Genomic DNA, 54,458 nt, shown 5'->3' on the forward strand with positions numbered 1-54,458 from the left:
CATGCGAGTCCGGGCCCATGCCCAGCATCAGCACATCGAACGCGGGGTTCAAGGAGCCGTCTTCGGCTTCCCTGGCCAGTTCCTCGGCGTAGGCCGCGGCGGCCTGCTCGGCGGACTCGTACTTGTCGCTGGCGCCCATGGCGTGCACGGTGGCGCGGTCCAGGCCCAATTCATCCAGCGCGTCGAACAGGGCTGCGGCCTGCAGCACGTTGCGATCTGCTGAATCGGTGGCGACAAAGCGCTCGTCGCCCCACCAGAAGTGCACCTGCGACCAGTTGACCGAGGCCTTGGCGGGGTTGGCCGCGACGGCTTCCAGGGCGGCGATGCCCAGCGAACCGCCGGTCACCACCACGTGGGCAACTCCGCGGGCGGCCAGTGCATCGGCGATCGAGGTGATCAGCCGGGCCGCAATGGCGTGGGCGGTAGCTTCCGGGTTCTCATGGATCAGTATTTGCCTAGCGATCACTGGATCTGATGCTCCTCAGGTTGGTCAGGTTCAGGCCCTTGGTGATGACCTCGCCGAAGACGTCATCGGCGTCCAGGCGGCGCATCTCTTCGGCCAGGCATTCGGCCACCGAACGCCGAGGCAGGGAGATGCGCTGCGGGGCCGATCCGGGCAGGTAAAGGTGGGCTACCGCGCCGGAAGGCCGCGAAAGCTCCACGTCGCCGGCTTCGCGCGCCAGCCGGACGCTGGAGAGCCCGCCATTGGACTTGTCCGCGGCGATGGTCACCGGGACGTCCAGGCACAGGGTCAGCCAAGCGGCCAGCAAGGTGGTGGACGGGGAATTATCCGAGCCCTTCACGGTGATGCCCGAGAGCCCCTCGGTGCCGATCAGGTCGATGATGCTCGCCAGCTGGGCACGCCACAGGGTCAGCCGCGTCCAGGCGAGGTCGGTGTCGCCGGCCTGGTAGGTCTCGATGCGGCTGAACAGCGCGGCGGTGGGGTCTTCGGTTTCCGCCGAATCGGTGATGCGGCGGTGCGCCAGCTTGCCCAGCGCGGTGCCGGCCGGATCCTGCGGCACGCCATGCGGCCACCAGGCCACGATCGGCGCATCGGGCAGCAGCAGTGCGGAGATCAGCGCCTCGTCGGCCACGACATCCGGGCCGTAGGTGCGCATCACGATCACCTCGGAGGCGCCGGCGTCCCCGCCCACGCGGATTTGCACGTCCAGGCGGTTGGCCTCGGACTTGCTGCCGCGGACCACCACGATGATCCGGCAGGGATGCTCGCGGCTGGCCAGGTTGGCCGCCTCGATCGCGTTCTCGGCGAACCCCTCGCGGGTGATGACCACCAGGGTCATCACGCGGGAGAGCGCCACCACGCCGTGGGTGCGGCGCGAGGAGATCAGCTTCTTGGCCACCTTGGAGGTGGTGGTGTTGGGAAGATCGATCATCATGGTCGTCTCCAGGTCCTTCCATCCTTGGCCATCAGCTCATCGCTGCTTTCGGGTCCCCAGGAGCCCGGAGCGTAGGGATCGGGCTGGGTGGGCTGCGAGGCCCAGTACTCCTCGAAAGGATCCAGGATGCGCCAGGACTGCTCGACTTCCTCATGGCGCGGGAACAGCGGCGGCTCACCGAGCAGCACATCGAGGATCAGCCGCTCGTAGGCCTCGGGCGAGGATTCGGTGAAGGCGTTGCCGTAGCCGAAGTCCATGGTCACATCGCGGATCTCCATCTGGGTGCCGGGCACCTTGGAGGAGAAGCGGATGGTCGCGCCTTCATCGGGCTGCACGCGGATCACGAACGCGTTCTGGCCGAATTCATCGTCCTTGTGGTCGGTGAACAGCAGGTTCGGCGCCTTCTTGAAGACCACCGCGATTTCGGTGACGCGGCGGCCCAGGCGCTTGCCGGCACGCAGGTAGAACGGCACCCCGGACCAGCGGCGGGTATTGATGTTCAGGCGCACCGCCGCGTAGGTCTCGGTCTTGGACTTCGGGTTGAAGCCCTCCTCGTCGAGGAAGCCGACGACCTCCTCGGCGCCCTGCCAGCCAGAGGTGTACTGGCCTCGGGCACTGGCCGCTCCCAGGTCCTCGGGCAGCTGGACTGCGGTGAGCACCTTCTCCTTTTCGCTGCGCAAGTGGTCCGCGTCGAAGGAAATGGGTTCCTCCATGGCGGTCAGCGCCAGCAGCTGGAGCAGGTGGTTCTGGATGACGTCGCGGGCCGCGCCCACACCGTCGTAGTAGCTGGCGCGGCCGCCAATGCCGATGTCCTCGGCCATGGTGATCTGCACGTGGTCCACGTACTTGTTGTTCCACAGCGGCTCGAACATCTGGTTGCCGAAACGCAAAGCCAGCAGGTTCTGCACGGTTTCCTTGCCCAGATAGTGGTCGATGCGGAACACCGCGTCCGGCGGGAACACGGACTCCACGATCTCGTTCAGTTCGCGGGCGCTCTGCAGGTCGTGGCCGAAGGGCTTCTCGATGACCACGCGTTCCCAGCCCGAGTTCTTGTCCTTGGCCAGCTTGTGCTCGGAGAGCTTCTGGCAGACAACCTCGAACCAGCTCGGCGGGATCGAGAGGTAGAAGGCGTGGTTGCGCCCGGTGGACCGGGATTCGGCCAGTTCGTCCAGGGTCGCGGCCAGCTTCTCGTAGGCGCCATCATCGTCGAAGGCGCCGGAGATGAAGCGCATACCGGCGGCCAGCTGGGCGAACACGGTTTCGTTGAAGGGGGTGCGGGCGCTGGCGAGGATCCATTCGCGGGCCTGGTCGGCGAAGTCCTGTGCCGTCCAGTCGCGGCGGCCGAAGCCGACAATCGCAAAATTCGGGGGAAGCAGTCCGCGGTTAGCCAGGTCGTAGACCGCTGGCATGAGTTTCTTGCGGGCAAGGTCGCCGGTGATTCCGAAGAACACCAGCGCGCCCGGACCGGCAATGCGGTTAAGCCGCCGGTCGCGGGCGTCGCGTAGTGGGTTGCTCATAGTGCCTTACTTCGCTGCCTCTAGCAGGGCAGCGATTCCGGCGGCGCGGTCCGTGAGGTTCACGCGCAGCACTGGGCGGTTATGTTCGGCGTCAGCCAGTACTGCGCCATCGCCGATCGCCTGGGCGGTGATCAGGCCGCCGAAGGTGTACGGACGCTCCGGGATCCCAAGGTCTTCCTTGTGATTCGCGGTGACCTGCAAGAACACGCCCTGTGCCGGGCCGCCCTTGTGGTACTGGCCGGTGGAGTGCAAGAAGCGCGGACCCCAGCCGAAGGTGACTGGACGGCCGGTCTTCTTGGCGAGCAGATCGCGCAGTGCGGCAAGCTCCTGGTCCGCATTGCGGTTCAGGTATGCCTGGATGGCAAGGTAGCCGTCTGCCGGAAGCTGCGCGGCGAGCTGCTCCACAGCCGCCTCCAAGGTCTTGGCCCCGGTGCCGTAGAGCTCAACTGGTCCGTCCACTGCATCCGGTGCGCTCTGCGCCGGAGCATCGAGCATGGAACGGGCGGCGATCTTCGCGGCCTCGACATCAGGCTGGTCGAAGGGGCTGATGCCCAGCAGGTAGCCGGCCACGGCGGTGGCGTACTCGAAGATCATGAAGGCGGTGCCCAGCGGTGCACTGAAGTGCACGGCGGTGGCGTCCTCGTCGAAATCCTCAGGCAGCGCGTCGTAGACGAACAGCGGCAGCACGTCCTGGGCCGGGTTCGCCAGCTCCGGTGCATCCACATGCGCGGCAACAGGCAGCACGCCCTTGCCTTCCTTGCCGGTGGACTCGGCGATCAGCTGCTCGGCCCAGTCGCCGAAGCCCGGCAGTGCATCGCCCACACAGGCAATCAGCAGCTTGTCGCGGCCCGCGGTAGCCATGGCGGCACCCAGGTGCAGCGCGAGGTTGTCCTCGTCGTCCAGGGCCAGCACATCGTTGATCAGCCCGGATTCTTCAACCAGGGCTTCGATGTCCGCGCCGGCCAGGCCCGAAGGGACCAGGCCGAAAGCGGTCAACGCCGAGTAGCGCCCGCCGACGTTCGGATCCGCAGTGAATACCGCGCGCACGCCATCAGGATTATCCATGGGCGAGCCCGGATCGGTGACCAGCACCAAGCGGGTCGCCGGATCAATGCCGGCAGCCTGGAACGCAGCGGTGAACGCACGGCGCTGCGAATCGGTTTCCACGGTGGAACCCGACTTGGAAGCAACTACCACGACGGTGCGCTGCAGATCGGTTTCCACGATCTGCTTGACCATCGACGGATCGGTGGTGTCGCAGATGACCAGTTCCACCTCGTCATGGGCGGTGATGACCTCAGGAGCCAGCGAGGAGCCGCCCATGCCGCACAGCACGATGCGGGTCAGGCCCTCTTCTTGCAGCTCATCGCGCAGATCCAGGATCTGCGGGATCAGTTTGCCAGCTGCCTCGAAGGGGTTGACCCAACCGAGGCGGATGGCCGATTCAGCTTCTGCTTCAGGACCCCAAATGGTCGGGTCCTGGGCGGCGATGCGGCTGCCGATCTTCGCTTCGATCAGCTTCGGGAGCAACGCATCGACGGAGGCCAGGGCCTCGCCGGAGGTTACCAGACCAAGCTCCATCTACTTGGCTCCCTTCAATGCCACAGCCATGTCCTCAAGCAGCTCGTTCCATGCGACGTCGAACTTCTGAACGCCTTCGACCTCGAGCAGGTCCACGACCTCGTTGTAGTCGATGCCCAGTGCAGCGAGCTTGTCCAGCACGCGGTTGGCCGCATCGTAGCCGCCGGCGATCGCGTTGCCGCGCACCTCGGCTTCAGCCACGGTGGCGTCCAGGGTCTTCTCCGGCATGGTGTTCACGGTCTGCGGTGCGACCAGTTCGGTCACGTACAGGGTCGATGGGTAGGCAGGATCCTTCACGCCGGTCGAAGCCCACAGCGGACGCTGGACGTTGGCGCCGGCAGCTGCCAGCACCTCGTAGCGTGCCGAAGCGAAGGACTCTTCGAAGACCTGGTAGGCCAGGCGGGCATTGGCCACGCCGGCCTGGCCGCGCACGGCGGCCGCGGCATCGGTGCCGATGGCGTCCAGGCGCTTGTCGATTTCCGAATCCACGCGGGAAACGAAGAAGGAAGCGACCGAGTGGATCTTGGACAGGTCCACGCCGGCAGCGTGGGCCTTCTCCAAGCCCAGCAGGTAGGCGTTGATGACCTCGCGGTAGCGTTCCAGCGAGAAGATCAGGGTGACGTTCACCGAAATGCCGGCGGCAATGGTTTCGGTGATGGCTTCCAGGCCCTCGACGGTTGCCGGGATCTTGATCAGCACGTTCTCGCGGTTCACGCGTTCGTACAGGGCCTTGGCCTGGGCGATGGTCGGTGCGGTCTCGTGAGCCAGGCGGGGATCGACCTCGATGGACACGCGGCCGTCGAAGCCCTGGGAGGACTCGTAGACGCCCTTGAACAGGTCGCAGGCAGCTGCCACGTCGTCGCTGGTGATCTCGGTGATCGCGTCTTCCACCGAGCGGTGCTTCTGCTCGGCGATGGCCTCGCCGTACACCTCTGCCTTGGACAGCGATGCCGCGAAGATTGCCGGGTTGGTGGTCACGCCGACCACGTTCTTCTCTTCGATCAGCTTGGCCAGCGAGCCGCTGGTCAGCCGTTCACGCGAAAGGTCGTCCAGCCAGATGGAGACGCCGGCATCGGACAGGGCCTGGGTATTCGGGTTGCTCATAATCTTTACTTCGGTTCCTTACTTGGCAGCGTTCTGCATGGAGGTTTCGGCAGCGGCTACAACAGCCTCGGTGGTGATGCCGAACTCGGAGTACAGCTTCTTGTAATCGGCGGAAGCGCCGAAGTGATCCAGCGAAATGATTTCGCCGTGCGCGCCGACCAGCTCGCGCCAGCCCTGGGCCACGCCGGCTTCAACCGAAACGCGGGCGGTGATGGCTGCCGGCAGGACCTCTTCGCGGTAGGCCGCGTCCTGCTTGGCGAACCATTCCAGCGACGGCAGCGAAACGACGCGGGCCGCGACGTTCTTGGCAGCCAGGGCTTCGCGGGCCTCGATGGCCAGCTCGACCTCGGAGCCGGTGGCCAGCAAGATGACATCCGGAGTGGTCTCCGCGCCATCGCGCACAGCCTCTGCGAGGATGTAGCCGCCCTTCAGCGTGCCTTCGGCGCCGCGGAAGCCGGTGGCCGCGCGGTCGTAGATTGGCAGGTTCTGGCGGGAGAGGACGATGCCCGACGGGGTGTCGGTCAGCTCGAGGATGCCGCGCCATGCGTAGGCGACCTCGTTGGCATCCGCTGGGCGGACCACATCGAAGTTCGGGATGATGCGCAGCGAAGCGAGCTGCTCCACTGGCTGGTGGGTCGGGCCGTCTTCGCCCAGGCCGATGGAGTCGTGGGTCCACACGAAGATCGACGGGACACCCATCAGCGCGGCCAAGCGGATCGCCGGACGCTGGTAGTCCGAGAAGATCAGGAAGGTGCCGGAGAATGCACGGGTCGGGCTGGAGAGCACGATGCCGTTCACGATCGAGGCGGCGGCGTGCTCGCGGATGCCGAAGTGCAGCACGCGGCCGTACGGGCTGGCGGACCAGGAATCGGTGGAGCGGCGCTCGGGAGCGAAGGACTTCGCGGTCTCGATGGTGGTGTTGTTCGAACCGGCGAGGTCGGCAGAGCCGCCCCAGAGTTCTGGCAATTCATCGGCGATCGCGTTGATGACCTTGCCCGACGCGGCGCGGGTAGCCATGGTGGAGCCTGGCTCGAAGGTCGGGATCTTCTCGGTCCAGCCCTCTGGCAATTCGCCAGCCTGCAGACGCTCAAGCAGGGCGGCTTCTTCCGGGTTGGCGGACTTCCAGGCCTCGAAGGTCTCGTTCCACGAGGCGTGCAGCTGCGCACCGCGGGTTACGACCTCGCGGGCGTGAGCCAGTACATCGTCCTCGATCTGGAAGTTCTTCTCGGGGTCGAAGCCCAGGATCGTCTTCAGGCCGGCAACTTCGTCGGTACCCAGCTTCGAGCCGTGGATGCCGCCGGTGTTCTGCTTGGTCGGCGATGGCCAACCGATGATGGTGCGCAGGCTGATGATCGACGGGCGGGAGGTCTCGGCCTTCGCGGCGCGCACAGCAGCATCCAGTGCGGCCATGTCCTCGACGTATTCTCCGGTGACGGTCCAGTCCACGCGCTGGGTGTGCCAGCCATAGGACTCGTAGCGGCCCAGCACGTCTTCGGTGAAGGCGATGTCGGTGTCGTTCTCGATGGAGATCTTGTTGTCATCGTAGATCACAACGAGGTTGCCCAGTTCCTGGTGGCCGGCCAGCGAGGAGGCCTCGGAGGTGACGCCTTCCTGCAGGTCGCCATCGGAAGCGATGACGTAGACAGTGTGGTCGAACGGGCTGGTCCCTGCCTCGGCAGCTGGATCCAGCAGGCCGCGCATGCGGCGCTGGGAGTAGGCGAAACCAACGGCGGAAGCCAGGCCCTGGCCCAGCGGACCGGTGGTGATCTCAACGCCGGCGGTGTGGCCGAACTCCGGGTGGCCCGGAGTCTTGGCGCCCCAGGTGCGCAGCGCTTCGATGTCTTCCATCTCCAGGCCGTAGCCCGAGAGGAACAGCTGCAGGTACAGGGTCAGCGAGGTGTGGCCCGGGGAAAGCACGAAACGGTCTCGGCCGATCCAGTTCGGATCCTTCGGATCGTGGCGCAGGTGCTTCTGGAAAATCAAGTAGGCGGCCGGAGCCAAGCTCATTGCGGTACCGGGGTGGCCATTGCCAACCTTTTCGACGGCGTCGGCTGCCAGGACACGGGTGGTGTCGATGGCCTTACGGTCCAACTCGGTCAGTGAGAATTCTTCAACTAAGGATTCAGTCGCCACAGCGGCGTTCCTTCCATTCAGGCTTGGACGGGAGATATCTCCCGCTGACACGCAATACGCCGTCGCCTCCTGCTTCCTCCGGCTGTGCTTTATTCAGAGGGATGCAGGTCGCGACGGCGCAATCTGAGTCAACTCTATCGCGAAAAGGCGTATTGGGGCGTTGGATTTAGCAAGATGACACAGAATTATTCGGTTTGCGCAGAAGGTGGACTCGATACGGCTATTCATGCCACGGCGTGAGCGAATTGCTCAGGCATTCTGCGCATCCGTGCGCAGGTGGCAGCCGGGGGATATGGGTGGCCGGGCACTTCTGCCAGCCGGTGCACGGCAACCAACTAACGTTACAAGGAATAGGATTTGTTCAGCTGGCGGACATCAGTTGCTATCTTTGTTCATTTGGGAGCAGCGTCCGGGGGACCACGCGCGATCTGCCGAAATGCTGTTGGGCATTTGGGACCGGATGAGTTCTCCCGCCGCGCGGGGTTATTCCATCGAAGGCTCCCGGCTCGTCGACTTTGACGTGCTGCAACGGTTCGCGGGAAACGCTGGTTGGGGCGGGGGCCGCCTGCAGAAGATCGGTTCGAGGAGCAGAATCCGATGGGAGCGCGAAGCCGCAAAGGTGCATGGCTAGCCGCCGGGCAGGTGATTGTAGCGTCTTGAATTGAGCCAAATCACCATTTTTCAACTGTGATCCTCTCCGTGGGGAGTTTCAATCAATTTCTATCCAGCGTAGAATGACAGTGTCTGTCTTGTACCCGTGAAGAACTGAGTGCGTTTAATTGAAGACTCAAAGTGTCGCCGCAGCATCAGTGCCCCGCGCATCGCGTCAGCCTGATGAAAATGCCGGCGATTTTCTGAAGCGCAAGGCCAATGCCTATGTGGCGTTGACGAAGCCTCGCGTAATCGAGTTGCTGCTAGTGAGCACCCTTCCGACCATGATCTTTGCCGAACGGGGTTTCCCCTCCGTCTGGCTCATGATCTCCACCCTTGTTGGTGGAGCTATGGCCGCAGGTGCTTCTGGTGCATTCAACTGCTATATCGATCGCGATATGGATAAGTTGATGAAGCGTACCAAGGGGCGCCCTTTGGTCACTGGGGACCTCACCCCGAGGGAGGCACTGGTCTTCTCTTGGGTATTGGCCATAGCCTCCCTGGTGGTTCTCTGGGTTGGCACCAATCCGCTGACGACCGCCTTGGGCCTGGCTGCAATCCTCCTCTACGTCGTGTTCTACACTTTGATCCTCAAGCGCCGTACTGCCCAGAACATTGTCTGGGGTGGCATCGCCGGCTGCATGCCTGTGCTGATCGCTTGGGCCGCAGTGACCAACACAATTGAATGGCCAGCGATCATCCTGTTCCTGGTGATCTTCCTCTGGACCCCGCCGCATTACTGGCCGCTGTCCATGAAGTATGCGGATGACTACAACGCGGCTTCAGTGCCTATGCTGGGCGCGATCGCCAACGCTCGCCGCGTTTCGGTACAGGTTGTGCTCTACGCTTGGGCCACTGTCGTTTGCTCGATGCTGCTGGTCCCACTAGGTAGCGCAGGAATCGTTTACACCGCAATCGCTGGCGGCGCGGGCATCTGGTTCGTCTACGAATCGCACGTGCTCTACCGCGAAGCGCAGAGCGACCATAAGCCGGCTGAGATCAACCGCAAGGCCATGAAGGTCTTCCATATCTCCATCACCTACTTGTCGATCGTATTCCTGGCCTTGGCCATTGACCCGTTCGTGGGTAGCCCGCTGTTCGGCTAGGTTCAACGCCCCAGCTGAGCGTCGGTTAGCGCCCTTCCTGGAATCCAAATGAAATTGGATTCCAGGAAGGGCGCTTTTCTGCGTTCAGGCGTAGTTGCCCTTTACGTTGGTCAATGCATGCGCACCAAGCGTTTAGGCAGAAATTACTCTCATCGAGGGAGATAAGACTGGACCTTGCTATGCAAGTCTTGCTACGCAAGGTATGGTTATGGCATGTCCGATCAACGCGAGAAAATCGCCACGAATATACGCAAGGGCGTCCTTGAGTACTGTGTGCTGGCTTCGTTAGCCAGCGCAGATAAATACGGGTTGGAGCTGGCAGAAGAGCTCACCGCGCGGAAGCTTACCGCCGGCGAGGGGAGCCTGTATCCGTTGCTGGCGCGCATGAAAGCCACTGGGCTGGTAGAAACCTACTGGGAAGAAAGCGCGTCGGGACGCAAACGGAAGTACTACACCATTACCGAGCACGGGCATCTGATGGTTGGCGAGTTCCGCGGGGTATGGGAAGCAATTTCAATGCAAGTCACCGATCTACTTGGAGAACAACATGGCATCGACAGCTGAGCAGTACAGCGCGGAAGCGTATTTGCGGGAATTGGGGAAGCTCCTGCGCGGTGCTCCAAGGGATATGGGCTTAGAGCTTCTGGAGGATGTGGCGCAGCATATCGAGGATGGCCGAGCCCTAGGCAGGGATGATGACCAGATCCTCGCCGCGCTAGGCAGTCCTGAAGCTGTTGCAGCCCCTCTGGTGGCCGAGTACGCGGCTCCGCAAGAGCGGGCCATCCTACGCAGGAATAGCTTGGTGCTCGGTGCGGTGGCACTGGTCCTCGGTGTCCTTGTCTCCATCATCGATACGACTCTGGCAGATACCCTGGGTGACCTGATTTTTGGCGCTTCTGTGCCAGGAGGTGAGGGCAGTAGCTACGACTCGATATATGAGCAAGGCGCATTGCAACTGCTGATCTTCGCAATATTCGGACTTGGCGTAGCGGCCACCGCGGTCATGAAGGGAAAAGCGGCACGAATCTACGGCTACGCGGCGGCCTTGTGCATGACAGTGCTCGTTGCCGGATTCATTACCAGCAGTGGAATCTTCTATATCCCGTCAATGATTGCAGCATGGATGCTTGTCGGAATCAATGGGCGTTCTTCCAAATCGGTGAATCGAGAACCGCGTTCGAAATTGATCCGCATCATTGGTGGCACTGCTCTGCTATTGCCAGTCGTGTTCCTGGGAGCCGCATCGTTCACGGGTATCGAGCCGAACGTCGCCGTATACGCATACCTTGCCCTGGGCTTGGCCTGCGGCATCGGGTTCTTGTCCAATTCCCGGATTGCTCTATGGGCTACCTGCGCTTGCGGTGCTGCCCTCCTTGCGGTTTCCGTCGTGGATCAAGGGCTGCTGCTTGCGTCATTCTGGCTAGCCGGAACAGTCTATTGCTTCTTTGGACTTTATGGTTTGATGTGGTTCACGCGCCGTGGAACGGCCGGGGGACAGCGTTAAGCATCTGGGGGTTGCCCTGCACATCGAGTGCAGGGCAACCCCCAGTCATTTACTCAGGATTCTAGTAATCGTTGCGCTGGTATTCGGGAAGGATGGCAGCCCGATCCCAGACGTTTGCCGAGGCGGCAAGCAGCAAGCTCGCGCCGAGCATGTGGGAGAGTACCAGGGCGACAGGCAACCCATTGAAATGCTGGATGTAGCCAATTGCTGCCTGGACCGCAATTGCCGCGACAAGCCACCAGATGGCGATGCGAAGCTGGGTGTTTCCGCCCTGCTTGTAGGCCAGGATCAGCACCACGATGGTTGCGGCAACGAGCAAGTACACCGGAGCAGTATGCATGCGGGTTACCAGCAGCGGATCGAACAAGTGGCGCGGGGCATCGGCATCGCCTGCATGCGGTCCGGTGCCGGTCACGATAGTTCCGAATGCCACTGCGAGCAGGGAGAAGATCCATGCGGCGAAGGAGAGCTGGCGGATCGACTTGCTGCTCTGATCGAACTTGCGGTTCTTCAGTTCCTTGGCGGTGCGGTTCACCTGGAATGTTGCCATGATGACCAGTGCGCCGGAAATCAGGAAGTGCACCGAAACGACCCAAGCGTTCAGTCCGGTCCACACGGTGATGGCTCCGATGAGCGCCTGCAACGCGATGCCGGCGAGCAAGCCGATGGACAGCTTGAACAGGGTGCGGTGGGTCGGGCGCATCTTCCAGATGGAGATCAGGAACGCGACAGCGATGACCAGCAGGACAAAAGTCAGCAGGCGGTTGCCGAACTCGATGATTCCATGGATGCCCATTTCCGGGACAGGGGTCATCGAACCGGGAACGCAATTGGGCCAGTGGGAGCAGCCGAGGCCCGAATTCGTCAAGCGTACGGCTCCACCGGTGACGATAATGCCAATCTGCGAGATCAGGGATGCGATCGCTAGACCATGCACGAGGCGAGTGACCTTCGTGGGCAGTTTATCGGCCCAGCTCTGGGTGGCTTGGGCTGAAGACATTGAAATCTCCCTTTTCGGAATTTGGGTGGTGGTCAGCTCCATTTGAACAGCTTGATGGCTGCAAAGGAGCCAACTGCTGACCAAAGGATCAAGAAGATGAGGCCAGCAATGCTGAACTGGCCGTGGATCAGGGCATCGCGCATGGCATCGCCCAGCGCTGCTGATGGCAGCGCATTCAGGGTTGGCTGGGCCCAATCAGGGGCCATGCTCAAGGGGTAGAGGACACCGCCGGCACCGGCCAGCAGGATCCAGGCAAGGTTGGTGATCGCCAACGTCGCTTCAGGGCGGACGGTGCCGGCAATCAGCAGGCCCAGCGCGGTAAACGCGGCTGCGCCCAGGAGCAGGAAGAGTATAGCCGGAGCAATGCCCCAGGGGTTCGGATGCCAGTCCAGGAACAACAAGGAGACAGAGCAGATTAAGACGACCTGGATCAGCAGGACCGACAGCACGGCAATGACCTTGCCGAAAATCAGTCCGGTTTTCCCCAGCGGCGTAGTGGAGAACATGGTCAGCACGCCATAGCGGCGGTCAAATCCGGTGCCAATTCCCTGCCCGGTGAAAGCCGTCGAAATGACGCACAAGGCCAAGACGCCAGGAACGGCGGCATCAATGCTGCGGTCTGCGACATCCTTGACCAGATCGGTCAGGGTGAGCACGAAGAGTGCAATGAGCGGCATGACAACAGCGAGAATGAGCTGTTCGCCATTGCTGAGCATCTGGATGGATTCGTATTTGCCCTGGTTCAGGATTCGGCGCAGTGGCGAGACAGCATTGGAGCGTGCCTGTGTTTGGCTCATGCCCTTCCCTCCTTTTGTGCGATTTCAAGGAAAACGTCTTCGAGGCTTCGTGACTGCAAGTTGAGCTCGGTTGGCAAAATGCCCTCCTGGAGCCACCAATGGGTTAGCCAGTTCAAGTGTTCGGGGGAGTTGACCCCGTCGAGCCGGTATTGGCCGGCTCCGGTCTCCTCCAGGTGCAATCCTGCCGGTGGTTCAGGTAGGCGCAGCCCTGCTGGGGCGCAGAAGGACACCGGGCGGGTGTCCTGGTCTTCGGCAGCGCGGGCCGTCAGCTCGGCCACGGTGCCTTGCGCCACGGTGCAGCCCTTGTCGATGATGTAGACGTAGTCGCTGAGGCGTTGCGCGTCATCCATGAGGTGGGTGGTGAGGATGATGGCCTTTCCTGCATCGCGAAGTTCGGCAATGAGGTCGAAGACTACCTGGCGGGACTGCGGATCCAGACCAGCACTTGGTTCATCGAGGAAGAGCACTTCCGGATCTCCGGCCAGCGCCAGGGCCAAGGCGACGCGCTGCTTCTGGCCACCAGAGAGACGGCGGATCGTGCGGGTGCCAAATGATTCTAGATCCAACCGTGTGATCAACGCATCAATATCAATGGGCTTCTGATAGAGGGAAGCGACGTGCCTCAAGAGCGGAACCGGGCGCATTGAGGGTGGCAACCCTCCGTCCTGGAGCATGACTCCGACGCGGGAACGCAATTCGGGATTGTCGCCGAAGGGGTTCTGGCCCAGGAGTTCGACGGTTCCGCCTTCGGGCTGAAGCAGCCCCTGGGCACAAGCGAGGGTCGTGGATTTGCCGGCTCCGTTAGCGCCTAAAAGCGTGGTGACCTGACCCGGATAAGCTTTTAGGGACACCGACTCCAGGACTCGCAACATGCGATTGTCCAAGGCGGGGACCGGACCTAAATCTTTAGCCAGCTCGTTGATGACAAGGCTGGGAATTACAGAAGACACTGAAACATTCTACGACATGTCGAACTGGCTGAGCTGAGTGTTTTGTCACCAACCCTCGAGTTCCGTTGAGGTGGGCGGGACAATGGAAGTGTCAGAGGTTCGATTCAAGTAACGCACTAGTCGGGCAAGCATGTCCTTAGTAAGTCCTTCCTTACTAGACCTAGAGCAAAAATTTACGCATGATTGTGTTGTGTATTCATCAAATTCAGAATCAGCTAGTGGCTCCACTGCCGCGACAGTTGGCGCAGTTGGGGATACCGAGGAGCGTACGCGCGACCGCGTCCTGTACGCAGTACTCGAGGACGGGCCGGTCAGTGCTGCCGAGCTTGGAAGCAAGCTGGGCTTCACGCCTGCTGCGGTCCGCCGTCACCTCGACGCGCTCTCAAAATCGGGACTCGTAGAGGTGAAACTGGTAGCCAACCAGAAAACCGGTGCTGGACGTCCGTCGCGTCGCTACGTGCTTTCGCACCGCGGGCAGACGAAGTTGGGCAACGATTACCTGGAGATTGCTTCCGACGCATTGAAGATGCTCGGCGATGCGGCCGGAGAGGACGCGATTCGCAAGTTTGCGCGTAACCGCTTCGCATCAATGGAAGACCGATACGCCAAGGCGCTGGTCGGCGTTGAAGGGCTGGAAGCACGAGCCGAGGTGCTGGGCAATTTGCTCAGTGCAGATGGATTCGTGGGATACACCCGAAAAGTGGATACCAAAGTGGCAACTGCCCTGATGCATAGCGTGCAGCTATGCCAGGGACACTGCCCGATACAAGACTTGGCACGAGAGTTTCCAGTGTTTTGCGACATGGAAACGGAAATGTTCGCCCGCTTGCTGGGCGTCGACGTCCGACGACTGTCGACCTTGGCCGGTGGAGGACACGTGTGCACGACCCACATCCCTGTGGGGCGTGAAAAGGCGCCAATGCGCGCTGAGAAAAGAACTCGAATTCAGTTCACGAAGCAGGAGAGGCCGCGATGACGGATCAGATTGCACAGGAGTCTGCCGACCCGGGTGTAATTTCCGAAATTCTGGAGAAGAACCCCGAACTCCACGGAATCGGCAATTACGAATACGGCTGGTCAGACAAGAACGACGCGGGTGCAAATGCGCGCCGTGGCGTCGACAAGGACGTAGTGGCGAATATCTCCGCCCTGAAGTCCGAGCCAGAATGGATGCTGGAGCGTCGCCAGAAGGCGCTGAAGTACTTCGATCGCAAGCCAATGCCTACCTGGGGTCCAGACCTCTCGGGTATTGATTTCGACAACATCAAGTACTTCGTGCGTTCCACCGAGAAGCAGGCGACCTCCTGGGAAGAACTTCCAGAAGACATCAAGAACACCTACGACAAGTTGGGTATTCCAGAGGCTGAAAAGCAGCGTCTGGTGTCTGGCGTTGCCGCCCAGTACGAGTCCGAGGTTGTTTACCACCAGCTGCGTGAAGACCTTGAAGCCCAGGGCGTCATCTTCCTTGACACCGACACTGGACTGAAGGAGCACCCGGAGATCTTCCAGGAGTACTTCGGCTCGGTCATTCCAGCGGGCGACAACAAGTTCGCTTCGCTGAACACTGCCGTGTGGTCCGGCGGCTCGTTCGTGTACGTCCCGAAGGGCGTCCACGTGGAGATCCCGCTGCAGGCTTACTTCCGCATCAACACGGAAAACATGGGCCAGTTTGAACGCACCCTGATCATCGCTGATGAGGGCTCCTACGTTCACTACATCGAGGGTTGCACCGCACCGATCTACCAGTCGGATTCGCTGCACTCTGCCGTTGTGGAAATCATCGTGAAGAAGGACGCCCGCGTTCGCTACACCACGATCCAGAACTGGTCGAACAACGTCTACAACCTGGTGACCAAGCGTGCCGTCTGCGAAGAAGGCGCCACCATGGAATGGGTCGATGGCAACATCGGCTCGAAGGTCACCATGAAGTACCCAGCCGTTTACCTCGTTGGCGAACGCGCCAAGGGTGAGACCCTGTCCATCGCCTTCGCCGGCGAGGGCCAGCACCAGGACACCGGATCCAAGATGGTCCACATCGCTCCGAACACCTCTTCGGCCATTGTGGCCAAGTCGGTGGCTCGTAACGGTGGCCGCTCGGCTTACCGCGGCCTGGTCCAGGTCCAGGAAGGCGCCAAGGGCACCAAGAACTCGGTGGTCTGCGACGCGTTGCTGGTCGACCAGATCTCGCGTTCGGATACCTACCCGTACATCGACGTCCGCGAGGACGACGTAACCATGGGCCACGAGGCGACCGTCTCGCGCGTTTCCGAAGAGCAGCTGTTCTACCTGATGTCCCGCGGCATGGCCGAGGACGAGGCCATGGCAATGATCGTGCGTGGCTTCGTTGAGCCAATCGCACGCGAGCTGCCTATGGAGTACGCGCTGGAACTGAACCGCCTTATTGAACTTCAGATGGAAGGATCGGTCGGCTAAGAATGTCGGAGACCACCACCCATATCCCAGCAGAGAAGGCGCGCATCGGCGCACCATCGATTCCTGGTTTCACCGAAGAGGGCGAAGACCTTTCGCCGATCAACGACAATGACAGCTCGCCGCTGGCCGGTGCCTCCACCAAGGCGCACAGCCACGGCGGCGGAGTTGGAGTTCCCGATTCATCGCGTGCCGGTCGACTGACCAGCACCAACGTAGATGACTTCGCCAAGCTGACCGGTCGTGAAGAGGACTGGCGCTTCACCCCGCTCAAGCGCCTGAAGGGCCTGCACAGCGATGACCTCACCGGCGCGGCTCCGAAGATAGAGCTCGCCGGCAACGGAATCGCCAAGCTGTCGGTTGTTCCGGCTGGCGACGCGCTGAACGGTGTTGCGCATACCCCGGATGACCGCGTGTCGGCCAACGCTTGGAAGTTCGCTTCCGAGACCCACGTTGTGACGATCCCGAAGAACGCCGAAGGTGCCAACGCAACCCTGCGCATCACCGGCGAGTCGCTGGCAGCGGCGGCTCAGCACCTCATCGTTGTTGCCGAGGAAAATTCCGAAGCTACTGTTGTGCTGGACCACGTTGGTTCGGCAGTGCTGGCACAGAACGTCGAGTTCGACGTCCAGGCCAACGCCCGCCTGACCGTGATCTCCCTGCAGGCTTGGGAAGATGACGCCGTTCACGCTTCCTCGCAGCAAGCGCTGGTAGCTGCTGGCGCTTCGTTCAAGCACATTGTAGTTTCCTTCGGTGGCGACTTGGTTCGCGTGAACCCATCGGCTCGCTTCACCGGCGAACGCGCTGAGATCGAGCTCTACGGCTTGTACTTCGCAGATGCCGGCCAGCACCTGGAGCACCGCTTGTTCGTTGACCACGCTGTTGCCAACTGCAAGTCGAACGTGCTGTACAAGGGTGCGCTGCAGGGCAAGGACGCACACACCGTGTGGGTTGGCGATGTGCTGATCCAGAAGGCTGCTGTGGGTACCGACTCCTACGAAGCCAACCGCAACCTGGTTCTGACCGATGGCGCCCGCGCTGATTCGGTTCCGAACCTGGAAATCGAAACCGGTCTGATCGATGGTGCTGGCCACGCATCGACCACCGGCCGCTTCGACGATGAGCACCTCTTCTACCTGATGGCTCGCGGCATCGATGAAAAGACCGCACGCCGCTTGGTAGTTCGCGGATTCCTGAACGAAATCGTTCAGCAGATCGGCGATGAGGCTCTGCAGGAGCGACTGACCGACACCATCGAAGAAGAATTGGCTGCTACCGAGAACTAGGTAGTGCTCGCTTCACCAGCTTTTTAGCCTTAGCGCTTTTTAGAAAGAAACGGAACGACGTATGTCTACTCTGGAAATCAAGGACCTGCACGTCTCGATTGACACCGAGCAGGGCGAGAAGGAAATTCTCAAGGGTGTAACCCTGACCATCAAGACCGGCGAAACCCACGCAATCATGGGCCCTAACGGCTCGGGCAAGTCGACCTTGGCTTCGACCATCGCTGGCCACCCGCGCTACAACGTCACCTCCGGCTCCATCACCCTCGATGGTGAAGATGTCCTGGAGATGAGCGTCGACGAGCGCGCCAAGGCTGGCCTGTTCCTGGCTATGCAGTACCCGGTAGAGGTACCAGGCGTAACCATGACCAACTTCCTGCGTACCGCCAAGACCGCCATCGACGGCGAAGCTCCAAAGCTGCGTACTTGGACCAAAGACGTCAAGGAAGCTATGAGCAAGCTGAAGATCGATGCCGACTTCGCTGGCCGTAACGTCAACGAAGGCTTCTCCGGCGGCGAGAAGAAGCGCGTCGAGATCCTGCAGCTGGAACTGTTCAAGCCCAAGTTCGCAGTACTGGACGAGACCGACTCCGGCCTGGACGTCGACGCTCTGAAGGTTGTCTCCGAGGGCGTTAACCGCGCACAGGACGAGAACGAAATGGGCACCCTGCTCATCACCCACTACACCCGCATCCTGCGCTACATCAAGCCAGAATTCGTGCACGTGTTCGTGGATGGCCGAGTTGCAGAACAGGGCGGCCCGGAACTGGCTGACCGTCTGGAAGAAGAAGGCTACGACCGTTACCTGAACGTCAAGGCCTAAGGTTACAGTCATGAGCGAATCGACCGAACAGAGCACGGGAGCCGCTACGACTCCTCTGGAAGACGTTGAGGAAGCGCTCAAGGACGTCATTGACCCTGAACTGGGTGTCAATATTGTCGACCTGGGTTTGCTGTACGGCCTGAAGTACGCGGATGACGGCGTACTTTTGCTGGACCTCACGCTGACAACCGCCGCTTGCCCGCTCACCGATATTATCGAAGAGCAGGTCGGCCAGGCGCTGGAGAGCGTTGTGGACGACCACCGTTTGAACTGGGTCTGGATGCCGCCTTGGGGTCCAGAACGAATCACCGATGACGGTCGCGATCAGATGCGAGCCCTGGGCTTCAACATCTAATTTAGACTGTTTCAAGCAGAACCGCTTGCTCCCTACGGGGGTGAGCGGTTCTGTTCGTTAACGCCCGAGGGGCCTGCATTCCTTCTGGTATCTCGTGGAAGAGCCGAAAGCGAAAGGGGTACCCGGGGCAGAATCGGGGAGCAGCGCATGTCCGAAGCTGCAAACGGTGCACATGAGAGCGCAACGTGGCCGATCGCAGAAATCGACGAAGCACCCAAGGACGTGAATGACCTCGCGCTGGGAGTCAACATTGTTGGCCTGGGCCTGCTTTACGGACGGTGTTTCGACGGCGATTCAGTCCTGGAAATCGACCTGACGTTGACGACGCCTGCCTGCCCGCTGACCGATCTACTCGAAGCGCAGATTGATGAAGTGCTGAAGAACCTTGTCGACGGCCGGAATCAGATGCAGGCCTTGGGGTTCAACATCTAGGCCAATGCCCCAAGGGCTCAATGCGGTACTGACTCGAAAGCAACCGCGCTTCCGGTGCCACCCGCGGCGGCCATGAGCGCGATCGCCCTTTGCCCAGGTATCCGGGCCTGGTTGGCCTGCCAGAACAGCCGAGTCGCAAGAATCGCGCCGCTAGCACCGTAGGGGTGTCCCAACGCCAAGGCCCCGCCACCCTGGTTCACCGTCACCTCGGTGATCCCTAGCTCATCGAGGCATGCCAGGGCCTGGACGGCAAAGGCTTCGTTGAACTCGATCAGTGGAGTGCTGGAAGCAGCAGCGGATGGCAGCAGGCCGATGAGCTTGCGGTACGCCGGTACCGCCGCCATGCCGAGAATGCCGGGATCGCAAGCACCTGAAGCAGAAGCAAGGTAGCGCATTGCGAAGGTTGGGTTCAGTCTCTGGCGCATTTGTTCGCTCACCAAGATCACCGCGGCTGCACCATCGTTAATCGGGCAGGAGTTTCCCGCAGTCACGGTGCCACCGGGTACGAATGCCTGCTTGAGCGCGGCGAGCTTGCGAAGTGTCAGTCCGGGCTTGGGGCAGGTGTCGGCCGCTACTTGCCCGTTGCTTGTATCCACGGTGACAAGCTCGCGATCAAAGAGCCCAGCCGCTTGAGCGCGCAGCGCACGCTGGTGGCTCTGCAAAGCGAAAGAATCTTGCCGCTCTTGTGCGATGCCGTAGGACTGGGCAATATTCTCCGCAGCTTCGCCCATTTCGGGGTCCGGGTCTCGTACTGGAGTGAATCGGGCACGCGAGTAGAGGCGCGGAGGCTGGATTACGGAGGTTTGCTTTTCAACCCGCCATGGCGCGGTACTCACCGACTCCACGCCACCGGCCACCACGACATGCGCTTCACCGCAACGTATCATCCGCGCAGCGGCGGCAATTGCGTCCAGTCCACTGGCGCATTGGGCATCGATGCTGGTCGCGCTGACGGTATTGGGCAGCACCGACGCCAAAGCAGACACTCGCGCTATATTTCCGCCCGGTCCCGCCGCATTGCCGGCAAATACGTGGTCTACATCCGCAGGGGAGATGCCGCTTCGATCTATTAGCGCGTTGATCACCTGAGCCAGCAGTTGGTCTGCGGTAATGCGGGAATACTCCTTGCCTGCTCTGACGATGGGCGTGCGTGCTGCATTGATAATGAAGGCGTCATTCATCTGAGCCAGTCGCTCCGTTCAATGTCCAGATCCTGGAAGTCCAAAGCCGAGGCATTCAATTTTCCGCTGAAGGTCTCGGGCCACGATCGCAAGTAGATGATTTGGTGCGGGATCTTGTACTGGGGCAAATGCTTCTGCAGGCCGGTGAGAAGCGCGGACGGATTGCGGGGTGGCGAAACCGTGTAGGCCAGCAACTTGGCTGGTGCGCTCGATGCATCGATCCGCACTACGGCATTGGCCAGCCCCTCGGCATTAAGCGCTGCGCCCACTTCGCCCGGGTGGATATTGTTTCCGTTGAGATTCATCATCCCGTCGTTGCGACGGGACAGGACGATGCGATTTGAACCCAGGAGCTTCGCCTGATCACCAATGCCGATTGCTGTGCCGCACCGAGAGATGACAGAGTCCGAGCTAAGGTCGTACCCTTTGGCGTTGAACGGGCTATCGATATAGAGCGAGCCAAAGCCTGAACCCGGCGTTGCCTCATGGGTGTGAGCCTGCACCCCGGGAAACAGCTGGCCGTCGAAGTACGGAGTTCGCGGCTGGTTGGCCAGCCGCTCGCGATACGCGATGAGGCTGTGCTCGCTGCTCCCGAAATATTCAACGCAGCGCGCCGAGGGAGCCATCTGGTGAAGAGTTTGCATGGTCTCCTGGTCCAGGAATTCCCCTCCGCTGATGACCAATCGCAGGCTGGAGAACCGTGCCGGGTCATCCAGGGCCAGCACCTTGCCTAGAATTGTCGGTACGCTGACGATACGGGTGCAGCTGACGCGCGCCAGCAATGATGCAACGCCCTTTTGATCCCATTTTCCGGAAGCCAGGAAGGTGCCGCCAGCATGCAGGGACTCGACCATCGCGTAGAGGCCCAGACCGTGGGAAATGGGACTCGGGCAAAGAGTGGAATCATCTGGCGAAGCGCCCAAGATCGTGGCGCCGGCACTCAGGGACGCTTCCCACGATGCAGCACTCCGGAGCACAGCCTTGGGACGCGATGAGCTTCCAGAAGTACAAATGATCAGCAGGTCTTCAGCGCAATGAGTCTTGGTCGCGGGCGCAATGTATTCACCGGGCTCGGGCGGCTCGGGCGGCAAGGCGAATCTTGGGACGCCGGGCAAAGGCCGCGGAACCGTCCATTCAAGCACGAAATCGCATTGAAGAGCGGTTGCCATGGAAGTGGCCAGTTTTCCGGGCCAAGCAGGGTCAATCACCACCAATGTCTTGCCACTGCGCGCGATCGCATAAAAAGCGATGGCCATCTCAATCGGATCGCTGGTGTGCACGGCGATCCGATTGCCTGGAACGGATTCTAGCCGCTTGGCCAGAGCACCGCTTCTGCTGGCCAACTGCGCATAAGTCAGCCGGCTTTCAACCGTGAGCAGGGCAAGATGATCCGGTCGTTGATTGGCCCACCTTGCCAGTGCCTGCCACAGTTCCATCGAGCTACTTCATCAACCCGCGGTAGCTACGGTGCACGGTCAGGGCCACCAGGGTGGCGACTACGGCTTTGAGGACGTCCCCGGGCAGGAATCCGAGAGACCCCAGCAAGGATGTGCCCAGATCAAGCCCGGTAACAGCAGCGGTCCACGGAACGCCAAACAGATAGATGACGACGATTCCGCCAAGGAGAGCCGAGGCCAGTCCGGACATGAATCGGGCGACCTTGTTTTCGTTGCGCAGAACCCAGTATTTGAAGAGGGCTCCAATAACGAGTGAGCCGAAAATCCATCCAATGAGATATCCGCCGGTCGGCCCGAACAGGACTCCAAGCCCACCACGCCCACCAGCCAACAAGGGCAGCCCTGCCAAAGACAGGACTACGACAACCAGTGAGGTCAATGAACCTCGCCAAGGTCCCAATAAGGCGCCGGCCAGCATGACACCCAGGGTTTGCAGGGTAATGGGTACCGGGATGATCCCCAATGTAATAGGGGGAAGGAGCCCCATGGCCGCGATCATGGCGGCAAAGACTGCGACGTATACCGTATTGCGAGTTTGCGAAGTTGAGTCGGTGCGAGTTGGCATTGTGTTTCCTTGGAAGTGCGAGCGAGATGGAAGTAGATGACGCGCTTAGCGTCGGTAAGGTGCTGAATCGTAGCCGCGGGCGTCTAACGCTTCGGCTGTCTCGTCAGCGATTTTTAGTGATCTGATAACTAATGGGACACTCACGGCCAACGGATTGTTGCCCAGACCCCGAGCATGCTGGGCTTCGCGGACTTCGAGGTATACCTTTTTCAATTCCGGAATGAACCGTATTGTCATGGACAATCCCAATGCGATTTGCGCTGGATTAGCTCCAAGGAATCGTAATGGAGAGGCAACCTGTTGGAAGAGCTCGAGCATCGCGTCAAAGCTTGTGGTGAGGCTGACGGCGTAGGCCATCAGGCACATGGTCAGCAGCCGCAGGACCGAGACCACGGCGTTGGCCCAATCGGTTTGCAGGCCGAGAAGAATGAAGACGATGCCGAGAATCATGGCCAATGAGAACAGTGGCATGCGCAGTTGCTTGAGGTCGACCCTAGCCGAAAGCAGCAGTATCGCACTGAGAATGAACAGGGGCAGCAAGACCTGCCACGAGCTAATCAAGTAAAGCCCGATGCTCAGAACCAGCAATGTTCCGAATTTCCATCCCGGCTTAACACGCGCTAGATACGAAGTATTCTTGGCCGCGATCATGCGTGGCTCCATTGGCGGTAATGGGCGATTGCTTCTTCCGGTCGGCCATCGAATGCGATAGCTCCGTCGGTGACCACGAGAACGCGGTCGAAATCTTCAAGTATTTCCAAATCGTGCGTCACCACAATTGCACGTTGCGCCAGCTTGGCAATTTCGCGTTGGAACGCGAGTCGATTGCGCAGATCCAGCATCGTAGTGGGTTCATCGAACACAATCGTTCGTGGCCGCATGGCAAGGACGGAAGCGAGTGCGACCATTTGCTGCTCGCCGCCGGAAAGAGTGTGGCTTTCGCGATCTGCCAGATGCGAGATGTTGAGCTCTGCCAGTGTCTCATGCACGCGCAATTGGCGCTCTGCTTTGGGAATTTGCAAATTCTTCAGTCCGAACGCAATGTCTTCATAGACCAGCGGCATGATGATTTGATTTGCTGGATTCTGGAAGACAAAACCCACATCGCGGCGGATCTGCTTTGCATGATTCCGAGTGTTCAGGTCGCCAACGTGCACGGATCCTTCAGTAGGCAAAACGAGGCCATTGATGAGCCGGGAGAGCGTACTCTTCCCAGCACCGTTTGCCCCGATAATGCCGATGCGCTGTTCGTTGAGAGTCAAGCGCACATCTTTGAGGACATCGCGCTCTTCAAAGCGGACAGTGACATTCTCAAATCGAATTGGGGGTAGTTCCACGAGTGCTCCAGCGCAAGGTTCGTAGCTTGAACGGCGGGCTCCATGATCGGACAGCCATTCATGCTTGCGTTACAGATGACCGAAGAGCCATCGATTAAGAGCATACTTGATCACCGTTCAATTGTCTTGATCAGTGTTCAATAAATTCTTATGCGACGAAGAATTGTTCGTAGACCAAGCCCAGGGCCAAGAGGATCATTATGGTTCCGGAGCACATGGTTACGATGCGTGCCGCCATGGGCCGGGAACGAAGCAGCACCCTGGCAGCCAATGCAACGGAGAAGTACACGAGGATCGATACCGCGAAATGAGTAAGCCCAAGAGCGCCGGTTTGCAGGGAGAGCGGAAGATCCAGGGACGAATCCAGGTACTGCGGGATGAGGGCCACATACAGCAGTAGTGCCTTGGGGTTAGTGCCGCTGGTGAGCAGGCCCTTGAGGAATTGGCCGCGTCGCGATCGATGCCGGACCTTGTCCAATAGCGCGACGGTGCTATCGGTAGGTTCGGGTTTGCTCCGAGTGTAATCGCCATCGAGTGCTTCAATCTCCGAGGTAGATGGAGCATCGGCATCAAAGAACCTGGCGTTCCTGCAAGAACGCAGGGTCGCGATGCCTAGCCACAGCAGATAGACCGATCCGGCTGCCGTGAGCCAGAGGAGAAGTGACGGGGAACTCGCGACCAGGGCCGCAATTCCGCACACCAGCAATGCAGTATGAACCAGGTATCCCGAGAGCAATCCCCATACGGCTGGGCGATAGCTGGTTTTGCCCAGTGCAGAGGAAATGATGTACGCCCAGTCGGCGCCGGGCGTGCACGCCAACGTCACCGATACCAAGAGGAATCCGGTGAACTGCGAGAGATCCATTGCTTCTCCAAAATCTAGAAACCTGTGCTCTGATAACAGTAAGGAAAAAATCGTGAAATGTGCTTGCCGATTCTTTGGGGATATCCGTCCCTACGGCAAGAAAAAATTGCTCTGGCGTTAAATGGCGCAAATTATTTGTGCTGTAGTCTAATTTCATGGATGAACTAGACCGTGCGATCTTGGCCGAGTTGCAGAATGACGGACGGATGAGCGCTACCGCGGTAGCTGCAAAAGTTGGGCTATCGGTGGCTCCCTGCCATCGCCGGATCAAAGATCTTGAGCGCAGGGGAGTCATCAGCGGCTACCAAGCGGTGATTGACCCGGAGAAGGTTGGACTGGGATTCGAGGCCCTGGTTTTCGTCACGTTGAAAGACAGAGCGCAGCTTAAGCATTTTGAATTAGCGGTAGAGAGCGAAGAGCTAATAGTTGATGCGCAGCGCCTTTTCGGCGAGCCAGACTTCCTATTGCGAGTCTTTGCCAAGGATCTGCCGCATTACCAGCGTGTATACGACGAGGTCCTAGTTGACCTACCGGGCGTGGAAAAATTGACGAGCACCATAGTCATGCGAAACATCAAGGAGCGGGCGGTTCTGCCCGTCTAGGACGTCTTGTTGGACGGCTTCCAGTTGCGGGTTACCGCCGGCGTCAAGGACAACGAAATAATCAGAACTACCGCGCAAATCCATAAGGCCTGAGGCAACTTCAAGGTATCGACGACGAAACCAATAAATGGCGGACCGCCAAGCATTGCTCCATATCCAAACGCACTGACGATGCTCACCGCTTTTGGACCCAGGCGTTCTCCGCGGGAAGCCGCGATGCTCATGCCCAAGGGGAAGCCGAGCGAGCTACCGAGGCCCCACAATGCTGCACCGAGGCCTACTAGGGAGGGGCTTGTGCCGGTGATGAACAAGCCGACGCCGAGAAGGCCGATAATTCCCATGATCAGGAGTGTATTTTTCGTGCCGAAGCGGTCCACAAGGCGACCACCGACAAAGCGTCCCAGCGTCATTGCTGCGACGAACAAGGTGAACATGAGCGCGCCAATTTGATGCTTGAAACCGTGCCCGTCAACCGAAGTAACGGCAATCCAATCATTGGCCGCACCCTCGCTGAAACTTAAACCGGCGACCATTATGCCAAGCAGCAGCAAGAGTCCCATTTTGTGCGTTGATTGAGTTCGGTTCTGGGGGACATCCTTGTTGATTGGAACCAAATTTTCGTTTTCCCAGCAGGTAATACCTCGATGGGCAACGTAAGCGAGAAGAAGAATGATGACCGCGACAAACGAGAAGTGCCAAAGGCTCGAGATATTCAAGGAAATGGTTGCTGTTGCCACCCCGGCGCCAATTAGGGTTCCCAGGCTGAAGAACCCATGAAGGGAAGGCATGATGCTGCGGCCGACACGACGTTCAACCTGTGCGCCGCTGACGTTCATCATGATGTCCAAACAGCCAAAAGTAAGCCCGTAAAAGAACAGGGCTACGTAGGCAAGAGTGGCTTCCTCGGTTATGGAAATAGCTATGCCCAGTACGACCAAGCATGCTGCTAATCCGATGGGCAAACAGCACAACAGGCGGCGTGTTGGAACGAATTTGCTCACCGACGGAATAAGGGAGATTCCGAGCAAAGTTCCGATGGTGCTGCAAATCAAGAACGACCCGAGGTTCAAACCAGAGAAATCGAAAACAGCGTCGATAATGGAGAGGCGGCCTGCCCAAGTCGCAAAAGATAATCCTGCAAGAAGGAATATTAGATTGATGCTGGTGCGTTCCGTGATTCTCTGTCGCGCGAGGTGGGCGACCAGTTGGGTCATCGGGCACTGTCCCTTTCGATTTCTACAATTCCTAGAGTTTATCTCAAATTAGGGGGATAAGTTACTGTTCAGTCGGGATTCTGCGTGATTATGCGCCGCTGCACGGCTCACGATCATGACATTCACAGATTCGACGGCCGGACCAGGAAAAGAAACGGTGGTGAAGAACGAAAGTTCTCGCTAGTCAGCAGATTTCTTTGCGGAAAATACGGGTATGGTGGCATTGCCTACCGGGAAGTACGCTCGAGATGAAAACTCGTAAATTTCTTGCGTGCAGAGGTGGGATCGTGAAGTTGAGTTCCGAACAATGCGGAGTGATCATCGTGGGTGCTGGATTGGCCGGGTTGGTTGCAGCGTCCAAGGCACTTGATGAAGGACTGAGAGTCCGAATCCTGGATCAGGAAAACAGGGGTAATCTCGGCGGCCAGGCTTACTGGTCTTTTGGGGGACTGTTTCTCGTTGGAACTCCTGAACAGCGCCGCTTGGGAGTTCGTGATTCTTTTGACCTTGCCTGGTCGGATTGGCAGCATAGTGCACAATTTGACCGGTTGGACGATGAGGACCTGTGGGCGCAACGTTGGGCCAAAGCCTACGTGGAGTTCGCAGCTACTGAAAAACGGTCCTGGATCAAGCAAAAGGGCATAGATCTGACTCCAGTTGTGGGCTGGGCAGAGCGCGGCGATGGTCGCGCCGATGGGCATGGGAATTCTGTACCCAGATTTCACATCGCCTGGGGAACTGGCACCGGGGTATCGATGCCATTTGTGAATAGGGTGCTCGACGGACTGCAAACGGGACATGCCGAGTTGCTCAACCGCCACAGGGTTACTGGATTGGTGACCACTGACGGTTCAGTTACCGGCGTTCGCGGTGAGGTCTTGTCGCCTGATGACGCTCCACGCGGGCAACAGTCGTCAAGAAACGTGGTTTCGGAGTTCGAGTTTTCGGCTGAAGCCGTGGTGATTGCAACCGGGGGAATAGGCGGAAATCAGGACCTGGTTCGGAAATTCTGGCCCGACAGGCTCGGCATCGCGCCGGGGCGCATGATTACCGGCGTTCCGAATTATGTTGACGGCAGCGGCATTGAACTCTCGCAGGAGGTGGGGGCGCGTCTTGTTAACCGCGATCGAATGTGGCATTACACAGAGGGAATCCAGAATTGGAACCCAATTTGGCCCGCTCATGGAATTAGAATTTTGCCCGGTCCAAGCCCGATGTGGTTCGATGCTGAAGGGAACCGCCTTCGTCCTCCTTGCCTTCCAGGGCACGACACTTTGGGCACGTTGAAATACCTGCGCACCGATCCCACTGCGCGAAAGTACGACTATTCATGGTTCGTGCTGAATCAGCGAATTATCGAGAAGGAGTTTGCGCTGTCAGGGTCGGAGCAAAATCCAGATCTGACTAATCGGGATAAAGCCGGAGTTATCAAGGACCGGATCTTTGGCAAGGGTGCTCCGGGGCCGGTCATGGATTTCTTGAACAAAGGTGCGGATTCCGTTTCAGCGACTACCGTCGAGGAGCTCGTCACGAAAATGAATGCAATCGCCCCGGAAGCACATATTGATCCGATGCGGCTTCACCAGCAATTAATGGTTCGTGATTCGCAAACTGAAAATCCATTTAGCAAAGATCGCCAAATTCAATCTATCCGCAATGCCCGAAAGTACATCGGAGACCGTTTGACCCGAGCAGTTGCTCCGCACAGCATACTCGATCCTGCGGCGGGGCCATTGATAGCTGTGAAGCTGCACATTCTGACACGAAAGTCATTAGGCGGACTGCAGACAGATCTATCTGGGCGAGTCCTCAAATACGACGGAACAGTTCTTGACGGGCTTTATGCGGCCGGTGAAGCATCTGGATTCGGGGGAGGCGGGATGCATGGGTACAACGCGCTGGAAGGAACTTTCTTGGGCGGGTGCTTATTTAGTGGCCGGCAAATAGGACGAGGGCTGGCTGACAGGATCGGCCGGAAAGGGCCTCAAGCTAGAAAAGAGGCCTAACACTGGTCAAATTCCTAGATCTGGATAGATGCGAAAACCGCCGTTCACTTGCATTACCAAGTGAACGGCGGTTTATTTCGTACCCCCGGCCGGATTCGAACCGGCGACCTAGAGATTAGAAGAACCTCCAAGCGGTTTCCGCACGGTTACGCACCCACCAAATTCCTCGTGAATCCGGGGTTCCCTTTGTTGGAGCACCACCGATTTTGTGCCAGAGTCCAGCAAAACTGTGGTGCAAATTGTGGTGTAGATTCACCCATCACGGTCCACCATGATGCTGAGGCGCACGGCCCTTTCGGGTACTAGGTCGAATGCTTGGTCTCGGGCTGTTTCGTAGTCATCTCCGATGACTGACACGGCGCCGGTCTCGCCGTCTTGCAGGTAATTCACTGTTACTTCCACAAGGCGAATTCTAGTTGATCCGTGAACACCCAGCATAAGATTCGATCATGATCAATGCCGAAGAATATTTGTGCCGTGCAGCTAACGAATACGCCACAAGCGCTCAGAATTTTTACTGCTCGGCTCCGAGCGCCCCAGATGTATGGGTCGCATCCGGTACGTGGGCTGGTGTTATTGTTGCCGCGGCAGTGGGCATATATGCCCGGCGTGCCTGGCGTACAGCTCAAGTGCAACTAGAAGAGACAAAGGCTATCGCCCTAAATGAGCAACGGATCCCCGCATTGTTGAACCTGCTGGACGGGATGGATGAGCACTGTACGCCGCCTGAGCGATTATCTTCTAAAGAAGAATCAGCCCGGAATCGCCGCATGCAGCGCCTCGTTGACCGTTGGACGTTGACTTATCCCTACCTGTACGAGAGTGGGAAACTGAGATATTTAGTTCACGAACTAACGGACTTCGTTTCCAACCTCGTCCGTATGAGAGGAGTTCTGAGCAACATGGTGGGCATTGACCAACTTGAGAATGAATTTTTGAAGCTTATCTCCGCCCGAGACGAGGCCAATTCGTTTCTACGCGACTTGAAATTCGATCTCGCTCGGTCGTGCAGTTTAATCCAAGCCGGCGAACTCAGCCCTGTTGAGGCGGACCGAAAGTTCGCAATGCACGCCGATGAGTTATACCGTCGTAATGGTGACAATACTTCCATGCTCTATTCATATGGAGACTTCGACAATTAGAACCGTTTTTCCTAGGCGCAGAAAAGCCGTCCCACCCTCGATAGAGGGTGGGACGGCTTAGTAGTTACTGGGCTATGTGCTTGTTTGGCTTCTCGGCAGAGTAAGAATCTGGCGACTTTGCGTAGCCCAGCAGCCAACCAAGCTTCGGGCTGATGTAGGTTTCGAAGAGCCGCACGGCCACGTAATAGGCCGTGGTGAACAGGAGCGTGAGCAGAGCGGTGAGCTTGCCCTCGAACTCCGGATCCAGCGGGATGTTCGCGCCGGCGAACCAACCCAGTACGGATCCGACGACGATCGGCACGATAGTTCGGACGGTGGATGCCCAGAGGGCCAAGAATGCTTCGGACATGGTGTCTCCTAGTTGTTGTCGTTGAGCCAGCGCTGAATGGCCTTGCCGGTTTCCTTCAACGGCTTACCGTCCAGACGCCACTTGCGGATGTCGTAGTAGACCTTGCCCCGGTGGCCCAGGTCGTCGGCCAGCATGCGCTGGAACTCGACCCAGAACCAGTAGCCGTCGTCGCCGTCCTTCTTGAGCGCGGTGCCCTTCTTGGCACCACGGGCAGCGAACGGGGTCTTTAGGTAGTACCCGTTGCGCTGCATCAGCGTCATCGTGTCGGTGATGGTCAGCTTCTCGAACTTGCCATCCCACTGCTTGTTGAGACCGTTCACGACGTTCTCCAGCAAGATCTGCAGCGCACCGACCTCCCAGGACAGGAAGTTGCCGTTGATCTTCAGATCGGCGTAGTTGTCCGGGAAGTTCGTGGAACCGTTCGGAACGTTGTCCGGCGACTGGTCGGCCACCTTCGGACGCGACATGACCGGGACAGGCTTGCCGGTCAGCTTCCCGCCCAGCTCGCGTTCCCACAGTTCGATGGTGTCGTCCTTGTCGCGGCGTGCAGCCGACCAGGAGAACTCCACGTGCAGGTGATCGGTGTGCGGGTTCACGCCGGTGTAGTTATACCAGCCCTTGTTCTTGTAGCCACCGGAGAAGATCTTGCGGTTGAAGATGATGCACTGGATGCCCAGTTCCTTGGAGTTCAGGCGCAGCTGCTCGGCGAACTCTTCGAAGATCTCGATCTTGTCGTACCAGCGCAGGCCGAAGTCCATCGCACGGCCTTCACCATGCAACGAGGTGGTGCTGTTGGAGCCTCGCACCGGCCGGCAGTTGTAGATTCCGGAGTTGCGGCCGCCGACCTCCTTGTACTTGGCGAGGAACCAGGCCATGGCGCCGAGTGCGCCCTCGGCTGGTCCCATGGTGCAGGACTTCGCGCCGATGTAGCCGTTGTAGATCGCCATGCTTACTTGCCTCCTAGCGGCTTGATGCCCTTGGCCGGCGCCACGTAGTCCGGATGCTCCGGGTCGGTGACTTCCTCCGGATTCGGGTCTTCGTAGTTGTCCTGGTCGATGGCTTCCATCGGGTTACGGTCAGACATGGTGGTTCCTTTCGGATTTCGGGCATGAGTAAAGCCCGGACCGTTTGGTCTCGGGCTTGGTAACAATTGAACTTGTGAATCGTTAATGATCAGATCTGAGCATGGTCATCGCTGCTAATTGCCCCGTACATGGGCCCTTCGAATCGCATGGTATTCACGTCGAGAATTCAACCAATGTGAGTTTCTCCGGAAATGTCGATTCCTGCCCAGTTCCGGGTTGCGGCCTCCCAGCTCGCGTGATGGATGGAACCTTTTCATTCACTGGAGGTCAGACCATTGTTCACGAAGCACCTGAATGGTCGATTCGTGCGTTGAACGCCGTCGAAACCGCGATACAGGATGCGTTGCGATTGGCCGCTGATCCAGAAACAAGTGATCCCGAGGTGCGGGTAGCTTTTGACAAAGCAGCTGCTCTTGCGAGAGTAAATTCTCGAGACGCGCCGGTCGATATTCGGAATGTAATTCTTGATCTGCTTTCGCTCGCACCCCTCCGTAAGGTCAAAGGTTTCAAACGCAAGTCTCTGGCTGCTCTAGCGATTCTGCATTTGGTTCTAACGAACTACTCCACTTACAAAGCCAGCGCAATTGAAATTTCTTCGGACGTCAGCCATGCAATCGAAGTGATCGTCGAGAATAGCTGTGATTTCGCTTCCGACGTCCAAGTTCACCTAGGCGCTATCCTCGACGATTTGAACAAGAAGTAGAACTCGAAATGCGCGGGCGCGCATATCCCAGCTCACTATTTCTTTTGCCAGCCTGAAGGCCGCGTTTGAGAACAGGGCAAAAGAAAATGACTAGCGTGTGCTAGTCCTTGAGGAATTTATCTGCGAGCCTGTTGATCTTGTCCCGCATCGGCCCAGTCTCATTGACGTGCTGAGTGAACTCTCGCTGCGTATATGCAAGCCCTTTTTGCAGGTCACGATCAGCAGATCTGAGGATGCCGATGGAATCATCGATACCTCGCAGGTCCTTGGTATGCGTGTCGAGTTTCTGGCCGTCGCCTTTCTGCTTGGCTTCTACCCGCTTCAGGGCATCGATCACTTCATCTAACCGGTCAGACAATGAAGTCGGCCGGTTGTTGATGGATTGGTGCACCGCGGCGGTGTCCTTGCGTGTTCTGGACATGTCGAAGGAAAGCTTTGTCACGATGGCAGTCAGCAGAGCGAAGACCCCGCCGATGATAGACAGGAGGATCGGCTCGGTAAGCCATTCAGGCATGGCAGCTCCTTAACATTTTGTTGAACGTCACATGATTTATAACTTTTCTGCAACGTTTGGATGATTGGTGCGCGAAGTATCTGAACCTTATGATTAGCTGGGAGTTCAACAACAGCGTTCCATGGGGGAAAATTGTTCACAGATGTTCAGCGTCATCACGCGGCCAAAGTTCTTCAGGATCAAGCTCAGGTACTTCGTGATTGCAGCGATCTATCTGAGCTTGCAGAATGCCTTGCAGACATTGACGCTGCACTAGCTCCACTCAGGTAATACGATTGAGCGTTGAGTAGCGCTCACAGGCGGCATAAAAAATGCGCCCCCTGTGAGCGCTTTGCTATGGGCTCAGATCTTCGATTTTCCCGCCACCTGCCAGATATTTGGCCGTGAGCTCTTCAATCTGTGCGGGGATCTCCGCTAGAGCTTTGCGTCGCTCTTGCTCGGCTAGTACCGCGTTCAGATGATCACCGAGCTGTTCATCCGTCATGGTCGAGAAATCCATGCTGATACTCCTTACTGGTAGGGAATGATGCCTACTGCTGTGCCAGGCAAGCTAGTGGGCCACGGGTCAGTTGTTCGAAAGGTGAAGTCCAGGTAGTCCACGGATATTGTCGGGTCTGTGATGTAGATGTTTCCGCTTTTTTGCAACGCACACCGGTTCCCTCGAAAGGTAGAACCGTAAATATTCGTGATCGGCGTGAACCCCGGGGGCAAGACAATCACGGGAATATTTCCAGTTCCGGCCCCTGCTCGGGAGAGCGAGTTGAAAGCAACATGAACCATGCTTCCCTCTCGTGTTAGGAAGCACTCGCCGCCGACTGTGTAATCTGCCTTGATCAAAGAGGCGATATCGCGGATGCCCGTATCTCCTCGAAGAAGCTGCTCGCGCTGATTGATCGGATCCCAGACTTTGACCACTCGCCCCGCGGTTTCGCTGACTGCATACCGTTGGAACGGTTCCACCAGCAGTCGGCTAATAGCGGCTGCCATAGCCGCGTACCCTGCCGTATTCAGGTGGATTCCGTCAGCGTCATACGCGGGATTCAGCGTCTCATCATCCAATGACACCGCAGCTGACATGTCGAACACGTCACGGAACAGCGGGGAAGCCTTCATCCACGCGTTGTACTGGCGGCGCAGAGTTTCCCCTGCACCAGTCACCGCCGTTCGTGGGAGAATCGTCGCACCGTAAACGTTCGGTGAGATGTGCTTGCGGATGTTCTTGATGTTGTCCACGGTCACATCGATGCATTCCTGCAAAGTCGGTGTTGTTGGACGGAAGATCATGTTCGAACCCATGGCGTAAAGCACTGCGTCAGCTTGGACAATGTCTTTGCCGTACAAGCTCCACTTTTTGCCCTGCGGGTCAGCCCACGAATCGCCCTGATCGCCAGAGTGCGACCAATGCTGAGGAACAATCCCACGCGGGCGGCAGTACTGATCCAGCCACGAGTCGTACATGACTTTGGAGGCGGAAACACCTGAGCTGATACTGTCGCCGAAGACGGCCAGTCGCGGCACCTCGGCAGGGATCTCCACTTCTAGGTAGATGAAGAACGGCAATGTGTTCGCGGCTGCACCTGTGCCGATGATTGCGTTCGACGCAGAGCCACCAGTGAACCCGTACCCGATGTTGTTCTGGACATCGCCGGAGGACTGCCAGCCGAACGCTACGAGCACGTCCGTGCCTGCCATGCCTTCAGGAAGGTTCACCCAGCGCGACAAGAACCCTTCGGTTCCGGTTGAGCCGGAGCTCTGCACCGAGACCCAGCTCAATGACTGTGAAGTACCACCGTTATGCCGTCCGAGACTGATATTGCTCAGGGCTGCGGCGGGGCTGTCAGCCATGTTGTAGCGCGGGTTCCAGTTACGGATGCCAATGCGTGCACGGGTGGCGCCAGCAGGGATGCGTTGCAATCCACGAACGAACCCTTGCCCGGTCGTCTGCCCGCCACCATGGCCTGTAGTGATTGAGATTGCCGTCTGCGCCAAGGAACCCGGCGTGGCAGGCAGTAGCCCGTCAAACTCTGTCGTTTCCTTGTGGTGGTCGGTGCGACGCCAGTCACCCCAAACTTCACCGTTCGCGTACAGCTCACGTTGCCAGACTTCGCTAACTGGGGCGAGAGTGCGCTGGATCTGGATCAGCCCTGTTCCGACGGGCAAGACTTCGAAAGATGACGGACTGGCTTTTGGCAGGCCCATCTCGCCGGCAGTCGTTCCGCTAAGTATCGAGTATGCGCCAGCGTCAGCTGAAGTCATCGCGTCAATGTTGGTGGAGGATCCTAGGTTGCGTTGCCACCAGGTGCCGACGTCGCCTTTAGGGCCTTTGAGGTTGCCGAGTTTCACCCAATCGAGTGCCATGAAAGCCTCCTTTACTGAAGCTGGTAGAGATCTCCGGTGTTAGCCGGGTTGGTTGGCGTATTGGGGTCTTCCGGGTCCATCTGCAGCCACATTGTTCCCGGCCCGAAATGCTTCGGTGGCATGGTTGGCGCGACGATGACCATCTGGTGGTTTGGGCGAGGGGGTCGGGCGTTATCTCCGATGGGTCCGTCCTTGGTGACGGTGATCTCCCAGCCGGTGTCGTGCTCAGCCGTCCCCGGGCCGGTGCTGCCAGTAATGCCGGGGTTGCGCCATTCGATGATCACCTTGTAGTGAGCGTCTGCTGTGAGCATTGTGTCGGTGCGTTCCAGCGTCGCAATGAACGAAGAGTCTGCAGCGGGTGTGGCTCGTATGTCGGGTCCAGAGAAAATACTGGACGGTCCAAGATGTGCGCTGCTTGGCCGGAAGATGATTACCGGGTCGAGGTAGTTGAAGTTCGCGCCCCCGAAGGTTCTCAGGTTGCCGGTGATGGTCGCTGTTGCCATGTGTGCCCCCTAAAGTAGTGAGGACCCCACCTATTCGGTGGAGTCCTCTGTGTTCTGTAGCTGCTGGATTAGCTGGTCTTTCAGTTGACAATTGGCAACCGCTTCCGCGAGTTGCAGTTGTGTGTCCGAAAGCCACTGCCGAAGATTGTTGATCACAATTTGCTTTGCTTCGCCCTGCGTCTGGGATGCCGACAACCGATTTTCGAGTTCGGTAATCCGGTTCTGCTGATTGCTGCTCACTTGCCACTCCTATGCTGGGGTCCACGTTGATCGATACAATCGACCGCTCGTCGGATGCACAAAAAGATTCGGAGGATCAGACACAGTGCCCAACCCTGCGAAATTGATAATCGAACTACTGAAATTCACGCCACCAGTTACATACAATTCAGCTTGCACATCGAGCCGGTTTGAAATGTACGTTCGGGAAGTAGTGACACGTACGTACTGGCCACCAAAATTTAGCTCTGCTCTCGTGCTTTCGAGGTTCACCGACGACGTGGAAGAGGAGGCCAAACCTATGCTGTCGGGGCCATTCGTGAACAACCATCCGCCAGGAGCCTGTATCAGCCTGTTCGAGGACGGATCAATTACGAAGCTGCCGAATTCTGCTCGCCCCGTCGTTTCAATCTTCGTCACACCGGTCGTGAGGACACCATCCGCGCTGATATTCAGGTCCCCGAAATCGGCGGAACCATCCGGACGCAGCTCGAACAGGCCGGACTGTAGTGTGCCGTCCGCCGCGATCCCCAGGGTGCCGAATTTGGCTGAACCGTCCGGATAGATCTCTGCTGCCCCAGCTTTGAACAATCCGCCTGCGATGATCTCGAAGTTGCCGGCCACCGTAGTCGGGCCGGTCAGCTTGTTCGTGCCGCTCAGGTTATTCGTACCTGACAGGTTATTGGTTCCCGATAATGTTGCAGTGCCAGTGACTTGCAATGTTCCCGAAATTATCGCGGTACCGGTAACCTGCAGGCCGCCGTTCTCGATGCGGATCCAGCCACCGTCATAGACCCGCAGGCCTTTACGGCCGATAGCTGAACCATTCTGCGGTGTCGCGTACCGTTGCCCGCGGATATCCTTGCGGACATTCTTCAGTTTGCTTTTCGCGAGGTTCGGCTTCTTACTCATAAGCAACCTCCTCTAGAAGTCCTGGAATTCAAGCTTCACCGTCTCGGACAGATCACCGGAATACTGAATGATCCGCATCAGATGGTGGCCATCTGGAATCATCGGATCGCCATGCGAGTACAAATCGAACCGGCGGCTGAGCTTCACCGTCGTCACCCGGAAAGCATCCGAAGCGTTCATGCTCGCCGACCACTGCTCGACCGGGCCTGACGCAACATCTGCCTCAGCCCACGTCCGGTCATAAAGCATGTTCCCGTCCTTCTCCTTAGGAAACGACGCATCCTTCACCAAGTGCGGGTACGGCGAACCACCAATTGACGCGACCTGGTATTCAAGATCCTGTTCAGATCCTTCACCCGTGCCGACGACCACGGTCGCTACATCGTTCGCGTCGCGCTTGATCTTCAATCCGTGCAGCATTTTATGATTCGCTGACAAGTTGACCGGGATCAGGCCGCCCGGGTCGGTTCCATCCCACATCAGGTATTCAAGCTTTGTTCCATCCGTGGACCAGCGAGGATCAAACACCACATCAGGACCGCCATCGGTATCGATGATCGTTTGCAGTTCGTCGGCTACAAGAGGCAGCTCGTACCCGTACCAGGTTCGCGAACGGCTGCCGCCGGTTGTTCCCTGGTAGAAGATTGGCAGCGAGTACGCACCGGTGGTGCCTGCTTCGACTACGCCTCGCGCCAAATCCCATAGGCTCTTCGAAGCGAGCGTGAACTTCTGCTTCATCAGATCCGTGTACGTGGTGAAAAGCATCCGGCGCGAGATGAGAGACCAGAAATCAGAGTGATTCACGTTGATCTTCTTCGTGCTGTAGTCGTAATCCCATGACCAGATCACTCCCGCGTATACCGGGCCTCCATCCCACTCAATGACCAGCGTTCTCCGGACCACGTCCAGCAATCCCCACCAGTCGAAGCCCTCCGTGCCCGCCGCGTTCAATGACAGAGTAGCGGTGCCGGAAGAGCCTTCATTCAGAGCGCACGTCCATGTAAACCCTGTTACCGGGATAATCGACTGTTTCTGCCCCGTCCGGGTATCAACACTCCATACACGCCAAGCCACGAGTACTCCTTACATGTAGGTGTCGTACAGTTCGATCCGTCCGCCCTTGGACAAGGTGACTGGAACTTTCCCTCCGGGAGGGATGGTGAACGTCTGAGCAGCACCAACCAGACCAGCGCCGGCAGCCATCGAGGAATTCACCCGCAACATTCCGTCCCACATATCTACGTAATGGGTCTGCGAGGACGACGGCGACGCGGTCACCGTGTATTGCTCGCCTCCAGGGCCTGTAATCGTGTACCCGCCGGAAGACACAGCCCCAGGCACAACGATCTTCGGCCATGCCGGAGCCGAGCCACGGTTCTCCACCATGACCGCCACCCCAGCAGACGCCGGAACAGAACGCGCCATACCGAAGATCCGAGGATCCGGAGAACGCAAACTAATCTGGAAACTCGCGTACGTATCCGTTTCGGGAACGACACGAATTTTTCGATCAAGCATGACGTTCGCCCACTGGTCCGGGCCATGACCGAGAACCTGCATCGTCTTCACTTCGCCGGGTCTAATCGCGCCTCGTAAAGCGTTCATGGCCTCATGCTGGTGCAGATGCGACTTGGAAATGAAACGGCCGCTGATCGTGATAAGACGCTCCCCATAAAACTCGGGGAGGACATACCCGCCATGGCCGTAAGGCACATCCTCCCGGTTCTGCTTCACATCTGGAGTGTCCCACCAACCGTCCACAGTGAAGGACTTCCACTCGTGCGCGTGCGTAGTTCCGTTGAGCGTCTGCGATCCGAGCTTAACTAGTCCCTCCATCGGTCCTTCCTATCCTCGAAGTTCAGAGCTAAGCCAGAACTTGAGCTCATCGATGACCTCACGCGCAACCCTTGGAGCGTCCGTAGCTCCATACACAGGAGCATTCACTTCGATCGGACGCGAGGCAATTGCTGTCGCCGGAGCGGCAGAGGACTGCATGACCGAAGCCGTAGGAATACCCACCGATACGCCTCCAATCTCGCCGCCCGTAGCGTGGCCAGGGATGGATCCAGCACTCAGCGCTGCACGGAACTGGTAGACCGCATCGTGGCCGCCCATGAGATCGACTTCCTTGGCGGTGAGCATATGCTCGCCGTTTGAAGCCATGATCGGCACATCATCCGAAGTTCCGGACCCAGGGCCGAAGATCGCACCGCCGGTCGCCTTAGTCTGGCCACCACCGCCACCACGACCGGTGGAAACATGAGTCTCCGAGTAGATGGATTTCTCATGCGTGGTGATCCAGACGTTAGCCGTCTTCCCATCCACTGCATCAACCGCGGCCTTGGTTTCCTCAGCGGTCTTCTTCGCCGCCTCGGACATCCACGACTCGACCTTGACATCCTCGGGGATGCCCATGATCTCGCGCGCCATCGCGTCGGCCTTATCACCAGTGATATCGAACTGGCCGGCAGCAACGATCAACGACTCATAAGTCGAAGACATCGCTGCCTGCAGCTCTTCCTCTGTGGCGCCGCCGGCGGCGAGCGCCCGGACGTAACCTTCACCGCTCTCGGCGAGGGCATCGAGGGCGGCCTGGTTGGCGCGTCCTTTCTCCGTGTGCGCGTCCAGTGACTTGCCGTTGGTCTCGATGGAGGCGCCAATTTCGTCGATCGCTGCCTGGTACTCGCGGAAGGCTGCGCGTTCGTCGCGGGTGATGACGCCTGCTTGGAAGAGGATGTCGAGGAATTCTTCCATGTCCTCAACTACGCCTTCGGCTGAGACTCCGACTTCTTCTAGAGCTCCCGTGAGTTCCGCGCTGCCGTCTGCAGCTCCTTGGGTCTCGGCTGAGGCCCGGTTGAGTGCATCCGAGTATGCAGGGAAGAGATAGGCTGCTTGCTCCGCGGAGACGCCGGCATCTTTCAAGCGGTCCTGGACTTGGCCGAATACTTCGGCCGCGTCTTCGGCGCTACCCGATGAGACGAGGCTGGCCAGCTCTGCGTCGATTCCTCCGAAGGTCTCTTCGGCGATCTGCTTGCCGCCACGGATGCCGGTCAGCGAGTTGACGACGTCCTGGCCCCAGCGGTTGAATTTCTGGCCGGGGTCGTCGGCGAACAGGTAGTCGATGGCAGAGTTGATGCCGTCGATTTCCCCGGTGATGCCTTCGCCGTTGCGGTTCTTGAATACGCTGTCCAGTGCTACGCCTGCACCTGGCGCTTCGTTGACGATGCGCTGGATGCTGTCTGCGACGTGTCCGGTGCCTTCAATCAGGTCGCCGGTGTAGGAGAGCTCCGCGAGTTTCGCGATGCCCACGCCTGCGGCCATGATGGTTCCGGCCGCGCCTGCGGCCCGCGCTGCGCCGCGCATGCCTCTGGATACGCCGTCGAGCGCCCGGCCTGCACGTGTGCCATCCGGAGCCAGATCCTGCAGTGCTGCACGGGTGTCGCGGATCCGAGGGATGAACGTGACCAAGGCTCCACCGGCGAGCGCTGCGCCGCCGGCGATGCCGGTGATGATGCCGCCTGCTGCGAGTACTGGTTGAGGGAGGCTGCCGATGATGTCGACGAAGCCTTCGGCTGTTTGGACTAGGCCTCGGAGTACGTCGTTGGCTGCGGAGCCGGATTGGAGGAAGACGGTGTCGAAGGAACCGCCGAGTTTTTCGAGGTCGCCTGCGAGGTTGTTCTGCATGGCGGCTGCGGTTTCCGCGGCGTATCCTGCGTCGTTGACTGCGTCTTCCCAGTTCTGGATGCCTTCGGCGCCTTGTTCGTAGAGGACGTTGGCTGCGCGTACTGCGTCGGATCCGAAGATGGTCTTGAGGGTGGCTTGGCGTTGTTCGTCGGACATGTCCTTGAGTGCATTTTGGAGGATGCCGGCGTATTCGGACATGCCCACGAAGCTGCCTTGGGCGTCGTAGGCACTGATGCCGAGTTCGCCCATGAGGTCTGCAGCCTGCTTGGAGTTCGGTGTCAGGGACTGCAGCATGGTTTTGAAGCTGGTGCCCGAGTCGGAACCGGTGAGGCCGGCAGCGGCGAAGGCGGTGAGCGCTCCGGTGGTCTCCTCGATGGTGAGGCCCACGCCGTTGGCGACGAGCCCGGATTGGTTCAGGGCCATGCCGAGGTCTTCGACGCCGCCCTGGGCCTTGCCGGCACCTGCTGCGAGCAGGTCGGCGACGTGGGGTACTTCTTCGCCTGCGAGGTTGAACTGGGTCATCGCCGAGGCGGCGATTTCGGCGGCCTTGGCCACTTCGATGTTGTCGGTTGCTGCCAGCGCCAGTGCACCGGTCAGCCCGCCGTTGATGATGGCTTGGGTTTCCACGCCTGCCTTGGCGAGTTCCTTGATGCCTCCGGCAGCTTCGGATGCGCTGAAGGCGGTGTCTGCGCCTGCACCCACGGCTGCTTCGCGGAGCAGGTTCATGTTGCCGGCGGTCTCGTGCGTGGCTGCCTGGACTTCGGACATGGACTTGTCGAAGTCGGCGTAGGTGGTGAGCATCTTGCCGAAGGCGAGGGTGAGCGCGCCGCCGGCGATCGTGACGGCAGGTGCGAGGGTCTTGTAGGCCTCGGCCTGCTTGTCCACGGCCGCTTTGGTGGCGGCAGCTGCATCCTGCGCTTCGACGTTGGCCAGGTACACGGCATCGGAGAACGCATCGACGCCGTGCGCCGCGGCCTGGGATGAAGAAACGATCTTCCCGTTGGCGTTCACCAGCTGGCCGTTGGCGTTGTAGAGCAGGCCTGCGGCCTTGGCTGCCTTCTGGTCAGCGTCGGCAACGAGCTTGATCTTCTTCGCCGCTTCTTCGGAGAAGCGCGAGTTCTCCTGGATCGCCTTGTTGGCGTTCTGGGTGGACTGGGTCAGTTCTTCGGTGGACTTCTTCGCGTCCTTGAACCCGTTGATGAAGTTCGACACCACGGCTTCAAGCCTGGCGACTACTCGGCGTTCGGCCATGTGCCCTCCTTCGGGTTATCCCGGCAGGTCGCGGATTGGCTTATCCGCTGGCCTGTCGTAGCTGGTGTAGACCCGTTCGCCGGGGTCGGGCTTGTACTGCTCTTTGCCGATTCCCTGGGTGGAACGCTCACGGGCCGCGCAGGACTGGCAGACCTTCTTGTGTGCCGTGTACCAGCCGTCGTTGTCCGGGTGGTGGGCCAGCTCGGTGGGCTGGCCACAGGAGCACAGGCCGTCCTCGTAGATGGTGAGGACCAAGGACAGGAGGTAGTCCTTGTCCGTCCAGTCGCCGCGCTGGCTGGTGAACCAGTGCATTGGCGGCTTCTGGACGGCTCGGGCTGTGCGCAGGACGTTGACTACTGGCCGGAGTCTTGGCTGGTGCCAGAGGCATCGGGCAAAAAATCTGCGTCCGGGGCTGGCGCTTCGGACTGCACCTGCTGGCGCTTGGCCAAGAGCTTGGAGAGCTGGGCTGCACCGAGTTTCGCTTCGAGGGTGGCGATCAGCGGGATCGTCATCTTGATGTCGCGCTTCTCCAAGGTCGGGGACTCCAACGCGACGATGGACTCAGCCAGCAGGGCGCGATTCAGCGTGACTCGCTGTGCCATCTGGTCCTCGCGGGATGCATCGTCAGCGAGCGGGTGCTGATCGACCAGTTCCTTGATCTTGGACTGGGGGAGTGCACGCAGGTAGAAGGTGACCTCGGACCGGGCGAAGGCCTTCATCAGCTCTTCGCGTTCCTTCCTTAGATTCTTCATCAGCGGGGATCCGCCACTGACCGTCTCGCCGCCGATCGCTTCGGACTCCACGCGGATCTTCCGGGCCAGGTGGTTGATCTTCGCGACCAGGTCGCCGCGCTTGAACACGGTCTCCGAATCCTCGGGAAGGCGTGCATCATCCATCCACGCTTCGAAGTCGAATTCAGCAGGGTTCAGTTCAGTCATGGTGGGCTCCATTTCAGGTGTGCGGGCTCTTATGGGTATGGGAAAGCCCGGCGACGCAGGAGCCCATCCACGTCACCGGGCTAGTAAAAGGGGTGCCGGCTAAACGCCAGGCACCAGCACTTCGCTGATCATGTTCTGAGGCAGGAACTCCACGCGGCGCTTGATGTTGCCATCGTTGCCCGGGCGGGTTGGAGTGTCCGTCTTAACCTCTCCGCCAAGGAAGATCTCGTCCCCGGCGGCCCATGGTTCAGTCGAGTCCTTGTCGGTCTCGCGGAGGTAGATCCACAAGGTGGTGTCCTTGACCTTGACTGCCTGGTAGGCAGCGTCCAGACCCTCAATATCCGCACCGGTACCGGTGGTGAGCCATTCGCGGATGAAGGTCAACGCGGTCTCGTAGTTCGACGCGCCGAGAGCTTGGGAGTTGCCCTTCTGGCAGGAGGTCTTCTCGTTGAACCGATCCGACGCGGTAGGGGACCATGTCACGTCCGAATCCAAGATCATGCACGACGGATCGATCATTGCATTCAACTCGGTTTCGGTAGGGATCGGTCCAGCTGGCTTGGTGAGCGAAAGTGCCCACTTCTTCTTGCCATCAGCGGAAAACTTCACTTGGCGTCCTCCTCAGCGTTGCTCGCCGGCTTAGCTTTCGCCTTCACGCCGGTGTTACGAATGGATGACACTTCGACGAAGCCGAGTGCCGGATTGGTCAGGTAGTGCTCCGGAACTAGCCGGACGTCCCCGCCCCCTTTGGGTCGGGCTTCCACAAAGCCAGGCTTAGCCATGGTGATGTGTCCTTTCGGTCAGACCCGAGAGCCCATGAACGGGTATTCGTCCACGAGGTACACGGGGTTAGTGGTTTCCACGGAGATCCGGTTATCCGGTTCAGCCGTGAGTACTTCGACTTGGCGAAGACGAGAGAACCGCCAGCCGGCAACCACCGGACGCTGACGGTTCAAGGATGTGCGTGAAGTGCGGGCCAACGCGTTCAGACCCTCCAGCGACAACGCCACGACCGTGCAACGCAACGTGAACGCCGTCTGGTCCGGAATGTCGTCGCTAGAACGGTCGCCGCGTTCGCCCGAGGTCTCCTCGCCCCACCCTCCGTGCAGCACCACGTACGGGAAGTCGGAGAGCTTCGGAGGGCTGGACAACTTCGCTTCGTGGATATGCACCCGCGTGCCAGGAGGGAACATCGCCTCGATGCCACGGAACACTTCCAGGCTCATATCAGCCCCTCCATGACATCCAGCAGGTACTTCTCGAAGTTCGGTGCTTCATCAGCGAGCGCTTCGGATGGGTCGCGGACTGTTCCGCCACCGCCGAGAGAGCCGCCGAAGTAGGCGAAGCCTGCCAGACCGGCTGTGTTGGCTCGGGATTTGTTGGGTCCGATTTCCGCGGCGATATTGGTTTGCCCAAATGCGCCGGAGCTGACTTCTTCGAAGTCGACTGATCGGGCTGCATGGCGGAACGATGATGATGCTCGGAAGTCGTCTTGCATGGCGTTCTTGACGTTGAGCGCGCCTTTCCTGACCACGCCGCGAACCTTCGGGATGATGCCGTCAGGTACGAGTCCGAGGTCTTGGGATAGCAGGCGCAGCTGGGAATCATCGAGACTCACACGCTCACCGCCCTCCATCGCTCTGCCGTACGGTGAGTTCCTTCGGCCAGCTCAATGAGCTTGGCTTTGGTCCCCGGCCGTGGCAGGTCCAGCCGGGAGCTGGTGATCTCCACGAGGTCTCCTTGCATTGCGCCGGAGCCGATAGGGAGTTTCACCAGCGCGTTGGTGATGGTGAATTCCGTGTTGGCCAGAACGAATTCGGCTGGTTGGGTGGAGTCCACTTCGTAGCCGCACTTGCCGGTGTAGATGATGTCGTACGTGGCTACCTCGTGCTCCAGTGCAGGGTCGTAGGTGTTGCCGGTAGGACGCTTGACGATGCACTCGGCGATCATCAGCATCTTGGCTCGTTCACGTCCTCGGCGTGCTGCGTAGATTGCTCTGCGTTGCATGCTCACAGGCTTCCCACCACCTTGGCGCCGTAGTTGCCGAACCTCTTTGCGAGGCGGTCCCTGGTGCTTTTCGGAAGTGACATTTCAGTGATCGCGTCAACGGTGTCGCCGGTGGCGTATCCCTCGGCATAGTCGTCGATCTTGATCGAAGACAAGCGGCCGTTGTTCAGTGCGAATCCGTCCGCGGCGTTGTCTGCGGCGTTGAGCAGCCCGGAGATGACCATTCGGCAGACCAAGTCCTTGATGTCTGCCGGCAGGTTCGGCAGGCCGTGGGTGTAGTCCACCGTGACAGTCTCCGCGCCGTCCTCAGCCCAGCCGGAAGGCCGGTAGATGCCGCCGTTGGCTTTCTTCCAATCGGCTACCGGCTGGCCGTCAACAGTGACCGTGTGGATCTCCGTTACCGGCAAGCCTGGCAGCCGCAGGATGCGAGCACGGCCGGCAAGAAGCTCGACCGTGCTGCGCTTCTGGATGATGGGTGAGCCTGCCGCGTCGACCACTTCGGCCGAAGCCGATTCGATGAGCACGGTCACGATGGGATCATCCAGCACTACCTCTGGGGGAAGGGGGTACTGGTCTAAGTCCTCTGTGGTGATCAAAGCCAACAGGCTCACCTCCTACTCGTTGTCGGAGTCCGAAGCGTCCGAGGTACCCGCGGGGACGGTGTTCTCGGTCTTTTCTTCTTCCTTGGATTTGCTGCCTTCTTCAGACTTGCCCTGGAGTTCGGCTTCTTCCGATTCCTGCTTGAGCAGGGCGCGAATTTCGGTCTGCTTCAGGCCGGCCAGATCGTCCTCGGTCTTGCCCTGGGCGATTGCGTATTCCACCCAGTCCTCACGAGAGGCGTTCCCGCGGGGTTCTTCAACCTCGCCGGCGGCAACCGCAGAAGAAACTACGGGTGTGGTTTCCTCGGCTCGCTTCTTGCCGAAGCGTTCCGCAACGATGCTGGCCACGTCCTTGGCGCTTAGGCCCTCGTCGATTTCCACCAGGGTGCCGTTGCGGACAAGGCCAGCGGAAGTCAACGGCGCCAGATTCAAGACGACGCCGGAGCGTCCTACGAATGGCGTCATGGCTAGGCAGCCGTCCAGTGGAAAACGGCGTTCGGACGGATGACCTTGCCGCCGTAAACGTGCAGGCCGCGCAGGCGGTCAGCGAACTTGTTCTGAGCGCGCATCGCCTCGGTCTTCTCGATCTGCGAGGCATACGCCAGGGCGGAGCGATGCCAGGCCACGATCTGTGGCTTGGTGGTCTCCGGCAAGTTCTCCGAAGAGTACGAGTCGAAGGTCAGCAGCTTGCCGTAGGACGCGTTGCGCAGGCCTGCGGTGGTGGCGGACTCGTTCGCCTTCATCAGCTTGGAATCGTTCTCGTCCAGCAGGGCGGCGAATTCTGCATTGGCCACGAACACGCGCTGGTCAGCAGGGATGGACGACTTCATCATGGCCTTCTTCAGGTCCCGGATGACGTTCCAAGCGGTGGCTCCATCAGTTGCAGGTGCACCAGCAGTCACAGCGGTTCCTTCGGCAATCAGGAGCGAAGACAAGAACTTGTCCGTGTCCTCGGCCAAGCCATCTGCGGCCGACTTGGTGTAAGCCGACATGAGATTCGGCTTGGCCTGAGCTGCATCGATGTCATCTACGAAGAAGTCGAAGGACTTCTCCTGGTCGATCAGCAGATCAATGCCGGTATCGGTGACTTCGTCGGCGGTGGTCGTACGACCGGCTGCCTTGTAGTCCTTGATCGCGATCGGCTCGATGCCGGTGATATTGACGGTGTTACCGCCCTTGGCTTCGCCTTCGTACTCGCGGTTAGCGAGACCGGCGAAGATGGTTGCTTCCTGGAACTGAGTCAGAATTTTTGCCGACCACAGCGCAGGAATTGCGTTGGTGATTGCCATTGCAATCTCCTTCCTTAAGAGGTTTTGACCCGGCCTTCGTCATAAGCCTTGGCAATTTCTGCCGGGCTCATGCCTTCCAAGTCTTTTGCGGTGAGTTTCTTCGCCACCTTGCGTTTGCCGCGAGCTGAGTCGAATTTAGGACCGGCGCCGCTTTGCACGGCTAAGTACGGTTCCTTTTCCAGAAGCTCGTCAATCGCCTGGGCGATATCGTCTTCGTCTACGTTGCCGTCCTCGTCTACCTCGAAATCAGATAGATCGAGCAGACGGACAGCTAATGCCGGGTTCTGCAGCTTGCCTGCAGCAGCCGACTTGATCTCCGAACGCACAATGCGATCGTTGGCTTTGTTGAGGATCGCCGCCTCGCGCTGTTCCCGCTGGCGCTGCTCTTCCACCTGCTCCTCGGATTTACCCGCGGAACTCTTCATGCGGTCCAGCTCGGCCTTGGCTTCGCGTTCGGCCTTCTTGGAAGCCTTGACCCGATCCTTCATAGCTCGAAGGGCGTTCTTTCCCTTGTCGCCGAGGTCTTCAGACCCTTCCGGGTCTTCCTCGTCGCCATCAGGGTCTCCGTCCGGATCGTCTCCGTCAGGATCGTCTCCGCCTTCGTCTTCGTCCGGGTCAGGATCGTCGCCGTCCTCTTCATCAACCTTCATAACAGCAGTGCCGAAAGTTTTGAAGTGGAAGGCCAGCAGTGCCTCGACCCCACCTGGTGCAGTGAGGTCGATACCGTGAACGGTCTTAGGCATGGGATGTTTCCTTTCAGTCGGTCACATTGCGCGACGCGGCGGTCCACGACCCCGTTGCAGGGTCGAGTGAGTAGCTCGGCTTCTGGCCACCGAGGTAGCCGACACCGGGCCCACGGACAACACCTTCTGGGTTTTGCCCCAGACCGGTGATGTATCCGTAGTCCTCAAGCAGCCGGAGCGACTGCTCACGGTTGCCGTTGGAACGTTTGTAAATTTCTTCAGGCATCAGACGCACCCGCTTGGCACGCCGGTACCGGCTACCCTCGGTTTTCTTCTCAAGCAGCTCAGAGGAACCCCAGTAGCCACGCTTGGTGGTGCCGTAATAGGTCGCCAGGGCCCCGCCCTCGGTCGTATAGGTCTCCGACTGGGCGTTGACGACCTGGAAGATATCTGCGCCGTCACGGATCGCCTGAGCGTCCGTTGGCTTGAAGTACTTGTCCTGGACTTCGGGACTCAACGAGTTGAAGTACCGATACGGATCAGTGGTCATTTCACCGGCGAGCGCTTCACTGACCGGGATATGCCTGCAGTCGCAGCCTGGGTGGCGCCGGAATGCTTCTTGGGCTCGGTAGGTTCGGCCGGCGAGGATTGCGCAGCGCGAGCAGGATGGCGGGTTGAGCATGCGGACGTAGTGCATGCGTACCGGCGGGGTTGCCATGGCCACGCCCTCGGCTTGCCTGGATGCGTCGGCGATCTGCATTTGCGAGCGCAAGAGCAGGTTGTCCAGGCCTATGCCCATGGATCGGTCCACGGTGTATCCGTGCCCGATGGCCCGGAGGGTTTTGTAGGCCGGAGATGCGATCGAGTCTTCCAGGCCGATCGGCCGGCGCAGCTGGTCGCCTAAGGGGTAGGCGATTCCGGCGAACCCAGCAGCGAGTACCTGATGCTCTGGTGCGGGTGCATCTTGGGCTTCCAAGACTGCCGCCGAGTACTCTATTGAGTCTTCTGCGACGGCCTGCTGGGCTTGGGCCACAATGAGTGTTGCTGCGCCCAGTTTCGTTTGCCATGAGTCCAGGATGTTGTTTCGGTCGACAGCCACCCACAGGCGCGTGAGGTCTCGCAAGGCTCGTGTTTGAACCTGCTTGCCGTAGGCGTAGTGGGTGGCTGCTGCCTCGATGATGGTCTGAGCCATTTAGAAGCCCCCTTGACGCATCCTGTCTTCTGCTGCCAGGAACGGATCCATCTGGAGTTCCTTCTGGCGCATGGCCATCACCCTTGCAACCTGGACTGGGTCGGTGAGGAGCTTCTCGTAGACGTACTCGGTCGGGAATCCAGCAGCCTTGTACTTGGTTCCGACGTCTGCCATCTGCGATTCGGACCGGTACTGGATGTTGTCCCAGATGATCGTTCCCGCACGGAGAGATTCGATTCGATCGTTGGTGGCACCGCGTGCTGCAGCCATGAGCCGGAATGTCTTCTTCACGCCCTTGGAAGCATAGAGAATGCGTTCCTTGACCTTGGAGACCAGGCCGGCTTCAGCGATGTTCAGCGATTCGGCCGCGGTGTTGATCATCTTCGCCACCAGATAATGCGGTGGTGTGCGGGTCTGGGCTGCAATGTGCTCGACCAGCTGCGAGATGACCTTGGAGAAGGCTTCGAGGTTCGCGGCGGTCCATTCTTCAATGCGAGCGTCCTGGCCCGGAAGGAAGATGATCTTCTCCTTGAGCAGCTCGTCCAGTTCGACATCCTGGTAACCGGCCACTTGGCCGTCCTTGTCCAAGATTGGCACTTGGGGAACGTCCGCGTTCACGGCGACTCGGGCAGGCATGGAAGCCTGATCGAGTGCGTTCATCAAGTAAGCCCAGACGAGGTTGACCGCGTCCTGCAGGGCGGCGACACCGGCGATGTCAGACATCGGGTTGTCGTCCAGCAACGTTTTGTTGCGTATCTCGGTCAGAGGCATCTCGCCGAGGTGGTGCTCGGCTGGCTGGTGCTCATCGTCGCGAGGTTTCCAGCCGCCAGTGGGGGAGATCCGTTCGGTGTTCTCGTATCGCTGCTTGCCGTTCTCCCGCTTCATCTTCACGAAGTGGGTCTGGGTGTAGTAGGTAGCGAAGTCGTACTTATCGTCCTGCCACATGACCAGCCCGTCGCGGTCGATGCCGGTCACAGGATCAGTATTGACGATGGCCGACTGCGGATGCTCCCAGGTGACGCTTGGCGCCTTGTCTGGAGAGTCGGCCGGGTGCACGAGCGAGAAGGCCCGGCCGCCGGCCATTTGCATGGTGAACGCTTCGGAACTGCCTAGATCCGAGTTGGAGCCGAGCCAGTCGCGCTGCAGCTGCTCGTCGATCTTCAAGTCTTCACCGTGGGCACGGAACCCGAGGACCTGCATGCGCTCAGCAGCTGCGTCGACCACCGGCATGCACCAGTTGTCGCCGAATCCAGCGAACTGCTTCTTGAAGTACTCGTCGAACTTCTTCGATGCCCAGCGCAAGGTTTCACCCTCGCCCTGGTATCGGTTCACGTACTTCTCGATGGTCGGTCCGCGGTGCTCCAGCTCCCGTGCCAGTTCGTCTACACGACGGGCCACTGAATCCTGGTCAAAAACGTCAACCGTCATTGTGCCCTCCTTCGTGTACTAGAGCCTGTTGCCACCAGATTGCGCTTCTCTTCCAGCGAGGTACGGACAATTCCGTCGAAGCCGGTTACAGCTGCCTGGAACCCGTCGATTCGAGCGGTCGAGGTGCGACGATTCGGCTTCACGGGGCGTATGTTGTCCGCGTCATCGGTTTTGACTTCAACGCGGGAGGCGATCCACCGCATGACGGGGTTATCGTCGTGGCGCATCTCCTTGGCCTTCCACATGCGCTCCATTTCCTTGGAAGCAGGAGACAAGCCGTAGAAGGTTTGAGCGACGGGCACAATATCGATTCCTGAGAGCTCCGAATCAAGTTCCTGCACCAGCTGGCCAGCGAACATGCGGTCATAGGAGACGCGCTGCATGTCGAAGTGCTTGCAATCGCCAATCACCGCCGACTTCACGGCGCTGTAGTCGATCACGTCGCCTTCGGACGCAGTCACATATCCGCGATCCACCCAGTCACGCAGCGGAATCAACAATTGCTTCTCCAAATCATCGATTCGTTCCTCCGGCACCCAGAAGCGGGTGAACAGATCGAACTTCATACCCGGCCGGTTCGACTGCGACCAGACCGTCCAAGCAGTGAAGTCGCTCGTTGCAGACAAGTCCAAGCCGCCCCAGGCGCGCCGACCCCGCAGGGGAGTGCGTTTAGCGCCGCCCAGCTCGTCCCAGCGTTTCAAGTCCACCCAGCGGGCAGAACCCGGCGAGCGCAGGTTCAGAGCGAGCTGCAGGAACGTCTTGAGCGCGGCCGGGGATCCCTGGGCCTTGGTTGCTTGGTCTCGCATGTAAGCGAGGGTGGGCGATTTTCCTAGGCCGGGGTTGGCTTTGTACCAAGTTTTCTCGGCGTATGGGTCGTCTTTTTCTTCGGCGGCCCAGATGACTCCGTAGAAACGCGGATCCTTGATGATGCCGTTGGAGATGTTGAGGGTGTACGTGTGCTTTTCGTCGTACGGTGTGCCGTCTTCGGCTTCGTCTGCGGTGGTGATGAACAGGATCAGTGGTTGGTCTCGTGCGCCGGTGCCGGTTTCTATTGCTTCGATCAGCTTGCCCTGGTTGCGCAGGGTGTGGATCTCGTCAATGGAAGCGCCGGAGACGTTGAGGCCGTGGGCGGTCTCTGCAACCTTGGACAGAACGCGCAGGATGCCCAGTGTGCGAGGAACGCGGACTACGTCGGTCAATGGCTCGATACGCTTACGCGCAGCCGGTGAGGACATGAGCATGGCTTTAGAGTCGTCGAATACGCGGCGTGCCTGGTCTTTGGAACCGGCCGCGTTGTAAACCTCGGCGCCGGCCTCGCCGTCTGCCAGGAGCAGGATGCCGGAGAAGCCCGCGGCGAAGGTCGATTTCCCGTTCTTACGTGGAATCTCCACCCACACCGAGCGGATCACACGGACCACGCGGTCAATCTCTTCGTCGTGGTACACCCAACCGAAGACCGGAGCGAGCACCCAGACGACCTGCCAAGAGTCCAGACCTTCGCCCAGACGCATGCGCACGCCTGCCCAGCGGCCTTTCGTGTGCCGGAAGGAGCCAAGTGCCATCAGTGCCTTGCGCGCCCGTCCTACGTCGAACCACGCGCCGGGTTGCTGGTCGGCCTGGTTGGCTACGGTGAGCGGTTCGCGCTTGAGTGCCTCGATGATCTGGTCATGTTCTACGCCCAGTTCGATCAGCGCCTCGTATGGAACTGGAAGCCGGTCGAAGTCGTAGTCGAGCATGTCCCACCTCCATTCCTAGAGGTGCAATCACCCTCCCCAACGTCTAATCGAACGGATCGTCGTCTACGGAGGTGTCTTCGCGACCAGGCAAGCCGGTTCGAGCTGCAGGCGACAGCCCAAGCTCACGGACGTAGTTCTTGAGCTGTGTCCGGTACTGGCCGGCAATCGTGGTGTGCGGGTTCTTGCCCGGGCCGCGCTGGCCCATGGTGATCAGACCCTCACGTGACAGCTCGTGCTCAGTCCATTCGAGGCGAGCCACACAGATGCACATGTCCACGACCAGTGAGAAGTCCACCGCAGCGAGGCCGACGCTCTTCTCAAGCACCGGCACCACCCGGTCCCACTCCTCTTTCGCGCGTCTCTTCACGAAGCGAGTGCCGTTGATGGCCTGTCTCTTGAGTTGATACGAGACCAATTGCTTCTCATATCGGTAGACGCGCTGCTGGAAGTGCTCAATCGACTCTTCGTCTTCGCGCTCCGGCTCTTTCGGCTTCTTCGGAGCCTGAGCTTCTGGAAGTTCGCGAGACCAGTCCGGCTCGATGAAGTCGGCCGGCGGCAAGACTACCGATTCTGGCTCCGGACGGTGCCCCGGGTTGCCCTCGCGCACCACGGCGAGCGCTGGTTTTGGCATTGGACCAGGCATAACGGCGACACCCCCTGATCAAAAAGCTCTAACCTGCGGGACTACGAGTTCGCCTGCCCGGCGGCTAGTTTGAAAGCCCGGGAGGGGGGCACCCCCACCCCCTTTGAGGGGCATCGATCGGCATCAAGTCAAGGCATTCGAGGCGTGTCATTGCTTCGCATTCCACCCTCCGGGCTGATGCTCGGCGGTTTCGGTCTTGTGGCAAGGCGAGCACAAACCCCGACCGTATTTGGGATCGTCAGGGTTCAAACCCTTGGAAATCAATCCCTTTCGGGAGGTGGGGTAGTGGTCGGCATCTCTAGATGGTCTCTTCATGCACAAGACGCATATCGGATCACGAGCGAGAACTTCTTCACGGAACCGGCGGTGGCCACGGCCTGTGTACCCGCGCCATCGAGACGAGCCCCGGTGTTCTTCGGCTGCCTTCTCATGCTCGTCGCATCGACCACGACTGCCGAAGGCTTGGACCAGCTCGGTGCAACCAGGCTGAGTGCATGGTTTCTTCGGTGCAACGGGCAACCTGATCACCTCACTGCGTCCGGGTACGACGAAGCCCCGAACCACTGATGTGATTCGGGGCTATCGCTTGAGCCAGTAATGCCATTCAATCAGTAAATTTACGCCACTAAGTCAAGTCCGTCAAACCCGACCCAGACGGGGCGGCCGAGCACCTCGACGCTGAGGCCGCGACGCCTTCAACATCTTCGACCAGATATCCCACTGCACCGCGTGATGGGCATCAGCTGCACACCGGACAGTCTTCACACCATCAGACCTCTCGGCAATGAACAGCTGGCCTTTGCACCCTGGGCGCTTGCAGTACTGATCCGGAAGCTTGGCCGTAGTCTCCACACCGTACGTCTTGGCCGCGATCTGATCAGCTGCCTCGGCAACCCACCAATACGCCTGGCGGGTGAAGCTCTTGTCAGTTGCTCCTGCGATCTTCACCATCTGCCACCGGGCCAGCCACTCGGCCAAACTCGGCGTGGTCTGATCAGCCGGCAACGAGAGACCAGGATTATCATCGATCAGCCTGAGCGCTACCGACCAGATGTTATCGCGCACGATCATCAACGCATCCGATACCGAAACATTCAACGGCAACGGTGCTTCAGTGCGCTGGGCGTGACGCTCACTGTCACCACCTCGCGACGGATGCAACGCGTCCTGGGCTTCATCCCAACGATCAGCCACCAGGTGAAGATCGGCACGCATCCGGTCATCACAAGTAGGGCAGAGATTCAGATCAGTCGACGCGGCAGGAGGAACCTTGTCCTGCTCCGCCACCAGATGAACCACGCACACCCCAGCACCTTCACGCGCGATCGACTGGCAACCCCAGCAACCGCACTCCACAGTATTCTTATGCTCTGGCAACTGTCGCACCTCCTCGCAACACCTTAAGAATCCGGCCAGACACCCAATCCGATGGGCGCCACACCTCAGCAACCTGGCCACCCAAGCGAAGATCATTCAGCCACGACTCCTGCGCTGGACTCACCCGGCCGTCCTGGGCTTTCAACTCGGCAAACATCAACATCTTCGTCCGCCCATGGATCAACACCAGGTCAGGGAATCCCGGATTCGAACGCCGAGAATCATGGGTGTGGTACTGCTGCGTGTAACCCAACGACTTCGCAAGGTTCTGCACATGCGACTGGAACTCTGATTCACTCCACAAGAGGACAGGGTTCTTGAACGACTTCTGGTTGTACTTCATTAGCTCTTCCTCCTACGAGGTCTTCTACGTCTTGAACGGGGCTGAGTATTGTTCGAAGGCTTAGCTGTAGGAGGGGAATCAGCAGGTGAGTGATCGCGCCACCCAGCCCTACCCGACCCTTCCCGGCCCGACCCGTCCCGACCCGTCCCGACAGATCCAGATCCGACACCCTCAGGTTTCTTGATGATCAACTGATTATTTTTTGATTCGGAGTTGATCGGTGACTGCGCGGGGGACGAGCCGGTGGTATCCGTTGCTTCGTCGCCGGCCGGAGTCTCACCCTGGCGGGGAGTCTCTACGGCTTCGCGTTCAAGTGCTGCGATCATTTCCGAGTATTCGATGTCGTGGAGCTCGGTGGCCATGTCCGAAGTGGACAGGCGTTCTTTCCGGGCCGGGTTATCCGTTGCCTCGGAGCGCTCGACCTTGCTGGCTGCCGTCGTATTCTTGCCGGTGGTGGTGGCCGAGCCGGTGGTATCCGTTGCTTCGTCGCTTGCCGTTACCTCGGTGGAGGCCGGACCATTCACTGGGGTCGATGCCGGAGCTGGCTTAGGAGCGTGGAGCTCTACACGTTCAGTCGAGACCTTGACCAGGATTCCCGCCTTGTCGCGCAGCCATGCGGCCGCGGCGACGGTGAAGTACGGGGTTCTTGGTGCCGGTCTGAGTTCTTTATCCCAGAAGTCACCTTCCTTTCTCGTTGAATTGCAATCCAGGCAGGCCACCACGAGCCGGTCAATGGGCGTGGGGTCGCTGGTGTCCAGATCGGTCGGGTCAAGGTGGTCGATGGTGTGGGCTTTGATCGATTTGCGGTCATTGCCAAAGGTGACAATGCGGCCACACCACCGGCACTCGGCGCCATCGCGTTTGATGATGGCGCCCTTCTTGGCCATGTCGTAGGTATCCGCGCGACGGTTCTTCTCGCGGTCCTTATCCGACTTGAGGATCATGTGGAAGAGGTCTTCCTCTTCCACCAGCTTGAGGACCCGACGCTTCTTGCCGTTCTCCTCAATATCCTTCTCCTCGAAGATCCCGCAATACAGCGTCGTCTTCAGCAGCTCGGCGTACCGGCTCAGGCCGGCCAGCATCCTGGCTGTGCCGACCTCCACGATGTAGTCCTTATCGAATGCAGCCGATTGCGTGGCGCACCGATTCACCCACCCATAGACCTCGTTCAGCAGGCGCTCATCGACCCAGTTCACTTCCAGGACGCGCAAGA

The 54,458-nt window shown here is 59.4% G+C and carries 60 protein-coding genes (2 of these 60 only partly in view); 13 read left to right on the forward strand and 47 right to left on the reverse strand.

Annotated features, from left to right (window positions below; genetic code table 11):
* The 6 genes in view from pgl to tkt are tightly spaced (at most 18 nt apart) and all read right to left on the reverse strand, a layout consistent with a single transcriptional unit that may run on beyond the window.
* On the reverse strand, positions 1 to 466 hold the 5' portion of the coding sequence (gene pgl / locus ACIQTS_RS02760; RefSeq protein WP_402471015.1) for a 6-phosphogluconolactonase. 275 nt of this gene lie to the left of the window's left edge; 466 of the gene's 741 nt are visible here — the first part of the coding sequence; the start codon lies at positions 464 to 466; its stop codon lies beyond the left edge, outside the window.
* On the reverse strand, positions 456 to 1,397 hold the full coding sequence (locus ACIQTS_RS02765) for a glucose-6-phosphate dehydrogenase assembly protein OpcA (protein WP_400288105.1): 942 nt from the start codon (positions 1,395 to 1,397) through the stop codon (positions 456 to 458). The genes pgl and ACIQTS_RS02765 overlap by 11 nt, the downstream gene beginning before the upstream one ends.
* Complete coding sequence (zwf, locus tag ACIQTS_RS02770) at positions 1,394 to 2,914, reverse strand: glucose-6-phosphate dehydrogenase (protein WP_402471019.1); 1,521 nt, start codon at positions 2,912 to 2,914, stop codon at positions 1,394 to 1,396. Before zwf ends, ACIQTS_RS02765 begins: the two co-directional genes overlap by 4 nt.
* Positions 2,915 to 2,920: 6 nt before the next feature.
* Entirely contained in the window at positions 2,921 to 4,495 is a 1,575-nt protein-coding gene (locus ACIQTS_RS02775) for a glucose-6-phosphate isomerase (RefSeq protein WP_400288103.1), read from the reverse strand.
* The gene (tal, locus tag ACIQTS_RS02780) at positions 4,496 to 5,599 is read right to left on the reverse strand and encodes a transaldolase (RefSeq protein ID WP_402471021.1); all 1,104 of its coding nucleotides are present in this window, start codon (positions 5,597 to 5,599) and stop codon (positions 4,496 to 4,498) included. It abuts the gene before it with no gap.
* A gap of 18 nt (positions 5,600 to 5,617) precedes the next feature.
* Positions 5,618 to 7,732 carry a transketolase gene (gene tkt, locus ACIQTS_RS02785; RefSeq protein ID WP_402471023.1) on the reverse strand — a complete coding sequence of 705 codons (2,115 nt, stop codon included), beginning with the start codon at positions 7,730 to 7,732 and terminating at the stop codon, positions 5,618 to 5,620.
* Between the two features lie 809 nt (positions 7,733 to 8,541).
* On the opposite strand from tkt, the gene ACIQTS_RS02790 reads away from it, so the two are divergent.
* From ACIQTS_RS02790 to ACIQTS_RS02800, 3 genes are all read left to right on the forward strand, one after another.
* On the forward strand, positions 8,542 to 9,489 hold the full coding sequence (locus ACIQTS_RS02790; RefSeq protein WP_105656652.1) for a heme o synthase: 948 nt from the start codon (positions 8,542 to 8,544) through the stop codon (positions 9,487 to 9,489).
* 213 nt (positions 9,490 to 9,702) lie between these two features.
* A complete protein-coding gene (locus ACIQTS_RS02795) occupies positions 9,703 to 10,053 on the forward strand; it encodes a PadR family transcriptional regulator (RefSeq protein WP_400288097.1) in 351 nt (116 codons plus the stop codon).
* Positions 10,037 to 10,993, forward strand: a complete 957-nt coding sequence (locus tag ACIQTS_RS02800) for a DUF1700 domain-containing protein (protein ID WP_402471026.1) — start codon at positions 10,037 to 10,039, stop codon at positions 10,991 to 10,993. The genes ACIQTS_RS02795 and ACIQTS_RS02800 overlap by 17 nt, the downstream gene beginning before the upstream one ends.
* Positions 10,994 to 11,054: 61 nt before the next feature.
* Here the strand turns inward: ACIQTS_RS02800 and ACIQTS_RS02805 are convergent, their stop codons facing one another.
* Genes ACIQTS_RS02805 through ACIQTS_RS02815 form a run of 3 tightly spaced genes read right to left on the reverse strand, consistent with a single transcriptional unit; the run spans position 11,055 to position 13,740 of the window.
* Entirely contained in the window at positions 11,055 to 11,993 is a 939-nt protein-coding gene (locus tag ACIQTS_RS02805) for a heme A synthase (protein ID WP_400288093.1), read from the reverse strand.
* A gap of 32 nt (positions 11,994 to 12,025) precedes the next feature.
* Positions 12,026 to 12,790 carry an ABC transporter permease gene (locus tag ACIQTS_RS02810; RefSeq protein ID WP_105656649.1) on the reverse strand — a complete coding sequence of 255 codons (765 nt, stop codon included), beginning with the start codon at positions 12,788 to 12,790 and terminating at the stop codon, positions 12,026 to 12,028.
* Positions 12,787 to 13,740: an ABC transporter ATP-binding protein gene (locus ACIQTS_RS02815; RefSeq protein ID WP_402471029.1), complete on the reverse strand. Its 954-nt coding sequence runs from the start codon at positions 13,738 to 13,740 to the stop codon at positions 12,787 to 12,789. Before ACIQTS_RS02815 ends, ACIQTS_RS02810 begins: the two co-directional genes overlap by 4 nt.
* 190 nt (positions 13,741 to 13,930) lie before the next feature.
* Between ACIQTS_RS02815 and ACIQTS_RS02820 the strand changes: the two genes are divergently transcribed.
* The 6 genes from ACIQTS_RS02820 to ACIQTS_RS02845 all read left to right on the forward strand — a co-directional run bounded on the left by ACIQTS_RS02820 (position 13,931) and on the right by ACIQTS_RS02845 (position 19,063).
* Positions 13,931 to 14,716 (forward strand): metalloregulator ArsR/SmtB family transcription factor, encoded by a 786-nt coding sequence (locus ACIQTS_RS02820; protein ID WP_105656647.1) that lies wholly within the window; start codon positions 13,931 to 13,933, stop codon positions 14,714 to 14,716.
* Complete coding sequence (sufB, locus tag ACIQTS_RS02825) at positions 14,713 to 16,173, forward strand: Fe-S cluster assembly protein SufB (protein ID WP_133834195.1); 1,461 nt, start codon at positions 14,713 to 14,715, stop codon at positions 16,171 to 16,173. Before ACIQTS_RS02820 ends, sufB begins: the two co-directional genes overlap by 4 nt.
* 2 nt (positions 16,174 to 16,175) lie before the next feature.
* On the forward strand, positions 16,176 to 17,456 hold the full coding sequence (sufD, locus tag ACIQTS_RS02830; protein ID WP_133834194.1) for a Fe-S cluster assembly protein SufD: 1,281 nt from the start codon (positions 16,176 to 16,178) through the stop codon (positions 17,454 to 17,456).
* Positions 17,457 to 17,517: 61 nt separating this feature from the next.
* Positions 17,518 to 18,276 carry a Fe-S cluster assembly ATPase SufC gene (gene sufC / locus ACIQTS_RS02835; protein WP_105656644.1) on the forward strand — a complete coding sequence of 253 codons (759 nt, stop codon included), beginning with the start codon at positions 17,518 to 17,520 and terminating at the stop codon, positions 18,274 to 18,276.
* A 10-nt stretch (positions 18,277 to 18,286) separates the two neighbouring features.
* Complete coding sequence (locus ACIQTS_RS02840; protein ID WP_133834193.1) at positions 18,287 to 18,631, forward strand: metal-sulfur cluster assembly factor; 345 nt, start codon at positions 18,287 to 18,289, stop codon at positions 18,629 to 18,631.
* A 147-nt stretch (positions 18,632 to 18,778) separates the two neighbouring features.
* Complete coding sequence (locus tag ACIQTS_RS02845) at positions 18,779 to 19,063, forward strand: metal-sulfur cluster assembly factor (protein WP_402471033.1); 285 nt, start codon at positions 18,779 to 18,781, stop codon at positions 19,061 to 19,063.
* A gap of 17 nt (positions 19,064 to 19,080) precedes the next feature.
* Here ACIQTS_RS02845 and ACIQTS_RS02850 read toward each other — a convergent pair whose 3' ends face one another.
* The 6 genes from ACIQTS_RS02850 to ACIQTS_RS02875 form a co-directional block, all read right to left on the reverse strand.
* Entirely contained in the window at positions 19,081 to 20,244 is a 1,164-nt protein-coding gene (locus ACIQTS_RS02850) for a thiolase family protein (protein ID WP_402471035.1), read from the reverse strand.
* Positions 20,241 to 21,680, reverse strand: coding sequence for a class I adenylate-forming enzyme family protein (locus ACIQTS_RS02855; RefSeq protein ID WP_402471037.1), 1,440 nt, complete (start codon positions 21,678 to 21,680; stop codon positions 20,241 to 20,243). The genes ACIQTS_RS02850 and ACIQTS_RS02855 overlap by 4 nt, the downstream gene beginning before the upstream one ends.
* A 4-nt stretch (positions 21,681 to 21,684) precedes the next feature.
* The gene (locus tag ACIQTS_RS02860; protein ID WP_402471039.1) at positions 21,685 to 22,266 is read right to left on the reverse strand and encodes a biotin transporter BioY; all 582 of its coding nucleotides are present in this window, start codon (positions 22,264 to 22,266) and stop codon (positions 21,685 to 21,687) included.
* A 45-nt stretch (positions 22,267 to 22,311) separates the two neighbouring features.
* On the reverse strand, positions 22,312 to 22,917 hold the full coding sequence (locus ACIQTS_RS02865) for an energy-coupling factor transporter transmembrane component T family protein (protein ID WP_400288079.1): 606 nt from the start codon (positions 22,915 to 22,917) through the stop codon (positions 22,312 to 22,314).
* Positions 22,914 to 23,603 (reverse strand): ABC transporter ATP-binding protein, encoded by a 690-nt coding sequence (locus tag ACIQTS_RS02870; RefSeq protein ID WP_332594705.1) that lies wholly within the window; start codon positions 23,601 to 23,603, stop codon positions 22,914 to 22,916. Before ACIQTS_RS02870 ends, ACIQTS_RS02865 begins: the two co-directional genes overlap by 4 nt.
* 148 nt (positions 23,604 to 23,751) lie before the next feature.
* The gene (locus ACIQTS_RS02875) at positions 23,752 to 24,468 is read right to left on the reverse strand and encodes a LysE family translocator (RefSeq protein WP_400288077.1); all 717 of its coding nucleotides are present in this window, start codon (positions 24,466 to 24,468) and stop codon (positions 23,752 to 23,754) included.
* A gap of 155 nt (positions 24,469 to 24,623) precedes the next feature.
* On the opposite strand from ACIQTS_RS02875, the gene ACIQTS_RS02880 reads away from it, so the two are divergent.
* Positions 24,624 to 25,070 carry an Lrp/AsnC family transcriptional regulator gene (locus tag ACIQTS_RS02880; RefSeq protein ID WP_400288076.1) on the forward strand — a complete coding sequence of 149 codons (447 nt, stop codon included), beginning with the start codon at positions 24,624 to 24,626 and terminating at the stop codon, positions 25,068 to 25,070.
* On the opposite strand, the gene ACIQTS_RS02885 is transcribed toward ACIQTS_RS02880, so the two are convergent.
* On the reverse strand, positions 25,067 to 26,284 hold the full coding sequence (locus ACIQTS_RS02885; RefSeq protein ID WP_400288074.1) for an MFS transporter: 1,218 nt from the start codon (positions 26,282 to 26,284) through the stop codon (positions 25,067 to 25,069). The two genes, ACIQTS_RS02880 and ACIQTS_RS02885, sit on opposite strands and share 4 nt — an antisense overlap.
* A 293-nt stretch (positions 26,285 to 26,577) precedes the next feature.
* Between ACIQTS_RS02885 and ACIQTS_RS02890 the strand changes: the two genes are divergently transcribed.
* Positions 26,578 to 28,290 carry an FAD-binding dehydrogenase gene (locus ACIQTS_RS02890; protein WP_402471216.1) on the forward strand — a complete coding sequence of 571 codons (1,713 nt, stop codon included), beginning with the start codon at positions 26,578 to 26,580 and terminating at the stop codon, positions 28,288 to 28,290.
* A gap of 252 nt (positions 28,291 to 28,542) precedes the next feature.
* Here the strand turns inward: ACIQTS_RS02890 and ACIQTS_RS02895 are convergent, their stop codons facing one another.
* On the reverse strand, positions 28,543 to 28,692 hold the full coding sequence (locus tag ACIQTS_RS02895) for a hypothetical protein (protein WP_402471044.1): 150 nt from the start codon (positions 28,690 to 28,692) through the stop codon (positions 28,543 to 28,545).
* A gap of 47 nt (positions 28,693 to 28,739) precedes the next feature.
* On the opposite strand from ACIQTS_RS02895, the gene ACIQTS_RS02900 reads away from it, so the two are divergent.
* A complete protein-coding gene (locus ACIQTS_RS02900; RefSeq protein WP_402471047.1) occupies positions 28,740 to 29,432 on the forward strand; it encodes a hypothetical protein in 693 nt (230 codons plus the stop codon).
* A gap of 64 nt (positions 29,433 to 29,496) precedes the next feature.
* On the opposite strand, the gene ACIQTS_RS02905 is transcribed toward ACIQTS_RS02900, so the two are convergent.
* From ACIQTS_RS02905 to ACIQTS_RS02915, 3 genes are read right to left on the reverse strand one after another with little or no spacing between them, the layout of a single operon-like run.
* Complete coding sequence (locus ACIQTS_RS02905; RefSeq protein ID WP_402471050.1) at positions 29,497 to 29,781, reverse strand: hypothetical protein; 285 nt, start codon at positions 29,779 to 29,781, stop codon at positions 29,497 to 29,499.
* 8 nt (positions 29,782 to 29,789) lie between these two features.
* Positions 29,790 to 30,728: a hypothetical protein gene (locus ACIQTS_RS02910; RefSeq protein WP_402471053.1), complete on the reverse strand. Its 939-nt coding sequence runs from the start codon at positions 30,726 to 30,728 to the stop codon at positions 29,790 to 29,792.
* Between the two features lie 2 nt (positions 30,729 to 30,730).
* Entirely contained in the window at positions 30,731 to 30,865 is a 135-nt protein-coding gene (locus ACIQTS_RS02915; protein WP_402471055.1) for a hypothetical protein, read from the reverse strand.
* Positions 30,866 to 30,966: 101 nt separating this feature from the next.
* Here ACIQTS_RS02915 and ACIQTS_RS02920 point away from each other — a divergent pair, with 101 nt between their 5' ends.
* Positions 30,967 to 31,569 (forward strand): hypothetical protein, encoded by a 603-nt coding sequence (locus ACIQTS_RS02920; RefSeq protein ID WP_402471058.1) that lies wholly within the window; start codon positions 30,967 to 30,969, stop codon positions 31,567 to 31,569.
* Positions 31,570 to 31,669: 100 nt separating this feature from the next.
* Here the strand turns inward: ACIQTS_RS02920 and ACIQTS_RS02925 are convergent, their stop codons facing one another.
* The 27 genes from ACIQTS_RS02925 to ACIQTS_RS03055 all read right to left on the reverse strand — a co-directional run.
* Positions 31,670 to 32,083: a hypothetical protein gene (locus ACIQTS_RS02925; RefSeq protein ID WP_402471061.1), complete on the reverse strand. Its 414-nt coding sequence runs from the start codon at positions 32,081 to 32,083 to the stop codon at positions 31,670 to 31,672.
* A gap of 334 nt (positions 32,084 to 32,417) precedes the next feature.
* On the reverse strand, positions 32,418 to 32,582 hold the full coding sequence (locus tag ACIQTS_RS02930; protein WP_402471063.1) for a hypothetical protein: 165 nt from the start codon (positions 32,580 to 32,582) through the stop codon (positions 32,418 to 32,420).
* 11 nt (positions 32,583 to 32,593) lie between these two features.
* Positions 32,594 to 34,426, reverse strand: a complete 1,833-nt coding sequence (locus ACIQTS_RS02935) for an SGNH/GDSL hydrolase family protein (RefSeq protein WP_402471066.1) — start codon at positions 34,424 to 34,426, stop codon at positions 32,594 to 32,596.
* 26 nt (positions 34,427 to 34,452) lie between these two features.
* Entirely contained in the window at positions 34,453 to 34,944 is a 492-nt protein-coding gene (locus tag ACIQTS_RS02940) for a hypothetical protein (RefSeq protein WP_402471069.1), read from the reverse strand.
* Between the two features lie 30 nt (positions 34,945 to 34,974).
* Positions 34,975 to 35,184: a hypothetical protein gene (locus ACIQTS_RS02945; RefSeq protein ID WP_402471071.1), complete on the reverse strand. Its 210-nt coding sequence runs from the start codon at positions 35,182 to 35,184 to the stop codon at positions 34,975 to 34,977.
* Positions 35,185 to 35,193: 9 nt separating this feature from the next.
* Positions 35,194 to 36,075, reverse strand: a complete 882-nt coding sequence (locus ACIQTS_RS02950; protein ID WP_402471073.1) for a hypothetical protein — start codon at positions 36,073 to 36,075, stop codon at positions 35,194 to 35,196.
* Between the two features lie 12 nt (positions 36,076 to 36,087).
* Positions 36,088 to 37,149 (reverse strand): hypothetical protein, encoded by a 1,062-nt coding sequence (locus ACIQTS_RS02955; RefSeq protein WP_402471076.1) that lies wholly within the window; start codon positions 37,147 to 37,149, stop codon positions 36,088 to 36,090.
* 9 nt (positions 37,150 to 37,158) lie between these two features.
* A complete protein-coding gene (locus ACIQTS_RS02960) occupies positions 37,159 to 37,809 on the reverse strand; it encodes a hypothetical protein (RefSeq protein ID WP_402471079.1) in 651 nt (216 codons plus the stop codon).
* 111 nt (positions 37,810 to 37,920) lie between these two features.
* On the reverse strand, positions 37,921 to 41,010 hold the full coding sequence (locus tag ACIQTS_RS02965) for a phage tail tape measure protein (RefSeq protein WP_402471082.1): 3,090 nt from the start codon (positions 41,008 to 41,010) through the stop codon (positions 37,921 to 37,923).
* A gap of 15 nt (positions 41,011 to 41,025) precedes the next feature.
* Positions 41,026 to 41,322 carry a hypothetical protein gene (locus ACIQTS_RS02970; RefSeq protein ID WP_402471085.1) on the reverse strand — a complete coding sequence of 99 codons (297 nt, stop codon included), beginning with the start codon at positions 41,320 to 41,322 and terminating at the stop codon, positions 41,026 to 41,028.
* A gap of 41 nt (positions 41,323 to 41,363) precedes the next feature.
* Positions 41,364 to 41,948: a hypothetical protein gene (locus ACIQTS_RS02975; protein WP_402471087.1), complete on the reverse strand. Its 585-nt coding sequence runs from the start codon at positions 41,946 to 41,948 to the stop codon at positions 41,364 to 41,366.
* Positions 41,949 to 42,047: 99 nt separating this feature from the next.
* Positions 42,048 to 42,557 carry a hypothetical protein gene (locus tag ACIQTS_RS02980; protein WP_402471089.1) on the reverse strand — a complete coding sequence of 170 codons (510 nt, stop codon included), beginning with the start codon at positions 42,555 to 42,557 and terminating at the stop codon, positions 42,048 to 42,050.
* Positions 42,554 to 42,730 (reverse strand): hypothetical protein, encoded by a 177-nt coding sequence (locus ACIQTS_RS02985; protein ID WP_402471092.1) that lies wholly within the window; start codon positions 42,728 to 42,730, stop codon positions 42,554 to 42,556. The genes ACIQTS_RS02980 and ACIQTS_RS02985 overlap by 4 nt, the downstream gene beginning before the upstream one ends.
* Before the next feature lie 18 nt (positions 42,731 to 42,748).
* The gene (locus ACIQTS_RS02990) at positions 42,749 to 43,174 is read right to left on the reverse strand and encodes a hypothetical protein (protein WP_402471094.1); all 426 of its coding nucleotides are present in this window, start codon (positions 43,172 to 43,174) and stop codon (positions 42,749 to 42,751) included.
* Positions 43,171 to 43,566: a hypothetical protein gene (locus ACIQTS_RS02995; RefSeq protein ID WP_402471096.1), complete on the reverse strand. Its 396-nt coding sequence runs from the start codon at positions 43,564 to 43,566 to the stop codon at positions 43,171 to 43,173. The genes ACIQTS_RS02990 and ACIQTS_RS02995 overlap by 4 nt, the downstream gene beginning before the upstream one ends.
* The gene (locus ACIQTS_RS03000; RefSeq protein ID WP_402471098.1) at positions 43,563 to 43,955 is read right to left on the reverse strand and encodes a DUF6093 family protein; all 393 of its coding nucleotides are present in this window, start codon (positions 43,953 to 43,955) and stop codon (positions 43,563 to 43,565) included. Before ACIQTS_RS03000 ends, ACIQTS_RS02995 begins: the two co-directional genes overlap by 4 nt.
* Positions 43,956 to 43,957: 2 nt before the next feature.
* Positions 43,958 to 44,557: a hypothetical protein gene (locus ACIQTS_RS03005; RefSeq protein WP_402471101.1), complete on the reverse strand. Its 600-nt coding sequence runs from the start codon at positions 44,555 to 44,557 to the stop codon at positions 43,958 to 43,960.
* A gap of 12 nt (positions 44,558 to 44,569) precedes the next feature.
* Positions 44,570 to 45,019 carry a hypothetical protein gene (locus ACIQTS_RS03010; protein ID WP_402471104.1) on the reverse strand — a complete coding sequence of 150 codons (450 nt, stop codon included), beginning with the start codon at positions 45,017 to 45,019 and terminating at the stop codon, positions 44,570 to 44,572.
* Between the two features lie 2 nt (positions 45,020 to 45,021).
* Positions 45,022 to 45,843 carry a P22 phage major capsid protein family protein gene (locus ACIQTS_RS03015; RefSeq protein WP_402471107.1) on the reverse strand — a complete coding sequence of 274 codons (822 nt, stop codon included), beginning with the start codon at positions 45,841 to 45,843 and terminating at the stop codon, positions 45,022 to 45,024.
* Positions 45,844 to 45,857: 14 nt separating this feature from the next.
* A complete protein-coding gene (locus tag ACIQTS_RS03020; RefSeq protein WP_402471110.1) occupies positions 45,858 to 46,586 on the reverse strand; it encodes a hypothetical protein in 729 nt (242 codons plus the stop codon).
* Positions 46,587 to 46,599: 13 nt separating this feature from the next.
* Positions 46,600 to 47,718, reverse strand: coding sequence for a hypothetical protein (locus ACIQTS_RS03025; protein ID WP_402471113.1), 1,119 nt, complete (start codon positions 47,716 to 47,718; stop codon positions 46,600 to 46,602).
* The gene (locus ACIQTS_RS03030) at positions 47,719 to 49,146 is read right to left on the reverse strand and encodes a phage portal protein (RefSeq protein WP_402471116.1); all 1,428 of its coding nucleotides are present in this window, start codon (positions 49,144 to 49,146) and stop codon (positions 47,719 to 47,721) included.
* Positions 49,143 to 50,882, reverse strand: coding sequence for a terminase large subunit (locus ACIQTS_RS03035; RefSeq protein ID WP_402471118.1), 1,740 nt, complete (start codon positions 50,880 to 50,882; stop codon positions 49,143 to 49,145). The genes ACIQTS_RS03030 and ACIQTS_RS03035 overlap by 4 nt, the downstream gene beginning before the upstream one ends.
* 43 nt (positions 50,883 to 50,925) lie before the next feature.
* Positions 50,926 to 51,513 (reverse strand): P27 family phage terminase small subunit, encoded by a 588-nt coding sequence (locus ACIQTS_RS03040; protein WP_402471121.1) that lies wholly within the window; start codon positions 51,511 to 51,513, stop codon positions 50,926 to 50,928.
* 651 nt (positions 51,514 to 52,164) lie between these two features.
* Positions 52,165 to 52,824, reverse strand: coding sequence for a hypothetical protein (locus ACIQTS_RS03045; protein WP_402471123.1), 660 nt, complete (start codon positions 52,822 to 52,824; stop codon positions 52,165 to 52,167).
* 64 nt (positions 52,825 to 52,888) lie between these two features.
* The gene (locus ACIQTS_RS03050; RefSeq protein WP_402471125.1) at positions 52,889 to 53,245 is read right to left on the reverse strand and encodes a VRR-NUC domain-containing protein; all 357 of its coding nucleotides are present in this window, start codon (positions 53,243 to 53,245) and stop codon (positions 52,889 to 52,891) included.
* Positions 53,245 to 54,458, reverse strand: partial view of an HNH endonuclease gene (locus ACIQTS_RS03055; protein ID WP_402471127.1) — the 3' portion only. Its footprint extends 46 nt past the window's final position; 1,214 of the gene's 1,260 nt are visible here — the last part of the coding sequence; its start codon lies off the right edge, out of view; its stop codon occupies positions 53,245 to 53,247. Before ACIQTS_RS03055 ends, ACIQTS_RS03050 begins: the two co-directional genes overlap by 1 nt.

The sequence above is a fragment of the Glutamicibacter sp. NPDC090743 genome, assembly GCF_044769125.1.
GTDB lineage: Bacteria > Actinomycetota > Actinomycetes > Actinomycetales > Micrococcaceae > Glutamicibacter.

What these genes read in the sequence shown, in the direction of transcription:
- ACIQTS_RS02855 (WP_402471037.1), bottom strand. Translation starts at nt 21,680, where the DNA reads ATGGAACTGTGGCAGGCACTGGCAAGGTGGGCCAATCAACGACCGGAT.
- ACIQTS_RS03020 (WP_402471110.1), bottom strand. Translation starts at nt 46,586, where the DNA reads ATGCCTAAGACCGTTCACGGTATCGACCTCACTGCACCAGGTGGGGTC.
- ACIQTS_RS02990 (WP_402471094.1), bottom strand. Translation starts at nt 43,174, where the DNA reads ATGAGCCTGGAAGTGTTCCGTGGCATCGAGGCGATGTTCCCTCCTGGC.
- ACIQTS_RS02915 (WP_402471055.1), bottom strand. Translation starts at nt 30,865, where the DNA reads ATGTCTGACCGTAACCCGATGGAAGCCATCGACCAGGACAACTACGAA.
- ACIQTS_RS02905 (WP_402471050.1), bottom strand. Translation starts at nt 29,781, where the DNA reads ATGTCCGAAGCATTCTTGGCCCTCTGGGCATCCACCGTCCGAACTATC.
- ACIQTS_RS02965 (WP_402471082.1), bottom strand. Translation starts at nt 41,010, where the DNA reads ATGGCCGAACGCCGAGTAGTCGCCAGGCTTGAAGCCGTGGTGTCGAAC.
- ACIQTS_RS02865 (WP_400288079.1), bottom strand. Translation starts at nt 22,917, where the DNA reads ATGATCGCGGCCAAGAATACTTCGTATCTAGCGCGTGTTAAGCCGGGA.
- ACIQTS_RS02765 (WP_400288105.1), bottom strand. Translation starts at nt 1,397, where the DNA reads ATGATGATCGATCTTCCCAACACCACCACCTCCAAGGTGGCCAAGAAG.
- ACIQTS_RS02930 (WP_402471063.1), bottom strand. Translation starts at nt 32,582, where the DNA reads ATGGATTTCTCGACCATGACGGATGAACAGCTCGGTGATCATCTGAAC.
- ACIQTS_RS03015 (WP_402471107.1), bottom strand. Translation starts at nt 45,843, where the DNA reads ATGGCAATCACCAACGCAATTCCTGCGCTGTGGTCGGCAAAAATTCTG.
- ACIQTS_RS02975 (WP_402471087.1), bottom strand. Translation starts at nt 41,948, where the DNA reads ATGACTGAACTGAACCCTGCTGAATTCGACTTCGAAGCGTGGATGGAT.
- ACIQTS_RS02800 (WP_402471026.1), top strand. Translation starts at nt 10,037, where the DNA reads ATGGCATCGACAGCTGAGCAGTACAGCGCGGAAGCGTATTTGCGGGAA.
- ACIQTS_RS02940 (WP_402471069.1), bottom strand. Translation starts at nt 34,944, where the DNA reads ATGGCAACAGCGACCATCACCGGCAACCTGAGAACCTTCGGGGGCGCG.
- ACIQTS_RS02880 (WP_400288076.1), top strand. Translation starts at nt 24,624, where the DNA reads ATGGATGAACTAGACCGTGCGATCTTGGCCGAGTTGCAGAATGACGGA.
- ACIQTS_RS02845 (WP_402471033.1), top strand. Translation starts at nt 18,779, where the DNA reads ATGTCCGAAGCTGCAAACGGTGCACATGAGAGCGCAACGTGGCCGATC.
- sufC (WP_105656644.1), top strand. Translation starts at nt 17,518, where the DNA reads ATGTCTACTCTGGAAATCAAGGACCTGCACGTCTCGATTGACACCGAG.
- ACIQTS_RS02810 (WP_105656649.1), bottom strand. Translation starts at nt 12,790, where the DNA reads ATGAGCCAAACACAGGCACGCTCCAATGCTGTCTCGCCACTGCGCCGA.
- ACIQTS_RS02950 (WP_402471073.1), bottom strand. Translation starts at nt 36,075, where the DNA reads ATGAGTAAGAAGCCGAACCTCGCGAAAAGCAAACTGAAGAATGTCCGC.
- ACIQTS_RS03050 (WP_402471125.1), bottom strand. Translation starts at nt 53,245, where the DNA reads ATGAAGTACAACCAGAAGTCGTTCAAGAACCCTGTCCTCTTGTGGAGT.
- ACIQTS_RS02900 (WP_402471047.1), top strand. Translation starts at nt 28,740, where the DNA reads ATGATCAATGCCGAAGAATATTTGTGCCGTGCAGCTAACGAATACGCC.
- sufD (WP_133834194.1), top strand. Translation starts at nt 16,176, where the DNA reads ATGTCGGAGACCACCACCCATATCCCAGCAGAGAAGGCGCGCATCGGC.
- tal (WP_402471021.1), bottom strand. Translation starts at nt 5,599, where the DNA reads ATGAGCAACCCGAATACCCAGGCCCTGTCCGATGCCGGCGTCTCCATC.
- ACIQTS_RS02805 (WP_400288093.1), bottom strand. Translation starts at nt 11,993, where the DNA reads ATGTCTTCAGCCCAAGCCACCCAGAGCTGGGCCGATAAACTGCCCACG.
- ACIQTS_RS03025 (WP_402471113.1), bottom strand. Translation starts at nt 47,718, where the DNA reads ATGGCTCAGACCATCATCGAGGCAGCAGCCACCCACTACGCCTACGGC.
- sufB (WP_133834195.1), top strand. Translation starts at nt 14,713, where the DNA reads ATGACGGATCAGATTGCACAGGAGTCTGCCGACCCGGGTGTAATTTCC.
- ACIQTS_RS02920 (WP_402471058.1), top strand. Translation starts at nt 30,967, where the DNA reads ATGGTCATCGCTGCTAATTGCCCCGTACATGGGCCCTTCGAATCGCAT.
- ACIQTS_RS02860 (WP_402471039.1), bottom strand. Translation starts at nt 22,266, where the DNA reads ATGCCAACTCGCACCGACTCAACTTCGCAAACTCGCAATACGGTATAC.
- ACIQTS_RS02885 (WP_400288074.1), bottom strand. Translation starts at nt 26,284, where the DNA reads ATGACCCAACTGGTCGCCCACCTCGCGCGACAGAGAATCACGGAACGC.
- ACIQTS_RS02970 (WP_402471085.1), bottom strand. Translation starts at nt 41,322, where the DNA reads ATGCACTGGTTCACCAGCCAGCGCGGCGACTGGACGGACAAGGACTAC.
- ACIQTS_RS03000 (WP_402471098.1), bottom strand. Translation starts at nt 43,955, where the DNA reads ATGCAACGCAGAGCAATCTACGCAGCACGCCGAGGACGTGAACGAGCC.
- ACIQTS_RS02840 (WP_133834193.1), top strand. Translation starts at nt 18,287, where the DNA reads ATGAGCGAATCGACCGAACAGAGCACGGGAGCCGCTACGACTCCTCTG.
- ACIQTS_RS03040 (WP_402471121.1), bottom strand. Translation starts at nt 51,513, where the DNA reads ATGCCAAAACCAGCGCTCGCCGTGGTGCGCGAGGGCAACCCGGGGCAC.
- zwf (WP_402471019.1), bottom strand. Translation starts at nt 2,914, where the DNA reads ATGAGCAACCCACTACGCGACGCCCGCGACCGGCGGCTTAACCGCATT.
- ACIQTS_RS02795 (WP_400288097.1), top strand. Translation starts at nt 9,703, where the DNA reads ATGTCCGATCAACGCGAGAAAATCGCCACGAATATACGCAAGGGCGTC.
- ACIQTS_RS02875 (WP_400288077.1), bottom strand. Translation starts at nt 24,468, where the DNA reads ATGGATCTCTCGCAGTTCACCGGATTCCTCTTGGTATCGGTGACGTTG.
- ACIQTS_RS02775 (WP_400288103.1), bottom strand. Translation starts at nt 4,495, where the DNA reads ATGGAGCTTGGTCTGGTAACCTCCGGCGAGGCCCTGGCCTCCGTCGAT.
- ACIQTS_RS02925 (WP_402471061.1), bottom strand. Translation starts at nt 32,083, where the DNA reads ATGCCTGAATGGCTTACCGAGCCGATCCTCCTGTCTATCATCGGCGGG.
- ACIQTS_RS02850 (WP_402471035.1), bottom strand. Translation starts at nt 20,244, where the DNA reads ATGAATGACGCCTTCATTATCAATGCAGCACGCACGCCCATCGTCAGA.
- ACIQTS_RS02985 (WP_402471092.1), bottom strand. Translation starts at nt 42,730, where the DNA reads ATGGCTAAGCCTGGCTTTGTGGAAGCCCGACCCAAAGGGGGCGGGGAC.
- ACIQTS_RS03010 (WP_402471104.1), bottom strand. Translation starts at nt 45,019, where the DNA reads ATGACGCCATTCGTAGGACGCTCCGGCGTCGTCTTGAATCTGGCGCCG.
- ACIQTS_RS03035 (WP_402471118.1), bottom strand. Translation starts at nt 50,882, where the DNA reads ATGCTCGACTACGACTTCGACCGGCTTCCAGTTCCATACGAGGCGCTG.
- ACIQTS_RS02910 (WP_402471053.1), bottom strand. Translation starts at nt 30,728, where the DNA reads ATGGCGATCTACAACGGCTACATCGGCGCGAAGTCCTGCACCATGGGA.
- ACIQTS_RS03030 (WP_402471116.1), bottom strand. Translation starts at nt 49,146, where the DNA reads ATGACGGTTGACGTTTTTGACCAGGATTCAGTGGCCCGTCGTGTAGAC.